Below are 56,557 nucleotides of genomic sequence, written 5' to 3'. Positions count from 1 at the left end.
CGACCGACGCGAAGCTCGACTCGATCATCGGGTCGCGCAGCGAAACGTACGCGTGGCTGCGGGAGCCGTCCGTCGTCGTCGTCGACGAGGCGCACACGTCGGTGAGTCAGCGATACACGGCGATCTTCGACTGGTTGGGGCTCGGCGCGAGGTCCGGGACCACGCGCCCGCTCCTGGGCCTGACCGCGACACCGTTTCGCGGCAACTCCGACGAGGAGACGTCGCGACTCGTGCGCCGGTACGACTCGAACCTCCTCGACCAAGGCGTCCTGGGTGACGACCCCTACCGGACCCTTCGTGAGATGAAGGTGCTGGCCGAGGTCGAGAAGCGGCGCCTCGACGGCGCCGTCGTGCACTTCTCCGACGCCGAACTGGCTGAGATCGACAAGATGCAGAGGTTCCCCAGCAGCCGCGAGACCCAGCTGGGCGAGGACGTCGAGCGCAACGAGCGAATCGTGCGGTCGATCTGCGACCTGCCCGAGGACTGGCCGGTCCTCCTGTTCGCGCCCTCGGTGGAGAACGCCCGCTCGCTGGCCGCCCTGCTCTCCCACCGCGGGGTCACCGCGCAATCGATCTCGGCCGCGACGGAGGGTGCCGCGCGCCGGCACTACATCGACGAGTTCCGGCAGGGGCGCATCCGCGTGCTCACCAACTACAACGTGCTCACGCAGGGGTTCGACGCCCCGGCGGTCAAGGCCGTGTACGTCTGCCGGCCCACCTTCAGCCCGAACGTCTACCAGCAGATGGTCGGCCGTGGTCTCCGCGGTGAGCTCAACGGGGGGTCGGAGAGGGTGCTGATCGTCGACGTCGAGGACAACCTCAACGTGCACGGCGAGAGGCTGGCCTTCCGGGCGTTCGAGAAGTTGTGGACGTCATGAGCACGGATGCTCCAGAGCTCGACCTGAGCCAGCGTGCGGCTGTCGAGATAGAGGCCGGCGAGCGACAGGTCGTCGTCGCCGGACCGGGTTCCGGCAAGACCGAGGTGGTCTCCGCACTCGTGGCGCGGCTCGTCGACGAGATGCTCCAGGCGGGAGGCGAACCGCAGCACTCCTTGCTCGTCGTGAGCTTCTCGCGCGCGGCGGTCCACGCCGTGAATCGTCGTCTTCGCGCCGCGGGCATCGGTTCGTCGGCGGCGGTGCGCACCCTCGACTCGCTCGCACAGCAGATCGTCCTCGACGCGTACGGCGAGCAGATCACCGGGCGGGATCTCTTCGACCGTCGGGTGAGCCGCGCGATCGACGCCCTCCGCGAGAAGGTCTGGGAGGGGATCGACGACCTCGAGCACGTCGTCGTGGACGAGGTGCAGGACGTCGTCGGCGTCCGTGCGGAGCTCCTCCTCGCGCTGCTCGACGCGCTGCCGCCGCACGCGGGGTTCTCCCTCCTCGGGGATCCCGCGCAGGCGATCTACGATTTTCAGCTCACCGCGGACCACCCCACGTCGAGCACAGACCTGCTCCAGGAGGTGTTCGACCGGCACGGGCCCGAGCGAAGGAGCCTCACGGGCACGTACCGCGCCGCGACCCGAGACACGGCCGCGGCGGTTGCGCTCCGTGGTGCCGGCCAGGACGAGTCGCTCGCAGGCGCCGAGCATGCCGTCGGGGACTTCGCCGAAGCTCTCGTCCCGGTCGAGCAGCACGAGGTGGTGGCCCTCGCGCGCGAGTACCTCGGACGCTTTGCGATCCTGACCGCGACCAACGGTCAGGCCTTGATGGAGGCGCACGACCTGTGGGACGCGGGCGTGCCCGCCGTGCTCAGGAGGCAGTCCGCGGCGCAGGTGGTCGACCGGTGGGTCGCCGAGGTCCTCACGCAGCGCACCACGTGGGACCTCGACGCGCTCGAGGTGGCGGTGGGGGACGAGAGGCTCGCCGCCGAGCGGTGGCGCGGTATCCGGGAGTGGACACGGGGCCGGACCGTGGAGACCCGTGAGATCTCTCGGCGACTGCGGTCCGGTCCGGTGCCAGCAGAGCTGCTTGCGGTCGAGCCGGACCTGCCCGTCGTCTCGACGGTCCATCGCGCGAAAGGGCTGGAGTTCGACGCGGTCGTGACGACCGAGTACGAGAGGTTCCGCGAGGAGGACGAATCTCGTTCGGAGTCGACCCGCGCGACGTACGTAGCGCTTACCCGCGCCCGGATCAGGCTCAACAGGATCCGCCGGAAGCGGTACCCACAGGTCCTCAGCAAAGATGCCGCCAGCGGGCGCTGGCGCCGGAGCTTCCGCTCCCGGAAACAGGTCAAGGCGGTCGAGATCCGGGGTGATGACCTCGACCGTACGATCCCGCCGGGGGCCGACGTCGCTCACGCCCAGCAGCACCTGCGGGACCGTGTCGGGCCCGGGGACCCCGTTCGGCTCGTCCACGACTGGACCAGCGGGGACGTCCCTCACTGGCGCGTCATGCACGACGAGGTCGAGATCGGCCGCACGGCCGAGAGGTTCGGAGCGGACCTGCGTCGTCAGCTGTGGGGCGGCCTCGACCGGGATCTCCGCGGGGCACACGTCGAGTGCGTCGAGACCGTGGCGGGTGAGCCTGCAGCAGGATCGGCGGACGATGACGGCTCGGGCCGCCTCGGGCTCTGGCTCGGGGTGCGGCTCACGGGCTTCGTCGTGCGTGACTACAAGGACGAGAGCAAGGGCGAGGACGAGGCATGAGCAGGCTGGACCCCTGGTACGAGGCTCGCGAGGAGATGGTGCGGGCCCTGTCGGCCGATCTCATGGGCACGTCGGAGGACGTGCACCTCGACGAGCCACCGCTCGACCGGTTCCTCGTGGGCGTCCTGCACCCGCCGGGCGAGCAGCCCGAGGTGGACGTCGCGGACGTCGGAGAGGTCGAGACCGGCACGCAGGTCGACGCCGACTACGACCCCGGGGTCAGCTTCTCCCGCATGCGACGCCCGGCGTCGATGGGACTGACCTTTGGCGTCGACAAGAGCACGACGACGCAGGTCGTCGTCGCCGTCACCGCAGACCGCTACGTCCCGCAGATCGGCAGCCCCGTCGCGGACGAGACGCTGCCTCAGCCGACCGACGGGGACGTCGAAGACGACGCGCGGGTCGTCGATCGGTTCGTGTCGACCAAGCCCAAGCTCTGGAACCTCGGGGCGCAGGTGGACTTCTCGCAGGCTTTCGACGTCGTGCCGGGGACGGTGCGTGTCGAGGTGGGGGACCACCTCCAGGTGCGCGTCGTCGTCCGACCCGAGGCGCGGGGCATCACGTCCGTGACGGTCGTGCTGGTGAACACGCATGCAGGCGCGAGGTCGAACAGCGCCGACGAGTTCTGCTGGTTCCGGCCGGAGATCTCCGTCGAGACGGTCGGGGGAGCCTTCGTGGCCCGTCGGGCCTCGTCAGCGGCCCCGCGTGGCAGCGACGAGGCGAGCGCCGACCTCCTCTACCGCGGAGCTCTGAGCCTGGCCGCCGGTCACGGCTGCGCCGTCACATGGCCGTCCGGAACGGGCCCCGTCCAGCGGCTGGTCACGACGTTCTTGCCCCGTCAGGACCTCGAGATGGCGCGGCCCGAGCGGCCAGAGCTCGCCGGCCGCTTCGGCATGCGGACGTTGGGGTCGACGGACGACCGATCTGCCCTTCATGACCTCGTCGACGGGTACGAAGGATGGGTGGACTCACAAGCAGCCCGTCTGGGCGAGCTGCCCGACCAGCTTCGAGTCACGGGCGAGGACCATGTCGCCGCCGCCCGAGAGGCGGTGGAGAGGATGCGGCGCGGCATCAGGTCGCTGGACGCCGACCCCGATGCCGCCCGTGCTTTCCGGGTGATGAACAGCTCCATGCAGTCCCAGCGCGCTCGGCAGGTGATGGTGCGGACAGGGGCCGATGTCCCGTCCGAGGACGAACAGCATTGGCGCCCCTTCCAGGTGGCGTTCATCCTGCTCAACCTCGAGGGACTCGTGGACCCCGCCTCTCCGGAGCGGGACGTCGCGGACCTGCTCTGGTTCCCCACGGGCGGTGGCAAGACGGAGGCCTACCTGGGCCTCATCGCCTTCACCCTGGTCCTGCGCCGGCTCCGCGGGCTGCCAGGTGCGGGCGGCGGTGTCGGGGTGATCATGCGCTACACGCTCCGCCTGCTCACGTTGCAGCAGTTCGAGCGCGCGACCGGGCTCATGTGCGCGCTGGAGGTGTGGCGGCGCCAGGAGCTCCCGGCGTCCACGCCTTTCACCGTCGGGCTGTGGGTCGGTCTGTCGGCGACGCCCAACGACAAGAAGCAGGCCGACGCAGCCCTCCGTGCGCTGGCCGACGGGCGGTCCACGGGGAAGAACGGCAACCCGTGCCAGTTGCTGGCGTGCCCCTGGTGCGGCCACGCGCTCCGACCCGCCGATTACGTGCAGAGCCGGACGCTGCAGCGCCTCGTAGCGGAATGCCCGAACACCGGCTGCGACTTCCGAGACGGTCTTCCTGTCGTCGTCGTCGATGAGGACGTCTACTCGACCCGGCCTTCTCTGCTGATCGGGACCGTCGACAAGTTCGCCATGATGGCGTGGCGGGAGGAGGTCCGGCAGCTCTTCGGGCAGGACGGGCGGTTTGCGACGCCGGACCTCATCGTCCAGGACGAGCTGCACCTCATCAGCGGGCCGCTCGGGACGCTGGTCGGTCTCTACGAGACGGCGGTCGACGCCGCGGCGACGGGCTCCGCCCGACCGAAGCTCGTCGCGTCCACGGCCACGATCCGGCGTGCGCGCGACCAGGTACGGGCAGTCTTCGACCGGGACTCGCGGCAGTTCCCACCGTCCGGGATCGACCCCGAGGACAGCTGGTTCGCCGTGCAGGCGCCTCCGGACGAGCTCCCCGCGCGGCTCTACGTCGGCGTGCTGGCCCCGGGCGCGAGCCACTCGACGTTGCTCATCCGCACGTACGCGGCACTTCTTCAAGCCGGCAAGGACCTGCAGGCCGCTCCCGAGGTCCGCGACGCGTACTGGACGCTCCTGGGCTACTTCAACAGCCTGCGGGTGCTCGGCGCGGCCTACATCCAGTCGATCGACGACGTGCCCGGGCGACTGCCCGTCGTCGCCCGACGGCTCGGGTCGCAGGTCCGCGAGCTGAGGGAGCCGAAGGAGCTCACGTCACGGGTCCCGGCGGAAGAGGTGCCTCAGCGGCTCAAGGAGCTGACGACGTCGGTCGGCGGCGAGGACTGCCAGGACGTCGTCCTGGCGACGAACATGATCTCGGTCGGTGTCGACGTGGACAGGCTCGGCCTGATGGTGGTCATGGGACAGCCCCAGACGACCTCCGAGTACATCCAGGCCACCAGCCGCGTCGGTCGGCGGCACCCCGGGCTCGTCATCACGCTCTACAACGCGGCTCGCACGCGGGACCTCTCCCACTACGAGGCCTTCGTCCCGTACCACCGGGCGCTGTACCGCCAGGTCGAGGCGACAGGCGCCACCCCGTTCGCGCCCCGAGCGGTCGACCGCGGGCTCCACGGGGTCCTGGTGTCGCTCATGCGTCTCCTCGTGAAGGGTGCGGCGGTGGATACGGCGGTGCGCTCGGTCGAGGACTCCGACGCGGTCGAGCGGGTGCGTCGGGTCGTCCGCGAGCGCGTCGCGGCGGTGACGCCGGACGAGCAGGAGCGGGTGCTCGACGCCCTGGACGCCCTGATCGAGAACTGGCGGGCCTACACCCCGCGACTGACGAAGCTGACCTCCTGGCAGGGGCCCATGGGTGCACTCGTGGTCCCGGCGGGCGGCTCACCCTTCGCGCCGCGTGAGCAGCAGAATCAGCTCGAGGCGTTCCCGGTCGCCGAACCGGCCTGGCCGACGCTCACGAGTCTCCGGAACGTCGATGCGACGAGCTCGCTCTACATCAGGAACAGGAAGCTGGGGGACCGTGCCCGCTAAGAAGATCGGCGACGCCCGACAGAGTCAGCTGGTCTCGACGTACGGCGTCGGCAGCCTGTACCCGGCCGAGGACCAGAGCTACATGGTGATGGGGACCGAGTACTGGCCTCCGTTCGCCCCCCGGCTCGACGAGCCACGCCTTGCCCGTGCGCTGGGAGTGAAGCACTTCAAGTCGCCCGCCGCGGGCGGCTCCGCGGACGTCCCGGTGACGCCATTCCCGTTGACCCACTACTGCCCGAGGTGTCACGTGCTGGGTGCCGTGTACACGATCGGGGACGACAAGTCCTGGTGCGCGCGCTGCAACCGGTCGCGCCTCGTCCCCTCGCGCTTCGTCGCGTGCTGCGACGCGGGGCACATCGAGGACTTCCCCTACTTCGGGTGGGTCCACGGGGGCGAGGATCGGAGCGTCGCCGAGAGCGAGCACCAGTTGACCCTGCGGATCAAGGGCGAGTCCTCGTCGCTGTCCGACATCGTCATCGGTTGCAGCTGCGGGGCGGCGCCGAAGTCGCTCAACGGGGCGTTCGGCCCCAACGCCCTGGCCACCGTGCGGAGCTGCAAGGGACGCCGTCCGTGGCTCGAGACGGACGACGAGTCGTGCGACCGCCCCCTGCGAGCGCTCCAGCGCGGTTCGTCGAACGTGTGGTTCGCCTCGATGCGGTCGACGATCTCGATCCCGCCCTGGTCGACGGCCGCCGCAGCATGGGTCGAGCGCCACTGGACCACGCTCGAACACGTCCCGGACGACATCCTCGCCTCGGTGCTCGCGCCGATGGTCGCGACGTCGCCGGGCGTCTCGGTCGAGGCCGTCAGGGCGGTGATCGCAGACCGCAGAGGACTCGCCACGGGCCACCAGCCGTCGGAGGACGAGCTACGTCGAGACGAGTTCTCGGCACTGCGGCTGGGGACGATGGGCGCGTCCGCCCACGACACCTTCATCTGTGAGCCCGAAACCGTCGCCGAGGGCATCGCCGCCGTCGTCGCCCAGGTGTCGACCGTCCACCGCCTGCGGGAGGTGCGGGCGATCGAGGGCTTCTCGCGAGTGACTCCCCACGTCCCTGACGGGAAGGTGAAGAAGGCGCCGCTGAGCCAGGCCGCGCTCGACTGGCTGCCGGCCCTCGAGGTCCACGGCGAGGGGATCTTCGTCCGGCTGGACGAGGCGCTGCTGACCTCGTGGGAAGGCAGGAACAGCGTCCGTGTCCGAGTACGGACGCTCAACGAGGCGAAGGACCGCCGCGACCGCGAGTACGAGCGCCCGGAATCTGCGCCGGTACTCGCGCGGACGGTAGCCCTTCACACCATGAGCCATCTGCTGCTGAACGAGCTGAGCCTGCACGCCGGCTACCCGGCGTCGGCACTCCGCGAGCGTCTCTACGACGCGCCCGACCAGGCGGGGATCCTCGTGTACACGGCGTCGTCTGACTCGGCGGGCAGCCTCGGCGGCCTCGCCGCACTGGCGAAGGAGGACGTCTTCGCCCCGATCTGGACCGCGGCCGTCGAGCGCGGGCGGTGGTGCTCGTCCGACCCGGTGTGCGCGGAGTCCTTCGGTTCGGGCACCGACAACCTGAACCTCGCTGCGTGCCACGCCTGCCTGCTTCTGCCCGAGACGAGCTGCGAGAACCGGAACGCGTTCCTGGACCGTGTGTGTGTCGTGGGGAGCGACGACGTGCCGGACGCCGCGCTCTTCCCGGCGTGACGGCAGCCGGACGCGGCCTGTGTCGCAACCCGGCCGGGCTGCGTCCGACTGCTACGTTCCGCGAGTGACGGGGGACCTCAGGATCGTCGACCTCTTCGCCGGGGCTGGCGGCCTCACCCAGGGCTTCATGTCCACGGGCCGGTTCCGACCGGTGTCGGCCGTCGAGATCGACCAGCACGCGGCGGCGACCTACGCGCTCAACCACGGCCAGCACGTGCACGTCGGAGACATCGCCGACTACGTCGCAGGCTCGTTCCCTCGGGCCGACGTCGTGCTCGGAGGGCCGCCGTGCCAGGGGTTCTCGCTGCTGGGCAAGCGGGACGTCGACGACCCCAGGAACCGCATGTGGCAGCACTACCTGAAGGTCTTGGAGCGGGTCCGTCCGGCGTTCTTCGTGCTGGAGAACGTCCCGCGATTCGTCGAGTCGGCCGATTTTCGCGCCTTCGAAGACCAGACCGCTCCGGGCGGGAGGCTGCACGGCTGGGAGCTGGAGCTGTGGGCGGTCAACGCCGCCGACCACGGCGTCGCACAGAACCGGCGTCGAGTCCTGGTCGTGGGCCGTCGCTCTGGGATGCGCGAGCTCGGCCCACCAGACGTCGCCGGCCCACAGCTGACCGTCGAGGACGCCTGGGCGGATCTTGACCCCCGTCCCGAGCGCGACGAGCTCCCCGCGTCGTCGGTCGAGGTCAACGGCGGGGTAGTGCCTGGTGCCTTCAAGTCCCGTGATCTGCACTTCATGCCGCCCATCACCCCGTTGTCCATGGAGCGTTTCCGCTCGATCGGCTACGGCGGAAGCCGCTTCGACCTGCCGTTGCACCTCCAGGCAAGGTGCTGGCGGGGCAACACGAAGAGTGCGGGCGACGTCATGGGACGGCTCGTGTGGGAGAAGCCGTCGGTGACGTTGCGGACAGAGTTCTTCCGGCCGGAGAAGGGCCGTTTCCTACACCCCGTCGAGCACCGCCCGATCACGCACCTCGAGGCTGCGCGCATCCAGGGGTTCCCCGACGACTACCTGTGGGCCGGCAACCGTGGGAGCATCGCACGACAGATCGGCAACGCCGTTCCCCCGCCTCTCGCGGCGGCCGTCGCGGCCAAAGTGTCGGCGGCTCTCTGAGCTGATCTGTCGTCTGCGGAAGCGGTCGTGCTTTCGCTGGAGCCGCGCGGCGGCCAAGATGTCCTGAACTAGCTGGAGGGGGCGAACGTGCGCTGGCTCAGCGTGCTGCGACGAGGGCGACAGCCCGTGCCCACGGCCGACCGGCCCGCCCCAGCGTCCAGCCCCGCGGCACCTCGCGCATCCGCTCTACCGAGAGCCGGCTCGTCCGCGTCCGGCCGAGCCTCCGTCTCGCCCAAGAGTTCTCCTGAGCCCGCGAGGCGCGTGCCCGCGCCGGCACGACCGCGTTCCGTCGCTGCCGCCGCACCGGCTGAGCCAGCTCCTGCCAGGGCTGCCGAAGTTATGGCCACGAACTCCAAGTCTCGCCTCACGGAGGGGCCCCACGGATCTGCGCCGTCGAAGGTCGCGCGATCCGACGTAGCCGTGAGCGTCCGGTCGGGCATCGATGACGTCAGTGTGGGATCGAAGGATCCGGGCGTGAACCTCGACGCCCTGCTCGCTGAGCATTCTGCGGCCGCTCGCCGGCTCGCGGATGCGCGGCACCGGGAGGAGGGGACCGCGGTAGCACAGCTCGAGAGGGAGATGACGCAGACCCGGCTACGCATCGAGCGCGCTGCTCGCGTCGTCTCGGCCGCGGACTTCGTCACGGGGCCCGCGCGGCCCCCGATGGCGACGCCCGCGGGGGGTCCTGGCCGGGAGAGCACCTCTCGTGCTGCGGCCAAGACGACAGCACCGACGAGCGTCGATCAGCGTCGCCCAGCCCGCACCGCCACCGCCTCGCGTGTCTTGCTCGCACGGACTGGGGCTCTCGATGAGCTCCCGGCTGCGCTGGTGCTCGCGCTCCAAGGTGGCGCGCCACTGACGGCTCGCGAGCTGATCGCCCCTGCAGAGCGTGCCCTGGGCCGCAAGGTCGCCCGTGGCGAGATCAACCGCATGCTGTACAGCCATAGCTCGCTCTTCGTCAGCGACCGCGCCTCGAACCCCCGGTGGCGCATCGCCGAGTGACATCGCCGCCGCGTCCCTGTGGTCGCGGCGGGACGCAGCGGGGGGTCACTGCCCGACCGCCTCCGTGCGCATGGTGCGACGTGGCTGATGACCGGCACTTCGCTGCGCAATGCGACAGGCCTCGCCGATGGAGCGCGGGCGCGGCGGCGCCGTCAGATGAGCTCGACCCGGTGCGCCTGCGGGCCGCGGTCGCTCTGGCGCACCTGGTAGCGGACGCGGTCGCCCTCCTCCAGCGGCTCACCGCCGCGCACCACCGAGACGTGCACGAACAGGTCCGCCCCGCCGGCGTCCGGGGAGATGAAGCCGAAGCCGCGGTCGGCGTCGAAGCGGGCGACGACGCCCTCCCCGCCGCGCACCGGCACACCCGACGACGCGGGCCGGCCGGGCCGGTCGCGGCGCTCGGGCGCGCCGCCGCCCGGGCGCGCGGACCCGCCACGCGTCGCGGACGCCGGACCCGATCCTCGCATCAGCCGCACCTCGCGCGCCTGCGGCCCCCGTTCGACCTCGACGACGTCGAACGCGACCCGGTCGCCCTCGTCGAGCCCCGTCAGCCCGCCGGTCAGCGCCCGCACGTGCACGAAGACGTCACCGCCGGCGTCCGCGGCGATGAACCCGAAGCCCTTGTCCGGGTCGAACCAGGCCACGGTCCCGTCGGCGCCGTCGGCCTGCGTCGCGCGCTCGGCGTCCGGGCCGAGCGGCAGCAGGTGCTCGGCCTGCGGGCCCTTCTCCCCCTCGCCGACGAGGTACGCCACCCGCTGGCCCTCGGTGATGATGCCGCCGGTCACGATGCCGGAGCTGTGCACGAAGATCTCCGGCCCACCGCCGTCCGGCGCCACGAAGCCGTAGCCCTTCGTCGGCTCGTACCAGGACACGGTGCCGAGCACGCCGAAGGTCGCGTCGGCGGCAGAGTCGCCGGTGACGCGCACCTGCCGCGCCTGCGGGCCGCGCGGGCCCTCGCCGACCTCGTACTCCACGGTCTGGCCCTCGCGCAGCGGCACGGGGACGTCGTGGTCGAGGACCTCCGTGACGTGCACGAACAGGTCCTCGCCCTCGTCGTCGGGCGCGAGGAAGCCGAAGCCTCGATCGACGTCGAACCAGCGGACGGTTCCGTTCGGCACTGCAGCTCCTCGGGACGGGGGGACGTCAACGACCCTCCAGTGTCCCTGACGCCGCGCGACCCGTCGTCCCGGGCTCCGACGACGAGTCACGCCGCCCGGTGACCGGCCGCCGGGTGAAAGCGCGCCGTCGTCACCCCGACGGGTGTACGGACCGGCCCACGGAAGGGCGGATCGTCCGTATCGTCCGGCGCACGCTGCGATGCGACCGGTCGACGACGACCGCGCCGAAGCTCGCACGCACCGACCGGGGGGCGGACATGCAGGCAGGCGACGGCGCCGACGAGCAGGCGGCGCGGCACCAGCGGCGGCTCGAGCGGCTGCGCGCCGAGCACGCGCTCGCGGCGACGGAGGAGTCCGCTCGTGCATTGCGCAGCGCCGAGGGCCTCGTCCACGCGTGGACCACGGGTGCGGACGGGGAGCGGCAGGTCGCCGACACCCTGCTGGGGCTGGCGGACCGCGGGTGGACCGCGCTGCACGACGTGCGCTGGCCGGGCCGGCCGCAGGCGAACCTCGACCACGTCGCGCTCGGGCCTGGCGGCGTCGTCGTCGTCGACGCGAAGAACTGGAACGGGACGGTCACCGTCCGCGACGGCGAGCTGCGGCAGAACGGCTACCGGCGCGACGAGGCCGTGGAGGGCGTCGCCGCCGCCACCGCGGCCGTCACCGCGATGCTCGCGCCGCAGCACCGGACGGCCGCGCGCGGCGTGCTCTGCCTGGCCGGGCAGGGGCAGGGCCTGGAGCCGGTCGTGCTCGCCTCCGGGGTGACGGTCGTGGGCCGGGCGCACCTCGTCGCGCACCTGGCGACCCTCGGGCCGCGGCTCGATCCCTACGAGGTCGCCGACATCGGCCGGCACCTGGGCGGCCAGCTCGACCGGCCGGTGCGGGCGGCGCACACCGGGATGTCCCCGGCACCGCGGCCCGCCGGTCGTGCGTCGAGGCGCCGGCCGACGACGGCGCCGTCGTCGCGTGCTCCGCGACGTAGCCCTCGTCCTCGGCCGTCCCGGCGCAGGCGCCTGGTCGCCGGGCTGCTCCAACTCGGGCTGACGATTGCGGCGGTGATGTTCTTGCTCAACGTGCTCCCGACCCTGCTCGGCGCGATGACGTCGCAGCTCACCGAGGGCCTGACACCGACCCCGGCCGCCACCGCCGTGCCCGTCGAGGTCGCAGCCGCGCCGGCGCCCTGACGCGGCGGTCTCAGTCCTCGATGACGTCCCGACCGGACGCGCGCAGGGCCGCGAGCCCGTCGAGCATGCGCTGCAGGACCTCCGGCTCGTGCGCGGGCCAGTCCGCCATCTCGGCCACCACCCGCAGCGGGTCGCGCGTGCGGTAGGACCGCGTCGGGTTGCCCGGGAACCGCTTGTCGGTGACGTTCGGGTCGTCCTCGAAGGGGCCGAGCGGCTCGACGACGTAGACGTGCCCCCGACCGGCCGGCCCCTCGTCGCCCGCGAGCGCCGTCGCCAGCTCCGCGCCCCACACCGCCGTCTCGAGGACGGACGTGAAGTAGACGTGACGCATGAGCAGGCCGGCGCGGAAGTTGGACTCCCGCCCGGCGACGAGCTCGTCGCCCGGCGCCAGCAGCGCGCGCGTGCCATGGAAGAACGGCCCCGCGACGTCCTCGCATGTCGCGAAGGTGACGGGGACGTGCTTCTCGTCGCCCGCCTCCACCGGCGCCTCCGCCCCGGCGGCCTGCTCCTTCGGCGTCACCTCGTCGCCCCCTCACCGCGCCACCGCCGCCGACGGACGGCCCGTGGTCAGCATGCCGTCGGGGCTGCGGCGTGGCACGCGGGTTGAGAGAGTGGCGGAGCTGCTCGCGCCGGAGCCCTGGAGGACCCGTGGACCGACCTGACCTCGACGCCATCACGGCCGACGAGCTCCGCGAGCGCGGCAGCCTCAAGTGGACGACGTTCCCCGGCACGATCGGCGCGTTCGTCGCCGAGATGGACTTCGGCCTCGCGCCCGAGGTGAGCCAGGCGCTGCACGCGTCCCTCGACCGGGCCGTCACCGGCTACCTCCCGCCCGCGCTTGCCGACGGGCTGGCCACCGCCACGGCGGACTGGTACGCCGACTCCTTCGGCCTGCGGGTGCCCGACGCGTGGGTGCACCACGTGCCCGACGTCCTCGCGGCCTTCGAGCTCACGATGGACCACTTCACGGCCCCCGGCTCGGCGGTGATCGTGCCCACCCCGGCCTGCATGCCGTTCCTCGAGGTGCCCGAGCTGCACGGACGCGAGGTGGTCCAGGTGCCGTCGGTGGAGCGGGACGGTCGGCTCCACATCGACCTCGACGCCGTCGAGCGCGCCTTCGCCGACGGCGCCGGGCTGTTCGTGCTGTGCAACCCGCACAACCCGCTGGGGACCGTGTACCGCCGCGAGGAGCTGGAGGCGCTGGCGGAGGTCGTCGGGCGGGCGGGCGGCCGCGTCTTCTCCGACGAGATCCACGCGCCCATCGTCTACGGCGAGGGCCGCCACGTCCCCTACGCGTCCGTGTCCCCCGCGGCCGCCGCCCACACGGTCACGGCCGTCTCCGCCAGCAAGGCCTGGAACCTCGCGGGGCTGAAGTGCGCGCAGGTGATCCTCACCAACGAGGCCGACGAGGCGCACTGGCAGACGTTCGGGTTCATGGCCGGCCACGGGACCGCCAACCTCGGCGTCATCGGCAACACCGCCGCCTACACCGCCGGGCGCCGCTGGCTGGACGGCGTCGTGGACTACCTCGACGGGAACCGCCGCCTCCTGGCGGAGCTGGTCGCCGAGCACCTCCCGGGCGTGCGCGTGACCGTGCCCGAGGGGACGTACATCGCCTGGATGGACTTCCGCGCCACCGCCCTGACGGGCGACCTCGGCGAGTGGTACCGCGAGCACGCCGGCGTCGCGATGACCGACGGGCTGGCGTGCGGCGCCGTCGGGGCGGGGCACACGCGCTTCGTGTTCGCGCTGCCGCGCCCCCTGCTCCGGGAGTGCTCCGCCGTGAACACCTGCCCGCTTCCCGGCCGCACCGCGATGCCCTGCACGTTGCGGTGCCCGGTCTGCACGACGAGGGGCGACGCGTCCGGGTCGCCGAGGAACGGGTTGGTCGGCCACGCCTCGCCCGTCGCGGGGTCGACGCGCAGGAGCTTCCCGGCCGTCGTCGCGCGGTCCTGCGGGTTCGTGCCCACCGCGTTGTCGCCCGTGCCGACCAGCAGCGCCCCCGCCGGGTCGAACCGCAGGCGACACCCGCCGTGACGGCCGCTGTCCGCGTTGACCGGGATGCCCCCGACGAGGGGGTCGGCGACGCGCTCCGCCGACGACCAGTCCGCCGCCACCGTCCACGCGACGACCTCGATGCCCGGCCCGCCGTCAGCGCCGCCGTCCCTCAAGCCCTGGCACGTGTAGAGCCGTCGGTTCTCGTCGAAGGCGGGGTCGAGGACCAGCCCCATGAGACCCGTCTCGCCGCGCGCCCACAGGTCGTCGAGGTCGGCGTCGACCTCGACGACGGTCCCGTCCGGCCGCACGGCCGTGAACCCGCCGGTGCGCTCGTCGACGAGCAGCGTCCCGTCCGGCGCCTGCGCCACGTCCCACGGGTGGTCCAGCCCGTCGAGGACGGTCTCGACCCGCAGCGCCGGCGCGGTCCCGGCGCTCGTCGTCGCGCCGGGCGTCGCGGTGGCCACGGGTTGCCCCGCCTCCGTCGTCGTCCCCGTGTACCCCGCCAGCATCAGGGCACTCCCGACGAGGCAGCCAACGAGGGCGGGTGCGCGACGCATACGCCATCGTCACCCGACCGGCAGGTGGCGCCCAGACCGGACGCGTGCGGCTGCTCTCAGGGCAGCGCCTCGAGCTCGCGCCCGACGACCGCCACCGCCCGCTCGGCCGCCTCGCGGGTGAGGAACGGCATCTCGACGAGCAGCGCGTCGACGGCTCGCTGCTCTCGCTCCGCACCTCCCGTGCTGGCGCTGATGTCTCCGGGGAGGCCGGGGACGACGATGTAGCCGTCGCGCGCCGTGCCCAGCACGACCATGCGGTCGCGGTCGTGGTGCCACAGCCACGCGAGGTACGCGCAGAGGATCGCGTCGACCTCGTCCTCGACGCGGTCGAGCTCGAAGGGACGGCGTGCCTCTGCGACCGCCGTCCGCAACTCCTGCCACCTCCGGTTCTCCGTGAGCGCGAGGAGCGGCCCGGTCACGCGTTCGAGCGCGTCGAGCAGCGCCTGCCAGGCGACGGACCGCGACGCGACGTCCCGCCCGGGCTTCGACTTGTACGGCAGCACGCGCTCCAGCTCGAACAGCACGACCATCGCGGGGTGCGGGTAGACCTCGATGGCCACCGACCGCCCGGCGGCGGGCCGCACCTCCGGGTCGACGTCCCACCCGTGCCGCTGCGCGAGCAGCTCGCCGCGCGGCGGGTCGAAGTTCTTGTTGCTCCGGTTGGCCGGGTACGCCCCCGCGGAGTACCGGCCGAAGTGCTGCGTCACGAGCCGCTCGGCGTCGCGCATGCCGGTCAGGTTGGGCACGACGAGCGGCGCGTCGATCGCGGCGACGACCTCCGCGCCGTGCGTGTGCGCCCCGAGGACCGCATCGATCTCGGCGTCGGTGACCACGCTGCTCGAGTGGACGAGCCGCCCGTCCTCGTCGAGCACCGCCATACCCGTCCGAGCCCGCGGTCCCCAGGCCAGGTCGATCCCGACGTAGCGCGTCACCGACCCTGTCTACCCGACGGCCACACCGAGCGGCAGCGCGGATCCGTGCGCCGGCCCCTGTCCTCCGACCGGCGGGCCGTGCCACGATCGGGGCTCGGAGCCGCCACCGGAGGTCGACCGCGATGCGCTTCTACTTCGACGCCCACGACGAGCTGACGTCGCAGGACGCGGACGCCCTCGTCGAGCAGCTCGGCACGCTCGGGCTCGCGACGACCGAGGTGCACGCCGCGCCGCCGCGGGGCGTCGCCGAGATGCTGCCGCTGGTGCAGGAGCTCGTCGTCACCGCCGCGGCGGCGTCCGTCGCCGTCAACGGCATCCTCGCGGTGATCGGGCGCTTCCGGCGCGGGGTCGTCGTGGACGCCTCGGCCGACGAGCTGAGCATCCGTCCAGACCGCGCGCTGCCGCCGGGGTCGGTCGTCGTCGTCGGGCGTGAGGGCCGACCCGTGACGCTGGACCGCGGCGACGGGCTGGCAGGGGCGTTGACGGAGCTGGTCAAGGGCCGTCGGTGAGCGACGACGAGGCGCACCGCCGGCGCCTCGACGACGCGGCCGCGGTCCTGCGCGCGTGGGTGGCGCAGCAGTACGACGAGGACCGCCTCGCCACCACGCCCGGCACGGCGGAGGACCGCGTCGCCGAGGTCATGCACCGGCTGCGCGCGGACCCGGCCTGGGACGGGCAGCTGCCCACCGAGGAAGTCCTCCTCGAGCGGATCCGGCTCGACATGGCCGGCGAGCAGCCCGGGCGCAGCCCCTACCTGGAGGGTCTCGTGGGCGAGCTGCGGGAAGGAGCCGTCCGCGCGCTCGGCGGGCAGCCCGCCGGCGCGCCGGTGGTCGCGCTGCTCGCGCGGACGCCGTTCTTCTTCGCGCGGACGCAGGAGGACACCGGCGTCGACGACGCGTACCTCGTCCTGCTGCACCACCGTTTCCCGCTGTACCTGGACCTCGTGGCGCGGTCGATCGCGGCGGTGGTGCCGATCGGCTGGTTCGTCGAACGTCCCTCGGCGCACGAGATGACCTGGGTGATCGAGAACCGCATGCACAGCGAGCCCGACCGCACCGTGCGGACGTTCGCCGAGGCGGCCGTCAGCCTCGCCGAGATGCGGACCGACGTCACCGGTGGCTCCTACCCCGTCGCGCCCGAGCGGTACGCGCACTTCACGCTGCTGCTCGACGCCGCGCTGATGTTCGTCCTCGGGCACGAGATGGCGCACTACGAGATGTCGCACGACGGCCCGCCGCGTCCCGCGGTCGAGCGGCTGGGGTTCGCCCGGGCGCCGACGCGGGCGTGGCAGGAGCTCCAGGCCGACGAGCTCGGCGCGAGCATCGCCGCCTGGACGCTGCGGACCGGCCGCGGCATCCCGCTGGGCGTGAGCATGCTCGGCGCCTGGCAGTTCTTCCTCGCGTGGGAGGCCTTCGACCTCAGCGTCCACGTCCTCGCGACCGGGGACGCCGAGGCCGGCTTCGGACGCTTCTTCCTCGAGCAGGAGAATGCAGGCACCGACGGCGCGTACCCGTCGATCAGCATGCGTCGCAGCACGCTCGAAGCGACCGTGGCCCGCGCCGCACCCGGCGACGCAGGCCTCGAGTACTTCTCAAGAACCTTCGACCTCATCAGGCAGCGATTCCTGCGAGACACCGCGTTCCACGCCGAGCACATGGCGGCAGTTGGGCCTGCGGGGCGGCCGCCGACGGGCGGGCACGGCCCGGGCTTCGCCTGAGGCGACGAGCAACGAGCCGCCGCTGGTTACCCTCGACGCCGTGGCCGAGCCCGACGACACCCAGCTCGAGATCGCCGCGCTCGGCGCCGCGCTGAAGATCGAGCGGCGGCGGCAGGGCCTGTCGGTCAAGACGGTCAGCGAGAGGTCCGGCGTCAGCTTCGGCCTCATTAGCGAGCTCGAGCGCGGCAAGGGCAACCCCAGCTTCACGTCCCTGCACCGGCTGGCCCGCGCCCTGCAGGTCACGCTCCCGCAGCTCCTCTCGCGCCTCGGGGGCGACGAGGCCGTCGTCCGCGCGGACGAGCGCTACACGCTGCCGGAGGTCCCCGGCACGCCGGCCCCGCCCGTGCGCGAGCTGCTCAGCCCGCGCATGCAGTCGAACCTCCAGCTCATCCGCTCGACGCTGCCTGTCGGCTTCACCAACGAGGGCCGGCCGTTCCGGCACCTCGGCACGGAGTCGGTCCTCGTCGAGCAGGGTCGCCTGCGCGTGGTGCACGGCGAGCGCGAGGTCGAGCTGGGCCCCGGCGACGCCATGACCTACGGCTGCTCCACGCCGCACTGGTGGGCCAACGCCCACGAGGACGTCACGGTCGTCCTCGGTTCGGTGACCCCGCTCGAGTCCTGACGGCCCTTCGCTATGGCAGGAAGTGTTTTCGGGCGGCACCATTTGATTGAGCAGCCCGGCTGGCGCGGGAGTGGCTATTGCCTCGGATCGACCGTTCGCAGGATTTCTAGGAAGGCCTGCGCCTCTTTCATCGTCGGTTCCTCGACCGGATCTGTTGAGAAGTGCATCAGGTTGTTCCGCATCTTGTGAACGGTGCAGAGAAGTTGGAAGAATCGATCATGATCCAGCGGCCATCCGAGGAGTCGGAAGGTTTCCTCAGAAGCGAGAAGATGCTTGTAGTTTCCCATAGTAAGGCTCGCAGCGCCTTCAATCTTTGCTGCCGCCTTTGCGTTCCCAACCGCAGCCTGCATGGCCGCCAGGGGTACGCGCTCGTCCACTCGCCGTCGCAGTCGTCTCTCGATCTCTTCGATCAACGCGAAGGGACGAGCCATAATCTGGAATTGCCTCGATAGGTCCGCGACGGTCACGATGCCGATCGCCTTGTACGAGTCACTCGCTCGGACAAGCACGAAGTCACGCGTCGCCACCTCTGAGACGACGCCAAGCAACTCCGCATCAAGCGTCACCGTCCGGGCTGGGGCAGTCGCATCGACAAGCGCCGGTGCATCCTTGGACAGCCTTGCCTTCCCGATGGTCTCCCAACTGACGATGCCTACAATGTCCCCGTTCTCATTAAGAACCGGCAGCTGTGAGTAGTCGTGCTGAAGTAGCAAAGTGATAGCCAGTTCCAGCGTGTCATTGACTCCAACTGCCGTCACAGCCGAACGGGCACTTGGCAGCGTGCTGATCGTGACCGAGACTGGAGCAGGTCGCACCTCCTCGAGCCCTCCCAGCGAAGATTGAGCGTCAGCACGCGTGGCGGCTTGCGCGTCAACCTCTGCGACGCGAACTGCATTGTCTAGCCAGCCCTGGGAAAGACCTGGAGTGACGACGAGGCCTTCATCAGCAAGACCTTGCTCGACCAGTGCTACTGATGAATCAGTCCTTCGCTCCACGCCCCATAGACCGAGGATCTGCCGGATCGACATCTCGATGGGACCGGTGGAGCTCGTGACTCGAGCGACCAAGTCATCGATCGTGGCAATCCCGCTGGCCTCGTCTTCTCCAGCCCGCCAGCCAGGATCCTCCCCACCAGCCGCGACGTCGGCGACCCGTTTCGCTGCGTCGTGTCGACGGAGCTCGAAGATGGTGAGCAGAGCACCCATACTGTCGAGGAGGTCCCTCTCGAAGACGGACCGCTCGACACGCTGCAGCCACTTCACTCCGATGCAATGCCGGAACCCGTCCGCCGCCTCAGCGTCGAAGAAGTAGCCGCTAATCACCTCTCCGACGGCCAGTTCTGGCTGCTCCCCAGACCTGCATGGCATGACCACAAGATCGCCTATCGCGATCTCGGCGATGAAGCGCCACAGCTGACCCGTCCAATTAGCCAGCAGAGCGGGAGACGCTTCCGGGTAGACCGTCCTCAGGTAATCACGCAGCGAGGTGCGGTCGTCGAAGGGAGCAAGATCCCCTGTTTCGTCCCACCCGGCGATGGCTCTGTCGCCAGTCAACGCGGCTTCTTCCCGCTCGCCGTTGCGACCGGCACGAATCATCCACGCGCGCACAAGCACACTCCTTCGTGGCACAGAGAAGTCTGACGCGGCGAAGAGGTCCGAAGCGCGACTCTTCACCCCAGATGCGCCCGACGCTACCGCCGGGACCTCTCATCTGGGCCCCTTGACGCTTGCAGATTTCAACGGACTAGACCGCCGGCACCACCGCGCCCGGCAGGCGCAGGAGCCGGTCCAGCTCCTCGATCGGGTCCGGCCCGTCGTCGCACCGCAGGTCGACGGCGAGCTGCGGCGGCCACAGACGCTCGTCCCCGGTCCGCGCGACGGCGACCCCCGCGCTCTGCCGGCCGCGCAGGTCCCCGCCGGCCTCCTCCCCCGCCCGGAGCGCCGCGACGAGCCGCCGCGCGAAGCCCTCGGTGACGTCGACGGGGGCGACGGCCTCCGGCCAGGCCGCGCCGGAGGCGTCCCACGCCTCCACCATCGCGTCCAGCACCTGCGGCCCGGCCAGCAGGTTCCCCACGACGACGAGGTCCGTGCGTGCCCGGCCGCCCGCCCACGCCGTGCAGTCGGTGCCGGTCCGGTGCGCGGCGCGGCCGTCGAGGGCCAGCACAGCGACCTGGCGCAGCTCGGGCTCCGGGTCCCACTCCGGCACGCGCTCGACGGCGCGGGCGGGCTCGTCGCCGGCCGCGAGCGCACCGAGCAGCCGCCCGCGCAGCCGGCGGTTGGTCCAGGCCTGGCTCGCCGCGGCGCCGAGGTGCGGCGCGACCGCCAGCACCGCGTTGGCGGCCGCGAGCGACCGGCTGGCCGTCGCCCCGCCGAGGAGCCCGGCCTGCCGGTCGAGGGCGAGGATCGTGAAGGTCAGCGCAGGCTCCTGGTCTCGTCGCGCCGCGGAGGGCGGGGCCGCGGGACCCCCGATGTTGCAGTCCTGTTTCGACCTGCCCGCGACGCTTGTCCGATTCTGGGGTGGCGGGCCATGCTGATGCAACGATCAGTCTGGTGATGGACGCGCCCGCTCGGCGGCCGACACCACCGCCGTCACGAGCACCGGAGACACCATGCGACGCACCTCCCGCCCCCGAGCGCTGACCGCCGGCCTCGCCGGGATCACCGCCGGACTCCTGCTGCTCACCGCGTGCTCCGGAGGCGGCGAGGCGGTCGACCTCGACGGCGACACGGCGGGTGGTGCCTCGGGCGCCGCCGGCGGCGAGGCCACCGGGCCCGTCCTGCGCGCGGCCATCGCCGGCGAGCCCGACCAGCTCGACCCGCAGTCGACCTCGTCGTACTTCTCCTTCGAGGTGCTGGAGAACGTCTTCGACACCCTCGTCGAGCCCGACGAGAACCTCGAGATGCAGCCGGCGCTCGCCGAGTCCTGGGAGACCAGCGAGGACGGCCTGACCTGGACCTTCCACCTGCGCGACGGCGTGACCTTCCACGACGGCAGCGACTTCACGGCCGAGGACGTCGTCTACTCCTACGACCGCATCGTCGACGACGAGCTGTCGAACGCGTGGAAGTTCGGCTCGGTCACCGACGTCGTCGCCACCGACGACTCCACGGTCACCATCACGGTCTCCGCCCCGACGCCGAACCTCCTGTCGAGCCTGGGCGGCTTCAAGGGCCTGGCCATCGTCGACCAGGCGAACGTCGAGTCCGGCGACATCACGACGAAGCCCATCGGCACCGGCCCGTTCAGCCTCGCCGACTACACGCCCGGCGACTCCATCGACCTCGTCGCCAACCCCGACTACTGGGGCGGCGCGCCGGAGATCGGCGGGGTGCACTACACCTTCGTCTCCGAGGGCAGCACCGCCATCGCCGCCCTGCAGAACGGCGAGATCGACTGGACGGACTCCATCCCGGCGCAGCAGCTCGAGACGCTGCAGGGCGCCGAGGGCGTCGAGGTCGGCGTGACCCCGTCGAACGACTACTGGTACCTCGCGCTCAACGAGGCGAAGGCCCCGTGGAACACCGTCGCGGCCCGTCAGGCCATCGCCTACGCCATCGACCGCGACGCGATCCTCCAGGCCGTCAGCTACGGGACGGCCGCGGAGAACCAGCTCGCCATCCCGCAGGAGTCGGTCTGGTACACGGAGTACGACACCTACTCCCACGACGAGGCCCGCGCGCAGCAGCTGCTCGCCGAGGCCGGCGTCACCGGCGGCGTGTCCATCGACTTCCTCGCGACGAGCGACTACCCCGAGACCGTGACCGCCGCGCAGATCATCGCCAGCGACCTCGAGCCGCTCGGCATCACGGTGAACATCCGCACGGTCGACTTCGCCACCTGGCTCGACGAGCAGAACAGCGGCAACTTCGACCTGCTGATGATGGGCTGGCTCGGGAACATCGACCCCGACGACTTCTACTACTCCCAGCACCACACCGACGGCGGGTCCAACGCCCAGGGCTACTCCAACCCGCAGGTCGACGAGTGGCTCGACGCCGCCCGCACCGAGACGGACACCGAGGCGCGCAAGGAGCTGTACGCCCAGGCCGCGACGACGATCGCCGACGAGGGCAGCTACATCTACCTCTACAACCCGTCCGTCATCCAGGCGTGGTCCACCGACCTCGGCGGCTACACGGCCCGCTCCGACCGGGCCATCCGCTTCCGGGACGTGACCCTGGCGGAGGGGTGACCCTCGGCGGGGTCGCCCGGTTCCTCGGACGGCGGCTGCTGCACTCGCTCGTGGTGCTGCTCGGCGTGCTCGTCGTGGTGTTCGCGCTCGTGCACCTCGTGCCCGGCGACCCCGTGCGCATCGCGCTGGGCACGCGGTACACGCAGGAGTCGTACGAGGCGCTGCGCGCGGCGAGCGGGCTCGACCGGCCGCTCGCGACGCAGTTCCTCTCCTACGTCGGGAACGCGCTGACCGGCGACCTGGGCGTGAGCTTCCGGACCGGGCAGCCGGTCACGCTGACGCTGCTCGACCGCCTGCCGGCGACGGTGTCGCTGGCGGTGGTGGGGCTCGTCGTGGCGCTCCTCGTCGCCCTGCCCGCCGGCATCTGGTCGGGGCTGCACGAGGGGCGCGTGTCCGACGCGATCGTCCGGGTCACCAGCCAGGCGGGGGTGTCGGTGCCGGACTTCTGGCTCGGGCAGCTGCTCATCGTCGGCGTCGCGCTCGGCCTCGGGCTGCTGCCCACGTCCGGCTACGCCGCGCTGTCCGACGACCCCGTCCAGTGGGGGCGGCACGTGGCGCTGCCGGGGCTGACCGTCGGGCTCGTTGCCGCCGCGATCATGACGCGGTACATCCGCACGGCGGTGCTCGACGTGGCGCACGCCGGCCACGTGCGCACCGCCCGCTCGAAGGGGCTGCCGGCGTCCGTGGTCATGCGGCGGCACGTCGTGCGCAACGCGCTCATCCCGATCCTCACCATCACCGGCATCCAGCTCGCGACGATCCTCGGCGGCGTGGTCGTCGTCGAGGTGGTGTTCGCGTGGCCAGGGCTCGGGCGGCTGACCTACGACGCGGTGGCCTCGCGCGACTACGCGCTCGTGCAGGGTGCGGTGCTGCTCGTCGCGGTGCTGTTCCTGCTGGTCAACCTCGTCGTCGACGTCCTGTACTCGCTCGTCGACCCGCGGATCCGGCTCTCGTGACCGCGCTCGTGCCCGACGAGCGGGCCGCCACCGCGACGGGCCGTCCCGCCGCCGGCTGGCGCCTGCTCCTCGACAGCCCGGTCAACGTCGTCAGCGCGGTGGTGCTGCTCGTCGTGCTCGTCGTCGCCCTGCTCGGCCCGACGCTCGCGCCCTACCCGGTCAACGCCGTCGACGTGCCGGCCGCGCTGCAGCCGCCGTCCGGCGCCCACTGGTTCGGCACGGACGACCTGGGCCGCGACGTCCTGTCCCGCACCCTCGTCGCCACGCGGGTGTCGCTGCAGGTCGCGCTCGTCGCCGTGGCGTTCGCGCTCGTCGTCGGGGTGGGCGTCGGCATCGTGTCCGGGTACGCGGGCGGGTGGCTCGACACCGTGCTCATGCGCGTCGTCGACGTCATGTTCGCGTTCCCCGTCATGCTGCTGGCGCTGGCGATCGTCGCCGTGCTCGGCCCGGGGCTGACGACGACGCAGCTCGCGATCGGCATCGTCTACACGCCGATCTTCGCGCGCGTGGCGCGGGCCTCCGCGCTGGCGGTGCGCGTCGAGCCGTACGTCCAGGTGTCGCGGACGATGGGCACCGGGCACGCGCTCATCCTGCGGCGGCACGTGCTGCCCGGGATCGCGGGGCCGGTGATCGTGCAGACGTCGCTGTCGATCGCCTTCGGCATCCTGTCCGAGGCGGCGCTGTCCTTCCTGGGCCTCGGGGTGCAGCCGCCGCGGCCGTCGTGGGGGCGCATGCTGTTCGACGCGCAGGGCTTCCTCGCGCAGGCGTGGTGGATGGCGCTGTTCCCCGGGCTGGCCATCTTCGTCAGCGTCCTGGCGTTCAACCTGCTCGGCGACGGGCTGCGCGACGTCCTCGACCCGCGACAGCGCAGCCTCCTGCGCACGCGCCGCCTGCTGCGGGAGGCCCGACGATGAGCGCGCCCGTCCTGGCCGTGCAGGACCTGCGGGTCTCGATCGGCACCGCCGAGATCGTGCGCGGTGTGTCCTTCGCGGTGGAGCCCGGCCAGACGCTGGGCATCGTCGGCGAGTCCGGCTCCGGCAAGTCCATGACCGTGCTGGCAGCGACGGGGCTGCTCGACGCGCCGGGCGCGGTGGTGACGGGGTCCAGCGTGCTGGCGCCGGCGCCCGGTGCCGCGGGGAGCCCGGCTGTGGCCGGCGCCGGCGCCGGCACCACCGGCACGCAGCTCGTCGGCGCGTCCGCGCGGACCCTGCGCCGGGTGCACGGCGACCGCGTCGGGTTCGTCTTCCAGGACCCCTCGACCTCGCTCAACCCGGTCCTCCCGCTCGGCCGCCAGATCGGCGAGAGCCTCGAGGCGCACCGCGGGATGACCCCGCGCCAGGCCCGGACGCGCGCGCTCGAGCTGCTCGAGGCCGTCGGCATCCCCGAGCCCGCCGCCCGGCTGGACGCCTACCCGCACCAGCTCTCCGGCGGGCAGCGCCAGCGCGTGATGATCGCCGTGGCGCTCGCGTGCGACCCGGCCCTCCTCATCGCCGACGAGCCGACCACCGCGCTCGACGTCACCACGCAGGCGCAAATCGTCGCGCTGGTGCAGGCGCTGCAGCACGACCGCGGCACGGCCGTGGTGTGGATCAGCCACGACCTCGGGCTCATCGGGCAGGTCGCCGACGACGTCACCGTGCTGCGCGCCGGCGAGCAGGTCGAGAGCCGGCCGGTCCTCGACCTCGTCGACCGGCCGCAGCACGCCTACACGCGCGAGCTGCTCGCGGCCCGGCCCCTGCTCGGGCAGTCGCACCCGGCGCCGGCATACCCGGCCGCCGCCCCGCTGCTGACCGTCGAGGGGCTCGACGTGCGGTTCCCGGTGGTGACGCCGACGGGCCGCACCCACGTGCACGCCGTCGACGACGTCTCCTTCACCGTGCGGCGCGGGCACACGCTCGGCGTCGTCGGGGAGTCCGGCTCGGGCAAGTCGACGATCGCGCATGTGCTCACCGGCCTCGTCGCCCCGCGCGCCGGGCGGGTGGACCTCGACGGCGTCGACGTCCTCGGGCAGCGCGGCGCGGCGCTCAAGGCCCTGCGCCGCCGGATCGCGATGGTGTTCCAGGACCCGTTCTCGTCGCTCAACGGGCGTTCGACGGTCGGCACGTCCATCGCGGAGCCGCTGCAGGTGCACGGGCTGGCGCGGGGCCGAGACGGCGTGCGGCGGCGCGTCGGGGAGCTCCTGGAGCTCGTCGACCTGCCCGCGGGCTGGGCCGACCGCTACCCGCACGAGCTGTCGGGCGGGCAGCGCCAGCGGGTGTCCATCGCCCGGGCGCTCGCGCTGGAGCCGGAGCTCGTCGTCCTCGACGAGTCGACGGCCTCCCTCGACGTGTCCATCCAGGCGCGCGTGCTCGAGCTGCTCGCCCGGCTCCAGGCCGAGCTCGGGCTGACGTACCTGTTCATCGCGCACGACCTCGCGGTCGTCGAACGGGTCAGCCACGACGTGCTCGTCCTGCAGCGGGGGCGCGTCGTCGAGCAGGGGCCCGCGCGGCAGCTCTTCGCCGACCCGCGGGAGCCCTACACGCGCGCGCTGCTGGCCGCGATCCCGCCGGTGCGGCCGCGCGGCGCCCCGGAGCCGGCCTGACGCGTCCCCGGCGCCGTCCGGTGACGCGTCGGGCGGCCCCGCTCAGCGCAGCTGCGCGATCTGCACGAGGTTGCCGCAGGTGTCGTCGAGCACGGCGGTGATCACCGGCCCCAGGTCGACCGGCGGCTGCGTGAAGCGGACGCCGAGCGCCTCGAGGCGGGCGTGCTCCGCGACGACGTCGTCGACCGCGAAGCTCGTGATGGGGATGCCGTCGGCCACGAGCGCGGCGGTGTAGGCCTTCGCGGCGGGGTGCTCGTCGGGCTCGAGGACCAGCTCGACGCCGTCCGGGGCGTCCGGCGACACGACGGTGAGCCAGCGGTGCTCACCCATCGGGATGTCGTTCTTCGGCAGGAAGCCCAGCAAGTCGGTGTAGAAGGCGAGCGCCTTGGCCTGGTCGTCGACGTGGATGCTGAGCAGGTGGATCTTCACGGCTGGCCTCCGGGGGCGTCGTCGGGCAGAGGGTCGGGCAGCAGGAGGTCGGCCCACGGCGCGAGCGCCTGCCGCAGCGGGGTGAGGTCGACCTCGTGCACGAGGGTGCGGCCGACCTTGTGCCGGCGGACGAGGCCCGCCTCCGCCAGCACGTCGAGGTGCTGGGAGACGGCCTGCCGCGTCGGTGTCAGGCCGTGGTGCTGGGCGAGCCGCGTGCACAGCTCGAACAGCGTCTGACCGTCGCGGGCACGTAGCTCGGTGAGGAGCGCGCGCCGCGTCGGGTCCGCGAACGCCCGGAGAGGATCGGGCACGTATTCACCATAGGCAAGCACCTACTTGCCTGTCGAGGACCCGCAGAAACCCAGCCTGTCAGCGGGCATGCAGGGGTTCCAGGTCCAGCCACCTGGCGAGGTCCTCGACCTGCTCCTGCACCGCGGCGGTGAGGTCCGCGTCGAATGCCTCGTCCTCGTGGACCGCGTCGACGCGCAGGACACCGGCCTTGCGGTCGGCGGTGGCGTCCACCTTCCCGACGAGGCGGTCGCCGTGCAGGACCGGCAGCGCCCAGTAGCCCCACCGCCGCTGCGCCGCCGGCTTGTACATCTCGAGGGCGTAGTCGAAGGCGAACAGCGCGGCCATGCGCACGCGGTCGAACACGAGCCGGTCCAGCGGCGACAGGAGCACGGTCCGCCCGACGAAGGGCTCCGCGTCGAAGGTGCCCAGCACGAACGGGTCGACGCGCCACTCGCCCGGCACCCCCTTCACGGCCACCGGCTCCCCCACCGCGCCGACGTCGTCGGGCTCCTGCGGCGTGCGCGGCGCCTTCGGCCGAGCCAGGCCGAGCGCGCGGAGCCGACGGCGGTCCCGCTCGCGGCGCGCCTCGTCGAGCGGCACGACCAGCGCGTCCGGGTAGACGCGCTCGGCGAGGTCCCACAAGGGGTCGCGGCCGCGGCGGCCGGCCATGGCGACCTCGCCCGCGGCGACCATCGCGTCGATCATCCGGCGCACGTTGCGGGCGTCGTTCCAGCCCGACGAGCGCCACGGCCGCACGCACGTGTCCGGCAGGGCGCGGGCGGGCAGCGGCCCGTCGGCCGCGAGCCGCGCGAGGATGTCCGCCCGGCACGCGTGGTTGTCGAGGAGCCACGTCCGGGCGGCCTCCTGGTAGGGCAGCAGCCCCTGCCCGTCGCGCCACGCAGCCATCTCGGCGCGGTACAGGGCCACGTCCTCGGCGGGCCGGATCCTCCCGTCCAGCACGACGAGGACGTGCTGCGCCAGGAGCGCCGCCGTCTCCTCCGGCGCGTAGCCCGACCCCAGCCGGCTCCACAGCACGTGGTCGGCGCTCGGCGCGACGGCCGCCGTGCGGTCGTCCTGCAGCAGGGTCAGGTGCTCGACGACCTCGAGCACGTCGTCGGGCCGCGGCTCGTCGAGCAGCTGCGCCCGCACGGCGACCCGTCGCGCCTGCTCCTGCGTCAGCCGGTGGGGCTCCACGCCGGCCATCCTCGTGCCGCGGCCCTCGTCGTCGCCAGGCGTCACACGCCCGTCGCGGCGCGGACCGGCAGCCCGCCCGTCACGCGCAGGAGCTCGAGGGCCTGCGCGGCGGAGCTGCTGGCCGGCGCCGAGTGGACGACGACCTTGAGGTCAGATCCCGGGACGGTGAGGACGTCGCAGTCCAGCGCGATGGGACCGACCACCGGGTGGTGGACGGTCTTGGACGCGGACTGGTGCTCGCCTGTCGCGCCGCTGTCCCAGAGGCGCGCGAACCGCGGGCTGCCGGCGTGCAGCTCGGCGACGAGGGCCCGCAGCGCGCGGTCGTCGGGGTAGCGGCCCGCCGCCACGCGCAGGTCCGCCACGAGCGCGGCCTCGAACGCGGCGATGTGCTCGACGTCGGGGTCGGAGCCGGGCTCGCCGACGGACGACCGGACGGCCAGCGGGCCGGTGCCGAGGAACCAGGTGCGGACCAGGTTGCGCTCGCCCTCGGGCAGGGCGCCCGGGTCGCCGAGCAGCGCCGCCCACAGCGGCGTCCAGGTGACGAGGTCCCACGACGCGCTGAACACCGCGAGCGGCAGCTCGGTCAGCCGGTGGACGAGCCGCACGATCCCCGGCGGCAGGTGCGTGGAGACCGTCGTCGGGCGCGGAGGCAGCAGGCCGGCCAGGACGTGCAGGTGGTCGCGCTCGTCGTCGGACAGCTGCAGCGCCCGGGCCAGCGCTCCCATGACCTGGGCCGACGGGTGCGACGCGCGCCCCTGCTCCAGCCGCACGACGTAGTCCACCGACAGGCCGGCGAGCTGCGCCAGCTCCTCGCGCCGCAGCCCGCGCGCGCGACGCCGCCCCGCCGGCAGCCCGACGTCCGCCGGGTCCAGCCGGTCCCGCCACCGCCGCAGCGCCGTGCCGAGCGTCTCGGTCACCGTGTCCGTCACGCGCCCATCCCCGCCCCGGGCACCACCACGGCGGCAGCCCCGACGGTGGTATCACCGGTCCTACCGACGCCGGGGGCACTGGCCGCCACCGCGGCGTGCCCGGAGGGTGGACGCCATGACCACCACCCTGATCACCGGCGCCAACAAGGGTCTCGGCCACGAGGCCGCCCGCCGTCTGCTCGCCCTCGGCCACACCGTCCTCGTCGGCGCGCGCGACCCCCAGCGCGGACGGGCGGCCGCGGACGCCCTCGGCGCCCGCTTCGTCCCGCTCGACGTCACCGACGACGCGTCCGTCGCCGCCGCCGTCGCCGACGTCGAGGCCCACGAGGGCGTGCTCGACGTCCTCGTCAACGACGCGGGGATCGCCGGCTCGGCGGCGCCCGTCACCGAGCTCACCGCCGCCGACGCCGAGACCGTCTTCGCCACCAACGTCCTCGGTGTCGTCCGCACGACGCAGGCGTTCCTGCCGCTGCTGCGCCGCTCGTCGGCCCCGGTCGTCGTCAACGTGACCAGCGGGCTGGGCTCCTTCGCCACGGTGCACGACGAGAGCCGCATCGAGTCGAGGGTCGTCGCGCCGTTCTACACCGCGTCCAAGTCGGCCGTCACGATGCTCACGGTGCAGTACGCGCGGGCCCTCCCCGATCTGCGCATCAACGCCGTCGACCCGGGCTACACGGCCACCGACCTCAACGGCAACAGCGGCCCGCAGACGCTCGAGGAGGGCACGGACGCCATCGTCGCCATGGCGACCGTCGGCCCCGACGGCCCGACGGGGACCCTGCAGGACCGCCACGGCGTCCTGGCCTGGTGAGGACCGCCGGGGCGACGAGGGGTCGTCGCCCCGGGGCGCCCGTCGCCCGAGCAGCGACGGGCGGGTGCGTGGGAGGCTGGGGTGCCGGCGTCCCGCCGTGCCGCACCGTCAGACAGGGGTCCCATGACCGCCGTGCTCATCCATCCTTCGCAGGGCAAGGGCGACGGCCTCGTCAACGCCGACGTCTCCCTGAAGAACCCGGTCGTGTGGGCCGATCGCCCCGACCTCCTCCCGACCCTCGTCGCCGACCAGCGCATGGCGCTGCAGCGCCGTTACGAGACCGAGGCGCGCATCTGGGGCACGTACCGCGCCAACCTGCCCAAGTACAAGAAGGTCACCGAGGGCGACCTCGTGGTGTTCACCGGCGGTGGCGGGATCTGGGCGCTGGGGCGCATCGGCTACCAGTTCAGCAACGACCGCTTCGCCGCGGCGCTCTGGACGCCCGACGAGGAGAAGGGCCTCTACGAGTTCCAGTACGCGGTGGAGGACTACCGCCCGGTCGAGCTGCCGTACGCGCTGCTCAGCGAGGCGTTGGGGCACAAGGCGAAGAGCACCTTCCAGGCGATGGTGGTCTACGAGGGCGAGCGCGCGGACACGGTGGTGCAGGCGCTGACCGCGGCGACGGGCTCCGCGACCGACGACTGAGCCCTGAGGAGCGGCGGCGCCCCTGGGCCGAACGGGTGGTCTCGGCGCCGTCCTCACGCTGGCGGTCCACGGGCGTGACGCGAGGCGTGCCACGGCGGACGAGTACGTTCCGCCCCGCCGCCAAGCACGCGGGAGTACTCGACCTGGCCCCGCCGGAGGAGTGGGCGCGCTGGGCACCCCTGGCCTAGCAGACCTCAGACGTACGGGTGCTAGGACCCTTCCCGGCCGCACCGGCAGCGAGGACCGTCGGCACCGGCGCTCGGCACGGCGGCCGGGCCGCACGGCGACGGCGAGGTGGGGACATGAGCACACCAGCAGGTCCTCGACCGACGAGCGCTGCGCTCGGGATGCGCGCGGTCCCGCCGACGCCTCCGGCCGAGCCCGGCACGTTCCCGTACGAACGGCGGCGGGGCCCCGACGGCCGGATGTACCAGTGGCGGCCCCACGACCAGAACGCCACGCCGCCCGTGTTCGGCGTCTGGGCCCTCGACCAGGTCCTGACCGACCCGCCGACGCTGCGCTGAGCGGGGCCGCGCCGTGCTCCGGTCCCGCCGGGACGTGCTGCCCGCCTCGCTGGAGGCACCCGCGGCGGCCCTGCTGTCGGCTCTCGCCGACCGCTTCACGGCGCGACCCGCCACCCCCGCGGCACCGCCCGACGAGCAGCTCACGTCGCTGACCCGGTTCCCGACCGAGGCGCAGACCGCGGCGAAGTGGCTCGTGGCGGCGCTGGCCGCGGTCGGGGCGACGGTCTTCGGCACCGCGGTGGTCGCCCGACCCGCGCTCGACTGGGGGGACGAGCGCGGCCGGCTGGTCCTCGCCTGGGTGCTCGGGGCGGTCGGGCTGTTCGCGGTGGGGTTGCTGCTGGTGACCGCCACGCGGGTCTTCGCGCCGCAGGTCGTCGACCTCTGGCAGCTCGGCACCCTCGAGGCGGAGATCGACGGGGCGTCCGAGGCGGACAGGGCGCGCTACCTGCCCGGCGGCCTGACCTCCGTCGGCGCCTTCCGCACCCGGTTGGGACAGGAGAGGGACGCCGCCGCGGCGATGGAGGCGCAGGTGCTGCGCGCGCGGCGGCTGCTCGAGCGGGCCGAGGCGCGCGATGACGCCGCAGCGACGGCACGCGCCCGTGACGACCTCGTCGACGCCGAGGACGCCCTCGCCGCAGGCCGGCGGACCCTGGAGACGCTCGAGCGGTCGCGATCCGTGCTGGTCGCCGCCGCGCAGGCGCGGCGCACCGACGAGGAGACGGCCCGCCTCCTGCGGACGACGGCCGTCGCCGGACTGGTCGCGGCCGTCGGCGGCATCGGCTTCCAGCTCGTGCTGGCCGTGGGCGACGACGACGCGGGCCACGGCGAGGGGGCCGGCGCGGGGGCCGGCACCGTCGTCACGACCACCATGACGCGAGCGCCGGGGCAGGCCGGGGACGCGCTGTGGCAGGCGCTCGACCTCGCGTCGTGCGAGGTCGACGGCCGCGACGGCGTGGTGCCGGTCGCGGTGAGCGCCGGTGACGGGACCGCCGCCAGCCCGTGGCGCGTGCAGACCGTCCCGCTGACGCCCGCCTGCCTGCCGCGGACGTTCGAGGTGGTCGCGGCGGCGGCCACGGTGGTCGTCGTCGAGCCCCAGGAGGTCACCGTCGAGTACGGACCGGTGACACCCGCGGCCACGACCGGCTGAACGCGCCGGGCCGCGCCCCGGTCACCGGGCGACCTCGACCGGCGCGCCGGGCACGCCCCTCTCGTCGAACGGCGTGACGGTCGCCGCCGGGGAGTCCGTCGGCCACCACGCGGCGAACCAGCCGTCCTGGACCGTGGCCCGGACCGGGCCGCCGGCCTCCCGGTCGACGACGACCTGCGCGACGTCGCTACCGGCGAGCCCGTACACGGCGGTCCACGGCCCGTCCTCCGGGGACCACGTGCCCACCCAGCTCACGACGGCCACGCCGTCCGCCGTCGGGGCGGCCGGCATCGTCCGGGTGTACGCCGCGATCGAGCCCTCGCTCGTCTCGTGGTCGCTCCACACGCAGGCGCTCGCCCAGGCGCCGTCCGCGAGCACGCTCAGCACCACGGCGCCACGCTGCTCGACGAGCACCGGGGCGGGCTGCACGTCGGCCGGGACCGAGGAGGCGCACGACGCCGTCGCGCGGGCCGCCGTCGCGGGGTCCGGGGCGGCCGGGATGGCGGTCCAGGTCGCGAAGGCCGGCTCGTCGGGCGGGGCGGTCAGCAGCACCGCCGCGACGACGGCGGCCGCCGCGCCGCCCGCCGCCAGCGCCCAGCGCCGGGCCGGCCGCCCAGCACGCCGGGCGCGCGCGGCCGCGAGGGTCGGCACCGCCCCGGCGTGCGTGTCCTGCTCCGCGCGCACCCGCGCTCGGGCGCGCTCGAGCCCGTCGGGGTCGACGACCCCGGTCGGGGCGAGCGCGCGCACCCTCCGGTCGACGTCCACCACCCTCACCGTCCCCTCGGCGTCCGCTGCACCGCGTCCTCGGCGCCCACCGGGGCGCCCGCGCCGACGCCGTCGCCGTCGGCCTCGTCGAGCAGCCGCTGCAGCCGGGCCCGGGCACGGTGCAGCCGGACCTTGAACGCGGTCGTCGAGCACCCGGCGACGAGGGCCGCGGCCGCCGGCCCCAGCCCGTCCCACGCCGTCAGCAGCAGGGCCGGCCGGTCGGCCTCCGACAGCAGCGCGAGCGCGCCGAGCAGCTGCGCGCGCTCGGCGACGTGGTGCTCGACGCCGTCGTCCGCACCGCCCGCCGGCCCGGCGACGGCCGCGAGCGCCGCGACGCGCTCGTCGTGCCGCAGCTCCGTCCGCCGCCGGTTGGCCACCGTGTTCCGCGCGACGACGAGCAGCCACGGCAGGACGAGCGCGGGCACCTCGTCCCGGCGGCGCCAGGCCACCGTGAAGGTCTCCGCCAGGACGTCCTCGGCGTCGTGCACGCCCACGTGGCGCACGGCGTACGCCTGGATGCGCGGCGCGTGCTCGCGCCACAGGGCGTCGAACCACGCCTCCGGGTCCGTGCTGAGCCACCTCACACCCTGCAGTGTCCCGGGAGCGCCCAGGATTACAGGCGCCTGGTCACCGGATCCGCAGACGGTCCTCGTATCAGCCGGCCGCGCTGCAGCGGGCGAGCTCGTCGTCGGACAGGACGAGCTCCGCGGCAGCGGCCGAGTCCGTGATGGACGTCGCTCGTCGGGCGCCGGGGATGGGGATGACGTGCGGCGAGAGCGCCAGCTCCCACGCGAGCACGACGCGCTGCGGGCTCACGCCGTGCTCCGCGCCGATCTCGGCGAAGACGCCGAAGCGCTCCCCGACCCCGGCCGCGCCGCCGCCGGTGCCGCCCAGCGGGCTCCACGGCAGGAACGCGATGCCCTCCGCGTCGCAGAGCCGCAGCTCGTCCTCCGACTGGCGGTGCGACGGCGAGAACTCGTTCTGCACGCTCACCAGCCCGCCGGGGCCCAGGACGTCCTGCGCGATGCGGATCTCCTCGGGGTTCGCGTTGGAGATGCCGACCGCGCGGACCTTGCCCTCGTCGCGCAGCGCCTTGAACGTCCCGACGACCTCGGCGTAGTCGCGCTCCCGATCGGGGCGGTGCCACTGGTAGAGGTCGATGACGTCGACGCCGAGCCGGCCCAGCGACGCCTCGACCGCCGAGCGCAGGTACTCCGGGGACCCGTCGCGGCCCCACGTCTCCCCCTCGCCGCGGGTGATACCGCCCTTCGTGGCGACGACGAGGCCGTCGGGCAGGCTGCCGCACGCGCGCAGGGCCGTGGCGACGAGGCGCTCGTTGTGGCCGAAGGTGTCCCACGAGGGGGCGTAGCAGTCGGCGGTGTCGAGCAGGGTCACGCCGGCGTCGAGCGCCGCGTGGATCGTCGCGACGGCCTCGCGCTCGTCGGGGTACTGCTTGTCGTTGTTCATCGACAGGGGCATGCAGCCCAGGCCGACGGGGTGGACCTGGAAGGGGCCGAGGGCGCGCGTCGTCGTCACGGTCGTCGACGCTAGCCCTCGGTCAGGCGGCCGGCGCGCCCGGCACGTGCGGGTGGCGCCGCTCGAGCGCCGCACCCTCCACGTCCACGTCGGGCAGCACCCGCTGCAGCCAGCGCGGCAGCCACCACGCGGCGTCGCCCAGCAGGTGCAGCAGCGCGGGCACGACGAGCATCCGCACGACGAACGCGTCGACGAGCACGCCGAACGCCAGCGCGAAGCCGATGGGCCGGATGAGCGCGGACTCGGCGAACATGAAGCCGCCGAACACCGAGACCATGATGATCGCCGCCGCGATCACCACGGCCCGTCCGGCGCGCAGCCCCTGCGCCACCGCCAGCCGCGCCGGCGCCCCGTGCGCGTACGCCTCGCGCATGCCGGAGCCGAGGAAGAGCTGGTAGTCCATCGCCAGGCCGAAGAGGATCCCGACGAGGATCGTCGGCAGGAAGTTGAGGATCGGCCCGGGCCGCTCGACCCCGAAGACGTCCGACAGCCAGCCCCACTGGTAGATCGCCACGACCCCGCCGATCGCGGCGAAGTACGACAGCACGAACCCGAGCGTCGCCAGCAGCGGCACGAGCAGCGACCGGAACACCACCACGAGGATGACCAGCGACAGCCCGATGACGACGCCGAGGTAGACGGGCAGCGCGCCGGCCAGCTTGTCGGAGATGTCGATGTTGCCGCTGGCGGCGCCCGCCACGCCCAGCGTCGTGCCGTCGTCGAGCGGTGACAGCTCGCGCAGGTCCGTGACCAGCCGCTCCGTGCTCTCGCTCGTCGGGCCCTGCGCGGGGACGACCTGCAGGACGACGGTCGTGCCGTCCGCCGACGTGCCGGCGGGCGCGACCGCGGACACGTCGTCGACGGCCGCGACCGTCTGCGCCACCGCGAGCTGCGCGGCCACCTCCTCGCCCTCGGCGGGCGCCTCCGGCAGCTCCGCGACGACGACGAGCGGCCCGTTCGTCCCGGGGCCGAACCTCTCGGCTACGCGCGTGTAGGCCTGGTACGAGGTCGAGCTCTCGGGCTCCGAGGAGCCGTCGGGCAGGTTGGTGCGCAGGCTCAGGGCCGGGGCCGCCACGGCCGCCAGCACGGCGACGCCGACGACGACGCGGCCGACCGCACCCGCCGTGGACATGGGGCGCACGGCGGTCGCGGCCGGGGAGGCCGTCGTCCCGACGACCGGGATCGCGCCCGTCGGCGGGGCCACGTGCCGGCCGTGCGAGGTGCGCGCCGCGTCCGCCTCCTGGGCCGCCAGGACGGCCGCGTCCGCCGCCGCCCGTTCCCGCCGGTTGAGGATGCGGCGGCCGATGAGGTGCAGCAGGGCGGGGGTCAGCGTGACGGCGACGAGCACCGCCACGGCCACCGCCGCGGCCCCGACCGTCCCCATGAGGCCGAGGAACGGGATGCCGGTGACGTTGAGCGCCAGCAGCGCGATGACGACGGTCGACCCGGCGAAGACCACCGCGTTGCCGGAGGTCCCGTTCGCGAGCCCGATCGACTCCTCGACGTCGTAGCCCGCCTTCAGCTGCCGCCGGTGCCGGTTGACGATGAACAGCGCGTAGTCGATGCCGACCGCCAGGCCGAGCATGAGGCCCAGCACCGGCGTCACCGACGACATGTCGACGACCCCGGAGAACGCCAGCGACCCCAGCGCCGCGATGGCCACGCCGACGAGCGCGGTGACCAGCGGCAGCCCCGCGCCGACCAGCGTGCCGAGCATGACGACGAGCACGATCCCGGCCACCACGAGCCCGACGACCTCGCCCGGCCCGACGACCGACGGCGTCTCCTGCGCGATGTCGGAGCCGAAGTCGACCTCGAGCCCCCCGACGTCGGCGACGCCGTCGGTGAAGGTCGCGATGACCGCCTCCTTGGCCTCCTGCGGCACGTCGAGCTGGGCGCCGGCGAAGACCACCGTGACGACGGCGGTCGTCCCGTCCTCCGACACCACGCGGATGCCCGAGGCCAGGTCCGCGAGCGCCTGCCCCTGCTCGAGCTGCGCCGCCTGCGCCTCGAGCTCCGCCGACCCGGCCTCGAGCCGGGTCCGCTGCTCGTCGAGCTGGGCCCGCCCGGCCGCGAGCTGCGCCTCCTGCGCGTCGAGCGCGGCCGTCGCCTCGGGCCCCGCGCCGGCGGCGGTGGCCTGCGCGCGGGCGGCGTCCAGCGTGTCCTGGGCGGCGTCGAGCTCGGCCTGCGCCGCGTCGAGCTGCGCGCGGCCGGCGGTGAGCTGCGCGCGGCCCTCCTCGACCTGGGTCGCGCCGGCCACGAGCTGCGCGGCGCCCTCGGTGCGCTGCGCCTCGGCGGCGAACGGGTCCACGACGGTCTGGACGCCCTCGACCCCCATGGCGTCCGCGACGACCGCGGCGAGGCCCTGCTGCTGCTCGGTGGTGAAGGGTGCGTCGTCGGCCGTGTGCACGACGACGGTGCCCGTGGCGCCGGCCGCCTCGGGGAGCTGGGCCGCCAGGCGGTCCGTCACCTCCGCCGTCGGGGTGCCCGGGATGGAGAAGCTGCTGGCCAGCGTGCCGGCGCCCACGCCGTAGCCGACCCCCGCGAGCGCGACGACGACCACCCACACGGCGATGACCGCGCGGGCGTGGCGGGCCGCGGCGCGGCCCAGGCGGAAGAGGAGCTCGGCCATCGTGTCCTTCGATCGGTGGGGGTGGTGGTGCCGGGGGCGTGTCGGGGGACGTGTCAGGGAGTCTGGCGCGGAGCGGGCGCGGCGGGCGGTGCGGGCGTGACGAGCAGCGTCGACGCCAGGTGCTCGACGAGCCGTGCCCACGCCGCGCGGCCCGCCGCGTCGTCGGACGCGGCGGCACCGGCCAGCCAGTGGCGGTGCAGCACGACGAGCCCGCTGGTCAGGGCACCGACGGCGAGCTCGACGTCGAGGGGGTCGGCCCGGGGGTGGCGCCGGACGAGCGCGGCGGCCAGCCCGTCGCCGACCTCGACGAGCGCCCGGAGCAGCAGCACGGCCTGCTGCGGCGGCACGCCGGCCGCGGACCCGGCGGTCGCAGCCGTGATGCCCAGCCCCCGCGTGAGGGCGGCCATCGGCCCGACGAGGTCCGCCCGTCGCAGCGCGGCCGCGAGGTCGGCGGCCACCGCCCGCCGGGGGTCGTCGTGCCCCGCCGGCGGAGAGGGCGCGTCGTCCCCGACCAGGCCGTCGAGGACCTCCCGGAACGCCTGCGCGCCGACGGCGGTGACGACGTCGGCGCGCGAGTCGAAGTGGTTGAACACCGTCCGCCGCGCGACGCCGGCCTCGGCGGCCAGCCGGTCGACGGAGAAGCGCGTGCCGCCCGTCTCGACCATCAGGGCGCCGGCGGCGTCGAGGATCGCCTGGTGCGTCCGCGCCCGGTGCGCCACCCGTCGGTCGGGCACGCGCCGCTCGCGAGGCCCGTCGTCCATGCGCACCAGGCTACGTGGGTTGCACTCAGTGCAGCGACGCGGTCACCCGGACGAGCTCGGCCCGCGCCGGTGACATATCCGCATACCGCGCGTAGGGTCACCACCATGAGGACGACCTTCCACCTCCCCGACGACCTCTACCGCGACGTCAAGCGCGTGGCGGTGGAGGACGGCCGGACGATGACGTCCTTCGTCGAGCAGGCGCTCCGCGACGCCCTGGCTCGCCACCGCGCGCCGTCCTCCGAGCGCGAGCGGTACGTCGTCACGCCGCTGGGTGGTCAGGGCTTGCACGCGGGCGTCGACCTCGCCGACTCCGCCGCGCTGCTCGAGCGCATGGACGGACGCGCGTGATCCTCCCGGACGTGACCGTGCTGGTGGGTGCGCTGCGCGCGGACGCGCCCCGGCACGACCTCCTGCGCGGGTGGCTCGAGGACGCCGTCGCCGACCCGGAGGTGCTCGGCCTGACCGACGCGGTCCTGGGCGGCACCGTGCGGGTGCTGACCCACCCGCGGGTGTTCGACCCGCCGTCACCCCTGCCGGACGTGCTCGACGCCGTCGCTGCGCTGCGGGCGGCCCACGGGGTCGAGCGCGTGACCGCCGGACCGAGGCACTGGGAGATCGTCGACCGCCTGTGCCGGCTCGTGGACGCCCGGGGGGACGTCGTGCCGCACGTCCAGCACGCCGCGGTCGCCCTCGAGCACGGCGCGCTGTGGGTGAGCCTCGACCGGGCCTTCGCGCGGTTCCCCGGGCTGCGGTGGGCGACGCCGGAGGGTCCGGGCCGAGGGGGCAACCCGTGAGCACGACCGTGACGCCCGGCCTGGCCGCGCTCGCCGACCGGGCCGAGGCCCTCGTCGCCGGCGCGGCGGGGCCCGGCCGGCCCCTGCTCGGCATCACCGGCACCCCCGGTGCCGGCAAGACCACCCTCGCCACGGCCCTCGTCGCGCTGCTCGACGAGCGGCACGGCGCCGGGTGGGCCGCCTACCTGCCCATGGACGGCTTCCACCTGGCCAACACCACCCTGGACCGGCTCGGCCTGCGGGACCGGAAGGGCGCGCTGGAGACCTTCGACAGCTGGGGCTTCCTGGCCCTCCTGCGCCGCGCCGCCACCGAGACGGGCAACCCCGTGTACGTCCCCGGCTTCGACCGGCGCGTCGACGAGGGCGTCACCGGCGCGACCGTCGTCGCGCCCGGCACCCGCCTGGTCGTCGCCGAGGGCAACTACCTGCTCGTCGACCAGGAGCCCTGGGCCGGCGTCCGCGACGTGCTCGCCGCCTGCTGGTACTGCGACACCTCGCCCGACGAGCGCCTGGCACGGCTCGTCGACCGGCACACCCGCCACGGCCGCAGCCCCGAGGCGGCCGAGGCCTGGGCGCGGACCGTGGACGGCTCCAACGCGCTCGTCATCGAGGCATCCCGGGACCGCGCCGACCTCGTCGTCTCCGGGGTCGACCACCGGCCCCTGGCGTAGGGCAGCATCGGCGGCGTGGCGGACTGGAACCAGCAGATCATCGAGGAGTTCCGCGCGTCGGGCGGCACGGTGACGACGATGGGCTTCGGGCGCACGCTCGTCCTCGTCCACCACGTCGGGGCGCGCACGGGCACCGAGCGGGTCGCGCCGCTCCGGGCCATCCGGGTCGACGACGACACGTGGCTCGTCGCCGCGTCGAAGGCCGGGGCCCCCGAGAACCCGGCCTGGTTCCACAACCTCGTCGCGCACCCGGAGACGGTGGTGGAGACCCCCGACGACGGCACGGTCCCGGTCCGGGCCGAGGTCCTCGTCGGCGACGAGCGCGACGCCGCCTGGGCGCGCTTCACCTCGGCGAGCCGGGGCTTCGCCGAGTACCAGGAGAAGACCGCGCGCGTGATCCCCGTGGTGGCGCTGCGGCGTCGCAGCGGTGCCTGACGCCTTCGACGCGCCCACCGGCGAGGAGCTGCGGGCGCGCGGCAGCATGAAGTGGACGACGTTCCCGGGAACGACGGGGGCGTTCGTCGCGGAGATGGACGTGCTGCCGGCACCGCCCGTCCGCGCCGCGCTCGACGACGCCCTCGACCGCGGGCTGACGGGGTACCTGCCGCCGTGGCTGACCGAAGAGCTGTCCGCGGCGACCGCCGCCTGGTACGCGCAGGCCTACGGGTGGACCGTGCCCGACGCCTGGGTGCACCACGTGCCGGACGTGATGGCCGCGCTCGAGGCGACGATCGACCACCTGACGCCGCCCGGGTCTGCGGTGGTGCTGCCGACCCCGGCGTACATGCCGTTCCTCACCGTCCCGGCGCTGCGGGGGCGACGGGTCGTCCAGGTGCCGTCGGTGCGGGACGGGGACCGGTGGGTGGTCGACCTCGACGGGATCGCGGGGGCGCTCGCCGCGGGGGGCGGGCTCGTCGTGCTGTGCAACCCGCACAACCCGCTCGGGACGGTCGCGACGCGGGCGGAGCTCGCCGCGCTGGCGGAGGTCGTGGACCACGCCGGCGCGCGGGTGTTCGCCGACGAGGTGCACGCACCGCTCGTCCGCGCCGGAGCCGTGCACGTCCCCTACGCCTCGGTCTCCCCCGCCGCCGCCGCGCACGCCGTCACGGCGACGTCGGCGAGCAAGGCGTGGAACGTCCCCGGCCTGAAGTGCGCGCAGGTGCTGCTGTCCGACGAGGCGACCGCCGCGCGGTGGGCCGCGGTCGGGCCGGCGGTCGGGCGCGGCACGTCGACCCTCGGCGTCGTCGCGAACGTCGCGGCCTACCAGCACGGGCGGCCGTGGCTGGAGGAGGTCGTCGGCTGGCTCGACGCGAACCGGCGGCTGTTCGCGGCGCTGGCGGCCGAGCACCTGCCGGGCGTGCCGGTGAGCGACCCCGAGGGCACGTACCTGGCGTGGCTCGACCTGCGCGGGACGGGAGCCGCCGACGACCCCGCGACCTGGTGCCGCGAGCACGCCGGGCTCGCCGTCACCGACGGGCGGCTGTGCGGTGACGCGGGGGCCGGTCACGTGCGGCTGGTGCTGGCGACCCCGGCGCCCGTGCTCGGCGCGGCGGTGGAGCGGCTCGGCGCCGCGCTGCACGGCGCCCCGGGTGTCGGGGGGCGGTCCTAGCCTGGCCGCATGGCTCTGGCGCCCGCGCTCGTGGAGTGGCTGCTCGACACCGACCCGGCCCTGCGGTGGCAGGTCGAACGCGACCTGCTCGGCGTGCCCGAGGAGGTCTGGCGGGCGACGCGCGCCCGCGTCGCGGCGGAGGGCTACGGCGCGCGGCTGCTCGCCCTGCAGGACGACGACGGGCAGTGGGCGGGCGGCGCCTTCTTCCCCGCCGGCTTCACGGGCGAGGGCGAGGAGGGCCAGCCCTGGACGGCGACGACGTGGTCGCTGAACGCGCTGCGCGGCTGGGGCCTGGACGCCGCCGCGCTGGCGGGCACGGCCGAGCGCCTGGCGGCCGGGAGCCGGTGGGAGTACGACGACCTGCCGTACTGGGACGGCGAGGTCGACTGCTGCATCAACGGGTACACGCTCGCGAACGGGGCCTGGCTCGGCGTCGACGTGTCCGGGCTCGAGCGCTGGTTCGTCGAGCACCGGCTGGCCGACGGCGGGTGGAACTGCCAGTGGGTCGAGGGGTCGACGCGCTCGTCGTTCCACTCGACGCTCAACGTCGTCAGGGCGCTGCTGGAGCACGAGCGGCTGACCGGCGGGTCCGACGAGCTGCGCGCCGTGCGGCACGCCGGCGAGGAGTACCTGCTCGAGCGCCGGCTGCTGCACCGGCTGTCGACCGGGGAGCGCGTCGGGCCGTGGGTGGACGCGATCGCCTGGCCGTTCCGGTGGCGGTACAACGCCCTGAACGCGCTCGACCACCTGCGGGCGGCGTCCCTGCTCGACGGCACCCCGCCGGACCCGCGGGCCGCCGAGGCCGTCGCGCTCGTGCGGGCGCTCCGGGGCGCCGACGGCACGTGGCGGCAGGGTGAGCGCGAGCCCGGACGGGTGTGGTTCGAGGTCGACGTGCCCGCCGGCGAGCGGTCGCCGTGGCTGACCCTCGTCGGGACGCGGGTGCTGGACTGGTGGGACGGCACGGGCCCGACGCCCACCCGCTGAGGGGACACGGGACTGCCGGGCGTCAGGAGCCGCGGCGCCGGGAGGCGGTGGGAGGGGCGCCTGAGGTGGCAGCCCGCGTCACCGCCCGGCCGCGCAGGTCAGGACCGGTGGCCGAGCACGCGGCGCTTGGCGGCCGCGAACTCCTCGTCGTCGAGGTGCCCCTGCGCCCGGAGCGCGGCGAGGCGCTCGAGCTGGTCGATGAGGCTGCCGCCGCCCGTCGGCGTCGGTGCGGGCACGGCGACGACCGGCTGCTGCGCGGCGGACGTCCGGGCGGTCGCGGCGGCCCGCGCCGCCATCGCGCCGTTGGCGAGTGCCACGCCCGTGTCGGCGAGCGTGGACACGATCCCGGTGCTGCGCGCCCGCAGCGCGGCCTTCTGCGTGGCGTCGACGGGCAGCCGCTCGATGCCGATCTCGAGACCGCGGGCGATGCCCTTCGTCAGGCCGTAGTGCAGGACCCGGTCGTTGAGCGACCGCGGCGCCCGCCGACCGCTGCCTGCCGCGGGACCCTCGTCGTCGCGCCCGTCGGGTGCCAGGGCACCACCGCTCACCGCGTCGTCCACGTCACCGCACCGTCCATGGCGTCAGCATCACCCGGCCGGGCCCGCCGCGCACGACCAGACGCACGACCAGGCGCCGTCAGGGGCGGCGCAGGACCTCCCACGCCCCCTGCACGGTGCGGCCGGCACGGGCCCGCTCCCGGGGCCACGTCTCGAAGGCCGCGAGCCGGTCGGCGACCTCGGCCAGGAGCGCCACGTCGTTGAGGAGGATGCCCTCCAGCACGTCCTCGGGCTCGGCGCCGCTGACGGACGCCCAGCGCGCCGGGTCCGCCCCGGCGGGCGCCGGCAGCACGGCCGCGGGGCCGTCGACGGCCACCCGCGCACGCTCGATCTCGATGAGCAGCGACCGGCGGGCCGCCCGGACGGAGCGCGGCACCCGGTGCTCGAGGATCCGGTCCCCGGCACGCCACCCGCGCTCGGCGAGCCACGCGGCGCGCGTGGCCCGGCGCGACAGGCGCAGCCCCACGGTCGTGCGCCAGCCCAGCTCGACGACGACGACACCCATGAGCGCCAGCAGCACCGCGCCCAGCAGCGCGACGACGACGGCCGCACCGCCGACGGCCAGCCCGGGCACGAAGGCGGCGGCGAACAGCGCGGTGGCCGTCCCGGCCGCCGCGAGGTGCGTGCCGCGTCCCGGCGGGCACGCCCGGGCCACGACCAGCGCGCGCTCGAGGTGACGGGAGGCGGGCACGGGGCCGGGGCGCGCGATCCGGTGGATCTGCCGGTCCAGGTGGTACCGCAGCTGGCGCGACCGCGCCTCGACGGTCCGGACCTCCGTGCTCATGCCACTCCCCTCGCGCCGCACCCGCGGCCTGCCCCACGCAACCCGCGCACCGTGCTGGGGCGGGGTCGTCGTCGGTGGCTGCGCGCGGTCGCGCGCAGGCGACGTCGGCGCGTCCAGTCTCGGAGAACGGTGTCGGACCGTCAACGCGAGCGCCCGGAGGTGAGACGGCCCGCGGGGCCCTGCGGCGGCCCCCGACAGCGGGCGCACGACGAGGAGCAGGCGCGACGCGACCGCCCGCCCCCGACGGAGTCGCGCATCACACACCCGCACGGGTGATCCGCCGGGCGGACGGCCGTGTCCGGTTCCGGCCACGGGTCTGGCGCCCCGGCCCCGCACGACCCAGAGTGCGGCGCGGTGCGGACCGCGCACCGACGACGAGTCGCAGGGGGCTCGAGCGTCGGTGCCGCGGGCCCGCCGCCATGCGCGTCAGATGCGGCCGGCGCCCACGACGGACTCGATCCAGGCGACGACGGGCCCGTTCGCGCGTCAGGTGCGCGTCAGAGCGGGGACACCCGCACGACGGCCAGGTCCTGCGCCTCCTGCATCCGCCGCAGGATGCCGAGGACGACGTCCGTGTCCTCCACGGGCAGCGCCGCGACGGCGACGTCCTGCGGGTCGTCGGCGCCCCCGCACCCGGCAGGGCCCGGGCCGGTGGCGGCCGGCCGGGCGGGGCTGCGCCGTGCACGAGCCGGGCGTGCGGCGGGATGCGGCATGGGCAGCACCCTCGCGCGCCACAGGGCCGCCGACAACGCGGGCGTCCGGTAGCGGACACCGGCGGTGCCACGCGGCCGGGAGCGTGCGCACCATCGCCCTGACCGGTCCCGTCGGCACCGGCACCCGCGACGCACCGCACCCGACCGGAGGGCACCATGCGCACCTCGACGTCCGCCTCGACCGCCACCACCACCACCGTGACCGCCGCGGTGCCGACCGCCCCGACCTCCCGGCACCGTGGCCGGCTCGCTGCGCGCGCGCTGCTCGTCGGGCTGCTGGCCGTCCCCGCCCTCGGGGCGGGGGCGACGGCCGCGAGCGCCGACGCCGGCACCACGACGGCCGGCGCCACGACGAGCTGCATCCTCTGCGTCGGCGGTGGCTAGGGCCACTGAGGGTCACCCGGGCGTCACCGAGGGGTTCGCGACGGGCGAGGTCAGAGCCAGCCGCTGCGCACGGCCTTGACCCCCGCCTCGAACCGGGACCGGGCGCCGAGCATCGTCATGACGGCCGCCATCCGCCGCCGGATGGTCCGCGTCGAGAGCCCGAGCTGCTTGGCGGCCACCTCGTCCGTGACGCCCGCCGCCATGATGTCGAGGATCTCCCGCACGGTGGACTCGGCGAGCAGGTCCTCGGGCCCGGTGCCGACGCGCTGGGCCGACCGCCACATCGTGACGAACTGCTGGAAGAAGCTGTGCACCACGGCCGGCTCGGTCGAGACGAGGTAGGGCGGCTCGAGGGTGTCCGGGGCGACCGCGACGGCGACGGTGCGCCGGTCGAACAGGATGATGCGGTGCGGCACGCGCACCGCGACGCGGACCTGGGCGCCGGCGGCGGCGAACTCGGTGAGGTAGCGCAGCACCTCGGGCCGCCGCACCGAGTCCGCCTGGTAGATGACGGGCCCCCCGCGGCCTGCACGGATGAGGGCGACGTCCTCGTCCCACGAGGAGCGCAGCGTGCCCACGTCGTAGTGGCCGCCGGGCAGCGCGCTCCAGATGCGGCGCGCGCCGGCCGCCTCCTGCTCGAGCCGCGCCCCCAGGGCGGCTCCGTCGTCGTACCGCAGGATGGACCCGCGCTCGGCCGCCGCGCGGATGGCGCTGGACTCGACGTCGTCGGGCGGTGGCGTGCCCCCGCCCTGTCCCATGCCCGGCCCCTCGTCGCCCCGTCGCGCGCCCGTCCGCGACGCCCCCCGCAGTCTCGCCGCGTCGCACCCGCCGCGGCAAACCGCGCCCGTGGAGAGCAGGCCCGAGCAGGACGGCTCCGTAGCCGGTCAGCGGGGCGGTGCCGCCGGCAGGTCCGGGAAGGTCACGCCCGTCAGCCGCTCGCTGGCGGCCCAGAGCCGGGCAGCCGTGTCGTCGTCCTGGGCGCGGGCCGAGCGGCCGACCCGGGTGGGCGCGCCGCGCTGCTCGCCGAACCCGTCTGGGCCGAGGTACTCACCGCCGCGCACGTCGGGCATCGTCGCCGCGTAGAGCGAGGGCAGCGCGCCGTCCGCGTCGGACTGCTCCAGGCGCGACTGGCCCCACCGGTACGCCGCCGCGAGCGGAGCAGGCAGCCCGGCGACGAACGACGACGACAGGTTCGAGGACGCGAACCCCGGGTGCGCCGCGACGGCGAGGACGGGGTCGCCGTGGGCCCGCAGCCGGCGGTCGAGCTCGCGGACGAAGAGCAGGTTCGCCAGCTTGCTCTGCCCGTACGCCGGCCACGGGCGGTAGCGCCGGCGCTGCCACTGCAGGTCGTCGAGGTCGACGCGGCCGAAGCGGTGCGCCTGGGAGGACACGACGACCACGCGCGCGAACGGCGCCTGGCGCAGCGCGGGCAGCAGCCGCCCGACGAGCGCGAAGTGGCCCAGGTGGTTCGTGCCGAGCTGCCGCTCGAAGCCGTCCGTCGTCGTGCCGTACGGCACCGCCATGAGCCCGGCGTTGGCCACCAGCAGGTGCAGGGGCTCCTCCGCCCCCCAGCGCTCCGCGAGCTCCCGCACGGACCGCAGGTCCGCGAGGTCGAGGAGCTCGAGCCGCGGGGTCCGGCCCGTCGCGGCGGCGACCGCGTCCTGCGCGTCCCGGCCGCGCCGCAGGTCCCGGCACGCGAGCGTGACGTCCGCGCCGTGCGCCGCGAGCGCGAGGGCCGTCTGCAGGCCGAGCCCGCTGTTGGCCCCCGTGACGAGGGCCCGCTGGCCGTCGAGGGAGGGGATGTCGTCGGCGGTCCAGCCCCGCGCGCGTTGCTCCGGCATGGGCGTCACCGTAGGCACCCGGACGGGGTGGCGCCGCCCGACGACGGGCGGGGCGGCCGGGTGCGGGCCCGGCACCGCTGCGGTAGGCAGGGGGGCATGACCACGGACCCGCACACCCAGGACGGCACCATCCCCTCGGCCACCGCCGGCGGGACGGGCAACCCGCACCCCGACAGCCCCCGCGAGACGCACACGGACCCCGAGGCCGACCCGCGCCTGCCGGACCCCTCCGACGAGCCGGCCAACGCGATGGAGGAGCTGGAGAGTCCCTTCAGCACGGCGAAGCCGGGGGACATCGGCCGGTCCTGACGCCGCTCAGCGCCCGGCGCCACCGGCCGCGCGGGGCGTCCCGCGGGCCCCGGTCGGCTCCGACGGTTCCCGCCGGCGTCGCAGGTCCACGAGCCCCACGACGAGGGCCAGGGCCGTCAGCGCCAGCGTCGCGCGCAAGCCGTGCGCGGCGCCGGTGGCCTGGTCCCCGCCCGCGGACCCCGAGAAGTACAGCGCGCCGACCAGCGCGATGCCCGCGGCCGTCCCCAGGCGCTGACCCGTCTGCAGCACCCCGCCCGCGGCCCCGGCCTGCGCCACCGGCACCTGCGCGAGCGTGATCGTCTGGTTGGGCGAGATGACCAGCCCGGAGCCCAGCCCCGCGACGAGCAGCGGCGCGACGAGGTACCACCCCGTCGCGCGGGACGTCCCGGCCACGGCGACGACGACGTCGGTGACCGCCAGCCCCGCCACGACGAGCACGAGCCCGGCGACGACGACGCGCCGCCCGTGCCGTGCGACGAGCCGCCCGCCGACCGTCGACATCACCGCCGACCCCACGGCGAACGGCGTGATCGCCACGCCGGCCTGCAGCGGCGAGTACCCCAGCCCGTTCTGGAAGTAGAGCGTCAGCACGAAGAAGATGCCGGTGAACCCCGAGAAGTACGTCAGCGCCAGGACCGCACCCGGCGTGTAGCCCGGCGTGCGGAACAGGTCGAGCCGCACCATCGGCGTCCGGCCGCGGGCGGTGACGCGCCGCTCCCACAGGACGAACGCGACGAGCAGCACGACGCCGCCGGCCAGCAGCGCGAGGTCGACGGCCTCCCACTCCTCCGAGACGAGCGGCCACAGCAGCCCGACGACCCCGCCGCCCAGCAGCAGGGCGCCGACGGGGTCCAGGTCGGAGACGGGGCCGGGGTCGGTCCGCCGGCCCAGGTAACGCAGCGACAGCGCGATCGCGAGGGCGCCGACCGGCAGGTTCACCAGGAAGATCCACCGCCACCCCTGCTCCGGGCCGAGCAGGGCGATGAGCGCCCCGCCGAGCACGGGCCCGATGGCGGTCGAGATGCCGATGACCGTGCCGAGCCGACCGAAGGCGCGCCCCCGCTCGGCACCGCGGAACAGCTGCTGGATGAGCCCGGACACCTGCGGGTTGATGATGCCGCCGCCGACGCCCTGGACCAGCCGCGCGACGACGAGCCAGGCCGCACTCTGCGCCAGCCCCGCGCCGAGGCTGGCGACCGTGAACACCGCCACGCCGAGGACGAACACCGACCTGCGGCCGCGCGCGTCGCCGAGCCGCCCGGCCGCGACGAGCACGAGCCCGAACGTCAGCGCGTAGCCCGACACGACCCACTGCAGCGCGGCGTCGGAGGCGTCCAGGGCGTCGCGGATGGACGGGAGCGCGACGTTGACGATGCTGACGTCCAGCAGGGTCATGAAGCCGGCGGTGAGGCAGACGCTCAACGCCTTCCACCGGCGCGGGTCCTGCCCGTCGTCGGCGCCGCCCTCCGGGCCGGCGCCCGTCTCCGGGCCCGCGTCCGCCGGACGTCCCGTGCCCGCCGCGTCCCCCGTCGTCGCCCGTTCACCGCTCACCGCGCGGACACTACGTCCGGGCACCGACGGCCGCGCGGCGCGCCCCCCGCGCCGGCAGGGGGCGATCCGTGACAGGTCAGCGCAGCGGCTCCCAGCGGCTCCCCCAGCGGCGGGTGACCCGGCTGGTCTCGACGTCGACGAGGGTGCCGACGTGCTCGACGACCGCGCGGCCGACGAACGCCGCCGTCGGGTCGTCGGGCGCCTCGTACCGGACCGTGAGCACGGGACGACCGCGCACGACGTCGACCGTCCCCGCCTCGACGGCGGTGTGGCGGCGGCCCTCGTCGAGCGCCGCGGGCAGGACCGCGGCCGGGTCGACGCCCGCCCGCAGGAGCCCGGGGACGAGACGGACGCGGTACGACGGCACGCCGCCAGCCTGCCAGGTCGTCCCAGGACCTTGGCCCCGGGAGCCACGACCGACCGCCGCCGACACTGGTCTTGGAACGATTCACACGACGAGCTCGACCCCACCGAGACGAGGACGACCATGACCACCACCGCCGCCGCACGCACCGCAGCGCACGCCGCCGGCCCCGCCGACCACCCGCCCTTCCCGACGCTCGACGAGCTGCTCGCGAGCATGGGCGCGGCCGGCGCGCGCATCTGCGAGATCGACGCCTCCGAGGCCGGGGCGGGGAACATCTCCGTCTACGCGGGCTGGGACCTCGAGGTCCGACGCCGGTTCCCGTTGGCGGCCGAGATGGAGCTGCCGCTTCCCGCGCCGGCGCTGGCCGGGCGGACCGTCCTGGTCACCGGCTCGGGCCGCCGGCTGCGGCAGATCCACGAGGACCCCGAGGCGAACGTCGCGGCGGTGCGGATCCACGAGGGGGGGCTGACCGCTACGGTGCACACCTCGCCGCGGCGGCTGTTCGAGCGGCTGACGAGCGAGTTCAACTCCCACCTCGGCGTGCACCAGGACCAGGTCGCGCGCCGCCGGCTGACGTACCAGGCCGTCGTGCACGCCCAGCCGGTCCACCTGACCTACCTGTCCCACGTGCCGGCGTACCGCGACACCGCCGCCATGAACGCGCGGATCCTGCGGTGGGAGCCCGAGACCGTCGTCAGCCTGTCCGACGGCGTGGGCGTGCTGCCGTTCATGGTCCCCGGATCGGCCGAGCTCATGGCGGCCAACGTCGCCGGCCTGCGCGACCACGAGGTCGTCCTGTGGAGCAAGCACGGCGTCATGGCACGGTCGGACCTGTCCGTGACGCGCGCGGTGGACCGCATCGAGTACGCCGAGACCGGGGCGCGCTACGAGTACATGGACCTCGTCGCCGGCGGCCGCGCCGAGGGCCTGACGCGCGAGGAGATCGGCCGCGTCGCGGACGAGTTCGGCATCGTCTCGCCCTGGGTCTGAACGGCCCCCTGCCGGCCCGTCGTCCCGCTCGCGCCCGCGCGCGAGCGGGGGTAGGCAGGAGGCATGTCGACCACACCTGAGCACGCACCCGAGCACGCCGCCGCGGACGCCACCTCCGACGGGCCGGTCCCCGGCGCCGCCGACTCCGACTACGTCGAGTCCCTCGTCGGCGACGACGACGGCGCCGACGTCGGCGACGCCTCCGACACCGCCGGCGCGGCCACCGCCGACTCCGTCCTGGGGCCGGACGACGAGGAGGACACCCCCGTGGCCGGCACCGGGGACGGCGTCGTCCCCGTCGCCGGCCAGGCGCCGCCCGCGGGGCCGGCGAACCCGGGTGCCTTCGGCCCCCGCTGACGTCCTCGCCGACCAGCCGCCGACGACGCCGTCCCGCACCGGCGGGACCTCCCGTCGGGCTGCGGCCGCTCAGTAGAGTGCGGCCGCAGCCGCTGCGCGCTGCGACGACGCGGTCACGAGGGGACGGACGACGATGGCCATCCACGGCAGCCTGTTCAGCGACTTCCGGGAGACGGGGTCGCAGGACCCGTTCGCGCTGCAGGGCAAGAAGATGCTCAAGGTCCAGATGGGCTACGGGCCCGTCTGGGCGCGCACGGGGTCGATGGTCGCCTACCAGGGCGACATCCGGTTCGAGAACCGCGGCTCCGGCGGCCTCGGGCGCATGTTCAAGCAGGCGATGACGGGTGAGGGCATCGACCTCATGCAGTGCACGGGGCACGGGGAGCTGTTCGTCGCCGACGAGGCCGCCGACGTGCAGGTGCTCTACCTCGAGAACGACGCCATCTCCGTCAACGGCGCGAACGTGCTGGCGTTCTCGTCGTCGGTGGAGTGGGACATCCACCGGGTGGCGGCCCGGGGCGCCGCGACGGCCGGCAACCTCTACAACGTCGCGCTGCGCGGCACGGGGTACGTGGCCGTCACGACGAAGGGCGAGCCGGTCGCCCTGGACGTCGCGAGCGCCCCGACGTTCGCCGACGCCCAGGCCGTCGTGCTGTGGACCGCGGGCGTGACGATGGACGTGCGCATCGACACCGGCGGGTTGAAGTCCATGCTCCGCGGCGGCACCGGGGAGACGTTCCAGATGGCGTTCGGCGGGCAGGGGTACGTCCTCGTGCAGCCCAGCGAGTCGGTCACCGACGGCGCGGGCCAGGCCACGGGCGGCGGCGGCGGGCTCGGCGGCTTCCTCAACGGCTGACGCGAGGCCACCGGCGGTCGACCAGGGGCGCGGGCCCGGCCCGCGCCCCTGAGGCGTCCCTGAGGACGGGCACCGACGGGCGGGCACCCGGTGCATCCGGGGACGGGTCCGGCGCGGAAGAGGGGGTGTCAGCACCGCGACGGCACCCGCCGTCCGATCCCGGAGGAACACCATGCGACACCCGCTGCGCACCCCCGTCCTCACCGGCGCCGCCCTGGGCCTGCTCGGCCCCGTGGCCCTGGCCGCACCCGCGCTCGCCGCGGACGCGGACAGCGCCGACCTGTACGTGCTGCACGGCGTCCCCGACACCACCGTGGACGTCTACGTCAACGGTGAGCGCACGCTCGACGACTTCACGCCGGGCACGCTCACCGGGCCGCTCGACCTGCCGACGGGCACGTACACGGTGGCCATCACCGCGGCTGACGCCGCCGACGCCTCGGCCCCCGTCATCGGTCCGGTCGACCTCAGCCTCACCGCCGGCAACAGCTACACCGCGGTGGCGCACCTGAAGGAGGACGGGTCGCCGACGGCCACCCTGTTCACCAACGACATCTCCAGCACGGACGCCGGCCAGGGCCGCCTCACGGTCCGGCACACGGCGGCCGCCCCGGCCGTCGACATCCTGGCCGGGGGCTCGCCGGTGCTCGAGGACGTGACGAACCCGAACGAGGGCTCGCTCGACCTGCCGGCCGGCACGGTGAGCGCCGCGGTGGCGCTCGCGGGCACCACCGCGCCCGTGATCGGCCCGGCGGACGTCCCCGTGCAGGACGGCACGCTCACCGTCGTCTACGCCTGGGGCAGCGCGTCCGCCGGCAACCTGCAGCTCGCCGTGCAGAACATCGGCGGCCTGCACTCCGCTCCGAGCGGCGTCGACAGCGGGCAGGCGGGCCTCGTCGCGGACGACGCCACGTCGACGGGTGGCGTCGCCGCCGGTGCCGCCGCGCTCGTCGCCCTCGCCGGGGTGGCGGCCCTGGGCCTGCGTCGCCGCACCGCGCGCGTGACCGCGGGCCGATGAGCCGGCGCCGTCCGGGGCGCCCCCGCACCGCCCGGCGACCCTCCCAGCCCTCCCGGCGGCGCCGCGCCGCCCTGGCGCTCCTCGTCGCCCCCGCCCTGGCCGTCCTGGTCGGGTGCGGTCCGGCGGCGACGGGTGCCGACGGCGCGACGCCGGGCACGACGGGAGCGGCGGGGGACGCGGGTGCGGCGGGTGCCCCGGGCGGCCCGTCACCGTCCGCCGCACCCGACGGGGCCGCGGCGGACGCCGCCGGTGCCGGCGACGGATCCGGGACCGGGACCGGCACCGGCGCGGCGGCAGGGCTGCCGATGCTGCCGACCCGTCCCGAGGACGTCGTCGTGGCGGCACCCGTCCCGCCGGTGCGGCTCCTCGTCGGGGCCGCCGGCATCGACATGCCGGTGGAGGCCGTCGGCGTGGACGCCGACGGCACCATGGAGATCCCCGCGAGCGCGGGCACGGCCGGGTGGTACCGGTTCGGGCCCGCGCCCGCCGGGGGTGCCGGCTCGGTGGTCGTCGCCGCCCACGTCGACACGGTCGCGGACGGCATCGGGCCGTTCGCGCGGCTGCGCGACCTCGGGCCCGGCGACGTCGTCGAGCTCGCCGACGAGGCCGGCACCACCCACCGCTACGCGGTGACCGCGGTCGAGCAGGTGGCCAAGACGGCCCTGCCCGCCGACGCGCTGTTCGCCCGCGACGGGGCCCCGCGCCTCGTCCTCATCACCTGCGGCGGACCGTTCGACAGGACGACGGGCTCGTACCGTGACAACGTCCTCGTCGAGGCCGACCGCCTGCCGTGAGAGCGCCCGGTGCCGTCGTGACGGCACCCCGCCCGCACGGCGCGGCCGCGGCCTCCCGGACCGCGACGCCGCACCGAGAGGACCACCGCCCCGTGAGCACCCACCGGGCCCCCGACGACCCCGCCGGCGGCGACGATCCCGACGACCGGCCCGACGACCGGCCCGACGACCACGCGCTGGGCCGCGCCTTCGCCGCCGGCGACGAGACGGCGCTGGCGGAGGCCTACCGGCGCTGGTCCGCCCTCGTCCACACCCTCGCGCTGCGCTCGCTCGGCGACGCCACCGACGCGGAGGACGTCACGCAGCGCACCTTCGTCTCGGCGTGGACCGGACGCGGCTCGTTCGACCCCGGCGCCGGGGCCCTGCCCGGCTGGCTCGTCGGGATCGCCCGGCACCGCATCGCCGACGTCCACGCCGCCCGGGCCCGCGTGCGCGCCCTCGAGGAGCAGCTCGCGGCCGGCACCCCGGCCGGGTCGGAGGTCGTCGAGACGGACCTCACCGACCGGCTCGTCGTCGCCGACGAGATCGCCCGGCTGGCGCCGGACGCCCGCCGCGTGATCCACCTCGCCTTCTACGACGGCCTCACGCACGTGCAGATCGCCGACCGGACGGGCCTGCCGCTCGGTACGGTCAAGTCCCTCATCCACCGGAGCCTCGCCCGGCTGCGCACGCGACTGGAGGTGACCGGTGCCCTCCGCTGACCGCCCCACCGGCGCCGACCGTCCGGCCGACCGGCACCTCGACCCCGAGACCCTCGCCCTGCTCGCGCTCGGGGAGGCCCCGCCCGACGACGACGCCGCCGCGCACCTCGTCGCGTGCCCGGGCTGCCGCGACGAGGTGGCCGACCTCGGCGCGACCGTGTCCGTCGGGCGCGCGACCGTGCACGAGGGGGAGCTCGTCGCCCCGCCCGCCCGCGTCTGGGACCGCATCTCCGCCGAGCTCGGCCTGCAGGACGTGCCGGCCGCGCCCACGGACGTCGTCACGGCTCCGCGTCCCCTGCCGGCCGAGGCCACCCGCGCGCCCGTCGTCGACCCGGTCCACGACAGCGCCCACAACCCTGCCCATGACAGCGCTCACGACACCGCCCACGACCCCGCCCGCACGGCCCGGACCGCGTCCACCCGGCCCCCCGGCCGGCGTCCCGCGGGCGGCGCGCGCCCGCGACGGGGCCGGCGCACCTGGCTGGCCGCGGTGGCCGGGGTGGCGGCGGTCGCGCTCGGCGGCGTGGTGGCGACCCGTGCCCTCACCCCCGACGCACCGCCCCCGCTGGCCAGCGCGGAGCTGGCGGCGTTCCCGGACTGGCCGGGGGCTGCGGGCCACGCGACCCTCGTCGACGAGGACGGCCGGCGCGTGCTGTCCGTCACCCTCGACGTGGACGTGCCCGCGAGCGACTACCGCGAGGTGTGGCTCCTCGCCGCGGACGGCAGCGGGCTGGTCAGCCTCGGGGTGCTCGACGACGCCGAGGGCACGTTCGCGGTGCCCGACGACCTCGACCTGGCCGTGTACGCGCTCGTCGACGTCAGCGACGAGCCCACCGACGGGGACCCCGGCCACTCGGGCGACTCCATCGTGCGGGGGGAGCTGCTGCCGGCCTGACGGCCGGGTGCCGCCGGCGGTACGGGCCCCGGCCGGGCGGGCCTCAGACCCGGGTGGCCTTGCGCTCGTAGAGCCGGCGGTCGGCCACCCGGACCAGGCCGTCCGGCTCGAGCGAGAGGCCCGTCCACGCCGCGCCGAGACTGAGGGTCACCGCCGTGCGGGTCCCGTCGGGGAGGACCTGCCCGACGACGGCGGCCTCGAGCCGGTCGGCGACGGCGGCGGCCGTCGGCTCGTCGACGTCCTCGCACAGCACGAGGAACTCGTCGCCGCCCCAGCGCGCCACCACGTCCCCGGCCCGGACGGCGCCGATCAGGTCGGCCGACACCGCCCGGAGCACGGCGTCGCCGGCCGCGTGGCCGTGGGTGTCGTTGACCTCCTTGAACCCGTCGAGGTCGCCCAGGAGCACGAGGACACCGGCGTCGGAGCGCGGCAGCCGGCGCATGGCCCGCTCGAGGTGCTCGACCGCGAGCCGACGGTTGGGCAGGCCGGTGAGGTCGTCGTGCCCGGCGAGGTGCTCCAGCCGCTGCAGCAGCCGCCGCTCGCTGCTGACGTCCCGGTACTGCGCGACGACGAGGTCCTCCCCCACCGAGGTCAGGTACGCGGTGAGGGTCCGGCCGCGCAGGGCGGGGTCGAGGGGGTCGCCGTCGAAGACCACCTCGTGCACCGCCTGCCCGCCGGTGCCGACGAGCTCCAGCATCGCGGGCAGGAGCACGGCGTCGTCGCCGTAGGTCTCCTTCACGAGGAGCCCCGTCACGGGGCGGCCGGCGATGCGCTCGAGCGCCCGGTTGACCCACGCGAAGCGCAGGTCCACCGGCCGCCCGGCCGGGTCCCGCACCGCCTCGTGCACGACGAGGCCGTCCTCCGGGTGGTCCGCCATGGCGGCGCCGACAGCCGCCAGGACGTGCGCAGGTGGTGCCCCCCGACCGGTCACCGGCCGATCGTCCCACCCCGGCACGCGGGGTCGCGGCCGCTGTGGGGCGCATCACACGGTGCGGCGGCGGGCGCGGCTCAGGTGCCGAACCGCCCCGGCCGTGGCTCCTGGCCCGTCGTCGACCGGATGAGCTCGGCCGCCACGTCCGTGAGGCGGCGGTTGCGGGACTGGCTGGCGGTCCGCAGCACCGCGAACGCCTCCTCCGCGGTGCACCGGCGCCGCGCCATGACGATGCCGAGCGCCTGGTCGATGAGGCTGCGCGACTGCATGGCGTCGTGGAGCTGGTCGACGAGGTCCCCCTGCCGGGCCTGCCGCACCGCGAGGGAGACCACCGCCTGCGCCCGGCCCGCGAAGTCGCTCAGCCGGCCGGCGAGGTCTCCCCCGAACAGCCCGGGCTCCCGGCCGTAGGCGTTGAGCGCCCCCACCGTGCTCGACCCCTCGACCAGGGGGAAGGAGATGCTGCTGCGCACGCCGTGGGCGACGGCATGCACCGGGTAGCCGTCCCACCGCGTCTCGGTGGCCATGCCCTCCACGACGAGGACGACGCCGTTCTCCAGGCACTCGAGACACGGGCCCGTCCCCAGCCCGTACTGGATCTCGTCGACGGCCGACGCCAACGGGTCGCTCGTCGCCGCGGTGAGCGGGTGGCCCTGCCGCCGCACCGTGATCCCGCAGGCCGCGATGCCGGGATCGACCCGCGCGGCCAGCCGGACGAGCTCCTTGAGGGCCGCGGGCAAGGAGGTGCTGTCGAGCAGGATCTCGAGCAGCTCCGCCGGGCGCTCACCCGCTCCCCCCGTCCCGTCGTGCGTCCCGTCGTGCGTCTCGTCGTGCGTCTCGTCGTGCGTCTCGTCGTGCGTCTCGTCGTGCGTCTCGTCGTGCGCCGGTCCGGCGCTGCTCGTCATGTGTCCCGCCTCCCCGCGACGGCTCGGGCCGCGGCTGCTCCTCGTGCACAGGAACGGACGGGGGACCGTCGCGTGGCGCCCGCGGCGAGCACCACGGTACGCGCGGGGCCTAGTCTCGGTCGCGGTTGGGGAACAGCCACCGGTCCTGACCCGCTCCGCGGGGGACCTGTACCTCCGTGGACCCCGGCCGTGCCGGCGGTGCCGGGGGTCGTCACCCCCCCACGCGAAGGACCGGCCGTGGTCATCCTCCTCCCCCCCACCGCGCTCGCCGAGGCCTGTCTCCGGGTGGTGGCGCTCCCCCGGTGCACGACCAGCACGCACGCGGTCCTCGCCGGGGCGGCGCGCGTCGTACTGGCGACCGTGCCCGGCGCGGCCGCCGTCAGCGTGCAGCTCGGTCGTGCGGCCGAGCCCGCCGAGATCGCCGCCACCTCGCCCACGGCCGCCCAGGTCGACGGCTGGCAGATCCAGACGGGCGAGGGCCCGTGCGTACAGGCCTCCGACACCGCGACGACGGTGCTCACCGCCGACCTGCGCGACGACGCCCGCTGGCCCCGGCTCGCGCGCCGCGCCGGGAGCGCAGCGGCCCCGGCGGTCCTCTCGGCTCCCGTGCTCGACGAGGGGGTCGTCGTCGGCGGCGTCAACGTGTACGGGGGTGCGGTCGGCGCCTTCGGGGACGAGCACGCGGCCGTGGTCGTCACCCTGGCCGCGGCGGTCGCCTCCGCCGTGGCGCACGCGCAGGCGCTCGCGGACGGGCACGCGCTGGCCGACCAGCTGCGCCAGGCGCTGGTCTCCCGTGCCGTCATCGACCAGGCCAAGGGCATCGTCGTCGCGCACCGCGGCGGGACGCCGTACGAGGCCTTCGCCTTCCTGTCCGCGCTCAGCCAGCACCGCAACGTCAAGCTGCGGGACCTCGCCCGGGACCTCGTCGAGCAGGGCGCGCTGACGGTCGGTGCCCGCGCGACGGGACTGCTCCGGGACGCGGCGGGGCCGCGGCCGGGCGACGAGGGCGGCGGCCGCGGGGCCCAGCGCGGGCGGGAGTCCCGCTCGTCGCGTTGACTGACGAGCATGGAGCACCGCTACCTCGGCAGGTCCGGGCTGAAGATCTCGGAGATCACGTACGGCAACTGGCTCACGCACGGCTCGCAGGTGGAGAACGACACGGCGACGGCGTGCGTCCGGGCCGCGCTCGACGCCGGCATCTCGACCTTCGACACCGCCGACGTCTACGCCAACACCGTGGCCGAGACCGTGCTCGGCGAGGCGCTGAAGGGACGACAAGGGGGGCGCGAAGATGATCAGCCGTTTCATGTCCGACGAGACCCTCGCGGCCGTGCAGGAGCTGACGCCGGTCGCCGACGACCTGGGCCTGTCCATG

At 74.6% G+C, this 56,557-nt stretch carries 57 protein-coding genes and 3 pseudogenes (2 of these 60 cut by a window edge); 36 read left to right on the top strand and 24 right to left on the bottom strand.

All coding sequences use genetic code 11. From position 1 onward, the window contains the following. From BM048_RS08850 to BM048_RS08825, 6 genes are all read left to right on the top strand, one after another. A protein-coding gene (locus BM048_RS08850; protein WP_139224381.1) for a sacsin N-terminal ATP-binding-like domain-containing protein crosses the window boundary here: on the top strand, nt 1-878 show its 3' portion. Its footprint begins 3,733 nt before the window's first position; the window shows 878 of its 4,611 coding nt (coding positions 3,734-4,611); its start codon lies off the left edge, out of view; it ends in the stop codon at nt 876-878. Continuing rightward, nucleotides 875-2,647, top strand: coding sequence for a UvrD-helicase domain-containing protein (locus BM048_RS08845; RefSeq protein ID WP_139224380.1), 1,773 nt, complete (start codon nt 875-877; stop codon nt 2,645-2,647). Before BM048_RS08850 ends, BM048_RS08845 begins: the two co-directional genes overlap by 4 nt. Beyond that, the gene (locus tag BM048_RS08840) at nt 2,644-5,841 is read left to right on the top strand and encodes a helicase-related protein (protein WP_090032433.1); all 3,198 of its coding nucleotides are present in this window, start codon (nt 2,644-2,646) and stop codon (nt 5,839-5,841) included. Before BM048_RS08845 ends, BM048_RS08840 begins: the two co-directional genes overlap by 4 nt. Next, nucleotides 5,831-7,534 (top strand): DUF1998 domain-containing protein, encoded by a 1,704-nt coding sequence (drmB, locus tag BM048_RS08835; RefSeq protein WP_175499405.1) that lies wholly within the window; start codon nt 5,831-5,833, stop codon nt 7,532-7,534. Before BM048_RS08840 ends, drmB begins: the two co-directional genes overlap by 11 nt. A gap of 64 nt (nt 7,535-7,598) precedes the next feature. Then, complete coding sequence (locus tag BM048_RS08830) at nt 7,599-8,648, top strand: DNA cytosine methyltransferase (RefSeq protein ID WP_090032430.1); 1,050 nt, start codon at nt 7,599-7,601, stop codon at nt 8,646-8,648. Nucleotides 8,649-9,122: 474 nt separating this feature from the next. Next, nucleotides 9,123-9,650, top strand: coding sequence for a hypothetical protein (locus tag BM048_RS08825; protein WP_139224379.1), 528 nt, complete (start codon nt 9,123-9,125; stop codon nt 9,648-9,650). A gap of 152 nt (nt 9,651-9,802) precedes the next feature. Here the strand turns inward: BM048_RS08825 and BM048_RS18945 are convergent, their stop codons facing one another. After that, entirely contained in the window at nt 9,803-10,768 is a 966-nt protein-coding gene (locus tag BM048_RS18945) for a cold-shock protein (protein ID WP_090032426.1), read from the bottom strand. A gap of 257 nt (nt 10,769-11,025) precedes the next feature. On the opposite strand from BM048_RS18945, the gene BM048_RS08815 reads away from it, so the two are divergent. Then, the gene (locus BM048_RS08815) at nt 11,026-11,952 is read left to right on the top strand and encodes a nuclease-related domain-containing protein (RefSeq protein ID WP_090032424.1); all 927 of its coding nucleotides are present in this window, start codon (nt 11,026-11,028) and stop codon (nt 11,950-11,952) included. Between the two features lie 10 nt (nt 11,953-11,962). On the opposite strand, the gene arr is transcribed toward BM048_RS08815, so the two are convergent. After that, on the bottom strand, nt 11,963-12,433 hold the full coding sequence (arr, locus tag BM048_RS08810; protein ID WP_090032502.1) for an NAD(+)--rifampin ADP-ribosyltransferase: 471 nt from the start codon (nt 12,431-12,433) through the stop codon (nt 11,963-11,965). 272 nt (nt 12,434-12,705) lie between these two features. On the opposite strand from arr, the pseudogene BM048_RS08805 reads away from it, so the two are divergent. Continuing rightward, a pseudogene (locus BM048_RS08805) lies at nt 12,706-13,692 on the top strand (MalY/PatB family protein); the annotation flags it as partial. 83 nt (nt 13,693-13,775) lie between these two features. Here BM048_RS08805 and BM048_RS19155 read toward each other — a convergent pair. Both BM048_RS19155 and BM048_RS08800 read right to left on the bottom strand, forming a co-directional pair. Beyond that, nucleotides 13,776-14,459, bottom strand: a pseudogene (locus tag BM048_RS19155) (PQQ-dependent sugar dehydrogenase); the annotation flags it as partial. Nucleotides 14,460-14,563: 104 nt separating this feature from the next. Further along, nucleotides 14,564-15,439, bottom strand: coding sequence for a DUF429 domain-containing protein (locus tag BM048_RS08800; protein WP_139224377.1), 876 nt, complete (start codon nt 15,437-15,439; stop codon nt 14,564-14,566). Between the two features lie 122 nt (nt 15,440-15,561). Between BM048_RS08800 and BM048_RS08795 the strand changes: the two genes are divergently transcribed. From BM048_RS08795 to BM048_RS08790, 3 genes are read left to right on the top strand one after another with little or no spacing between them, the layout of a single operon-like run. After that, nucleotides 15,562-15,948, top strand: a complete 387-nt coding sequence (locus BM048_RS08795) for a hypothetical protein (protein WP_090032419.1) — start codon at nt 15,562-15,564, stop codon at nt 15,946-15,948. After that, complete coding sequence (locus BM048_RS18735) at nt 15,945-17,156, top strand: M48 family metalloprotease (RefSeq protein WP_239078927.1); 1,212 nt, start codon at nt 15,945-15,947, stop codon at nt 17,154-17,156. The genes BM048_RS08795 and BM048_RS18735 overlap by 4 nt, the downstream gene beginning before the upstream one ends. Nucleotides 17,157-17,196: 40 nt before the next feature. After that, nucleotides 17,197-17,778 carry a helix-turn-helix domain-containing protein gene (locus BM048_RS08790; protein WP_239078926.1) on the top strand — a complete coding sequence of 194 codons (582 nt, stop codon included), beginning with the start codon at nt 17,197-17,199 and terminating at the stop codon, nt 17,776-17,778. Nucleotides 17,779-17,852: 74 nt separating this feature from the next. Here the strand turns inward: BM048_RS08790 and BM048_RS08785 are convergent, their stop codons facing one another. Together BM048_RS08785 and BM048_RS08780 are read right to left on the bottom strand one after the other, a co-directional pair. Then, nucleotides 17,853-19,385, bottom strand: coding sequence for a CBS domain-containing protein (locus BM048_RS08785; protein WP_090032416.1), 1,533 nt, complete (start codon nt 19,383-19,385; stop codon nt 17,853-17,855). A 136-nt stretch (nt 19,386-19,521) separates the two neighbouring features. Further along, complete coding sequence (locus BM048_RS08780) at nt 19,522-20,316, bottom strand: DUF1028 domain-containing protein (protein ID WP_239078925.1); 795 nt, start codon at nt 20,314-20,316, stop codon at nt 19,522-19,524. A 70-nt stretch (nt 20,317-20,386) separates the two neighbouring features. Between BM048_RS08780 and BM048_RS08775 the strand changes: the two genes are divergently transcribed. The 4 genes from BM048_RS08775 to BM048_RS08760 are packed head-to-tail and all read left to right on the top strand — an operon-like array spanning nt 20,387 to nt 25,507. Further along, the gene (locus BM048_RS08775; RefSeq protein WP_090032414.1) at nt 20,387-21,970 is read left to right on the top strand and encodes an ABC transporter substrate-binding protein; all 1,584 of its coding nucleotides are present in this window, start codon (nt 20,387-20,389) and stop codon (nt 21,968-21,970) included. Beyond that, nucleotides 21,967-22,926, top strand: coding sequence for an ABC transporter permease (locus BM048_RS08770; RefSeq protein ID WP_090032412.1), 960 nt, complete (start codon nt 21,967-21,969; stop codon nt 22,924-22,926). Before BM048_RS08775 ends, BM048_RS08770 begins: the two co-directional genes overlap by 4 nt. Continuing rightward, a complete protein-coding gene (locus tag BM048_RS08765) occupies nt 22,923-23,840 on the top strand; it encodes an ABC transporter permease (protein WP_203708933.1) in 918 nt (305 codons plus the stop codon). Before BM048_RS08770 ends, BM048_RS08765 begins: the two co-directional genes overlap by 4 nt. Continuing rightward, on the top strand, nt 23,837-25,507 hold the full coding sequence (locus BM048_RS08760) for a dipeptide ABC transporter ATP-binding protein (RefSeq protein WP_090032411.1): 1,671 nt from the start codon (nt 23,837-23,839) through the stop codon (nt 25,505-25,507). Before BM048_RS08765 ends, BM048_RS08760 begins: the two co-directional genes overlap by 4 nt. A 42-nt stretch (nt 25,508-25,549) precedes the next feature. Here BM048_RS08760 and BM048_RS08755 read toward each other — a convergent pair whose 3' ends face one another. From BM048_RS08755 to BM048_RS08740, 4 genes are read right to left on the bottom strand one after another with little or no spacing between them, the layout of a single operon-like run. Then, complete coding sequence (locus BM048_RS08755) at nt 25,550-25,936, bottom strand: VOC family protein (protein WP_090032410.1); 387 nt, start codon at nt 25,934-25,936, stop codon at nt 25,550-25,552. Next, nucleotides 25,933-26,247: a helix-turn-helix domain-containing protein gene (locus tag BM048_RS08750; RefSeq protein WP_090032408.1), complete on the bottom strand. Its 315-nt coding sequence runs from the start codon at nt 26,245-26,247 to the stop codon at nt 25,933-25,935. Before BM048_RS08750 ends, BM048_RS08755 begins: the two co-directional genes overlap by 4 nt. A gap of 58 nt (nt 26,248-26,305) precedes the next feature. Next, the gene (locus tag BM048_RS08745) at nt 26,306-27,421 is read right to left on the bottom strand and encodes a DNA glycosylase AlkZ-like family protein (RefSeq protein WP_239078924.1); all 1,116 of its coding nucleotides are present in this window, start codon (nt 27,419-27,421) and stop codon (nt 26,306-26,308) included. Nucleotides 27,422-27,462: 41 nt separating this feature from the next. Then, entirely contained in the window at nt 27,463-28,350 is an 888-nt protein-coding gene (locus BM048_RS08740) for a helix-turn-helix transcriptional regulator (RefSeq protein WP_239078923.1), read from the bottom strand. Between the two features lie 115 nt (nt 28,351-28,465). Here BM048_RS08740 and BM048_RS08735 point away from each other — a divergent pair, with 115 nt between their 5' ends. From BM048_RS08735 to BM048_RS08725, 4 genes are all read left to right on the top strand, one after another. After that, nucleotides 28,466-29,161: an SDR family NAD(P)-dependent oxidoreductase gene (locus tag BM048_RS08735; protein ID WP_090032405.1), complete on the top strand. Its 696-nt coding sequence runs from the start codon at nt 28,466-28,468 to the stop codon at nt 29,159-29,161. Nucleotides 29,162-29,284: 123 nt separating this feature from the next. Then, nucleotides 29,285-29,806 carry a hypothetical protein gene (locus tag BM048_RS08730; protein ID WP_090032403.1) on the top strand — a complete coding sequence of 174 codons (522 nt, stop codon included), beginning with the start codon at nt 29,285-29,287 and terminating at the stop codon, nt 29,804-29,806. 302 nt (nt 29,807-30,108) lie between these two features. Beyond that, on the top strand, nt 30,109-30,330 hold the full coding sequence (locus tag BM048_RS17820; RefSeq protein ID WP_139224376.1) for a hypothetical protein: 222 nt from the start codon (nt 30,109-30,111) through the stop codon (nt 30,328-30,330). Nucleotides 30,331-30,343: 13 nt separating this feature from the next. Next, nucleotides 30,344-31,477 (top strand): hypothetical protein, encoded by a 1,134-nt coding sequence (locus BM048_RS08725; protein WP_090032401.1) that lies wholly within the window; start codon nt 30,344-30,346, stop codon nt 31,475-31,477. Nucleotides 31,478-31,498: 21 nt separating this feature from the next. On the opposite strand, the gene BM048_RS08720 is transcribed toward BM048_RS08725, so the two are convergent. The 5 genes from BM048_RS08720 to BM048_RS08700 form a co-directional block, all read right to left on the bottom strand. Further along, nucleotides 31,499-32,242, bottom strand: a complete 744-nt coding sequence (locus tag BM048_RS08720) for a hypothetical protein (RefSeq protein WP_139224375.1) — start codon at nt 32,240-32,242, stop codon at nt 31,499-31,501. Nucleotides 32,243-32,247: 5 nt separating this feature from the next. After that, nucleotides 32,248-32,826, bottom strand: a complete 579-nt coding sequence (locus BM048_RS08715) for an RNA polymerase sigma factor (RefSeq protein ID WP_090032397.1) — start codon at nt 32,824-32,826, stop codon at nt 32,248-32,250. A gap of 70 nt (nt 32,827-32,896) precedes the next feature. Then, nucleotides 32,897-33,778 carry an aldo/keto reductase gene (locus BM048_RS08710; RefSeq protein WP_275407350.1) on the bottom strand — a complete coding sequence of 294 codons (882 nt, stop codon included), beginning with the start codon at nt 33,776-33,778 and terminating at the stop codon, nt 32,897-32,899. 22 nt (nt 33,779-33,800) lie between these two features. Next, entirely contained in the window at nt 33,801-36,410 is a 2,610-nt protein-coding gene (locus BM048_RS08705; RefSeq protein ID WP_090032395.1) for an MMPL family transporter, read from the bottom strand. Nucleotides 36,411-36,463: 53 nt separating this feature from the next. Further along, nucleotides 36,464-37,171, bottom strand: a complete 708-nt coding sequence (locus BM048_RS08700; protein WP_090032393.1) for a TetR/AcrR family transcriptional regulator — start codon at nt 37,169-37,171, stop codon at nt 36,464-36,466. A gap of 105 nt (nt 37,172-37,276) precedes the next feature. Between BM048_RS08700 and BM048_RS08695 the strand changes: the two genes are divergently transcribed. From BM048_RS08695 to BM048_RS08670, 6 genes are read left to right on the top strand one after another with little or no spacing between them, the layout of a single operon-like run. Next, entirely contained in the window at nt 37,277-37,522 is a 246-nt protein-coding gene (locus tag BM048_RS08695) for a hypothetical protein (protein WP_090032392.1), read from the top strand. An 11-nt stretch (nt 37,523-37,533) separates the two neighbouring features. Next, entirely contained in the window at nt 37,534-37,968 is a 435-nt protein-coding gene (locus BM048_RS08690) for a TA system VapC family ribonuclease toxin (protein WP_239078922.1), read from the top strand. Further along, entirely contained in the window at nt 37,965-38,639 is a 675-nt protein-coding gene (locus tag BM048_RS08685) for a nucleoside/nucleotide kinase family protein (protein ID WP_090032389.1), read from the top strand. The genes BM048_RS08690 and BM048_RS08685 overlap by 4 nt, the downstream gene beginning before the upstream one ends. A 15-nt stretch (nt 38,640-38,654) precedes the next feature. Further along, nucleotides 38,655-39,074 (top strand): nitroreductase/quinone reductase family protein, encoded by a 420-nt coding sequence (locus BM048_RS08680; protein ID WP_090032387.1) that lies wholly within the window; start codon nt 38,655-38,657, stop codon nt 39,072-39,074. Continuing rightward, complete coding sequence (locus BM048_RS08675) at nt 39,067-40,248, top strand: MalY/PatB family protein (RefSeq protein ID WP_239078921.1); 1,182 nt, start codon at nt 39,067-39,069, stop codon at nt 40,246-40,248. Before BM048_RS08680 ends, BM048_RS08675 begins: the two co-directional genes overlap by 8 nt. A gap of 9 nt (nt 40,249-40,257) precedes the next feature. Further along, complete coding sequence (locus tag BM048_RS08670; RefSeq protein ID WP_090032384.1) at nt 40,258-41,232, top strand: squalene cyclase; 975 nt, start codon at nt 40,258-40,260, stop codon at nt 41,230-41,232. Nucleotides 41,233-41,330: 98 nt separating this feature from the next. Here the strand turns inward: BM048_RS08670 and BM048_RS18485 are convergent, their stop codons facing one another. The 3 genes from BM048_RS18485 to BM048_RS08655 form a co-directional block, all read right to left on the bottom strand. Then, nucleotides 41,331-41,792, bottom strand: coding sequence for an SHOCT domain-containing protein (locus BM048_RS18485; protein WP_203708932.1), 462 nt, complete (start codon nt 41,790-41,792; stop codon nt 41,331-41,333). 76 nt (nt 41,793-41,868) lie between these two features. Then, nucleotides 41,869-42,573: a hypothetical protein gene (locus BM048_RS08660; RefSeq protein ID WP_090032381.1), complete on the bottom strand. Its 705-nt coding sequence runs from the start codon at nt 42,571-42,573 to the stop codon at nt 41,869-41,871. A 497-nt stretch (nt 42,574-43,070) separates the two neighbouring features. Next, a complete protein-coding gene (locus tag BM048_RS08655) occupies nt 43,071-43,286 on the bottom strand; it encodes a hypothetical protein (RefSeq protein ID WP_139224374.1) in 216 nt (71 codons plus the stop codon). 156 nt (nt 43,287-43,442) lie between these two features. Between BM048_RS08655 and BM048_RS08650 the strand changes: the two genes are divergently transcribed. Continuing rightward, a complete protein-coding gene (locus BM048_RS08650; protein WP_175499401.1) occupies nt 43,443-43,670 on the top strand; it encodes a hypothetical protein in 228 nt (75 codons plus the stop codon). A gap of 50 nt (nt 43,671-43,720) precedes the next feature. Here BM048_RS08650 and BM048_RS18480 read toward each other — a convergent pair whose 3' ends face one another. Continuing rightward, entirely contained in the window at nt 43,721-44,428 is a 708-nt protein-coding gene (locus tag BM048_RS18480; RefSeq protein WP_090032376.1) for a helix-turn-helix transcriptional regulator, read from the bottom strand. 126 nt (nt 44,429-44,554) lie between these two features. After that, nucleotides 44,555-45,511, bottom strand: coding sequence for an oxidoreductase (locus BM048_RS08640; protein WP_090032492.1), 957 nt, complete (start codon nt 45,509-45,511; stop codon nt 44,555-44,557). 96 nt (nt 45,512-45,607) lie between these two features. Here BM048_RS08640 and BM048_RS08635 point away from each other — a divergent pair, with 96 nt between their 5' ends. After that, nucleotides 45,608-45,820 (top strand): hypothetical protein, encoded by a 213-nt coding sequence (locus BM048_RS08635; protein ID WP_090032374.1) that lies wholly within the window; start codon nt 45,608-45,610, stop codon nt 45,818-45,820. A gap of 6 nt (nt 45,821-45,826) precedes the next feature. On the opposite strand, the gene BM048_RS08630 is transcribed toward BM048_RS08635, so the two are convergent. Together BM048_RS08630 and BM048_RS08625 are read right to left on the bottom strand one after the other, a co-directional pair. Beyond that, a complete protein-coding gene (locus tag BM048_RS08630; RefSeq protein ID WP_239078920.1) occupies nt 45,827-47,371 on the bottom strand; it encodes an MFS transporter in 1,545 nt (514 codons plus the stop codon). Between the two features lie 76 nt (nt 47,372-47,447). Further along, entirely contained in the window at nt 47,448-47,738 is a 291-nt protein-coding gene (locus tag BM048_RS08625) for a hypothetical protein (protein ID WP_090032372.1), read from the bottom strand. A gap of 120 nt (nt 47,739-47,858) precedes the next feature. Here BM048_RS08625 and BM048_RS08620 point away from each other — a divergent pair, with 120 nt between their 5' ends. The 7 genes from BM048_RS08620 (at nt 47,859) to BM048_RS08590 (ending at nt 53,349) form a co-directional block, all read left to right on the top strand. Then, nucleotides 47,859-48,728 carry a class II aldolase/adducin family protein gene (locus tag BM048_RS08620; protein ID WP_090032371.1) on the top strand — a complete coding sequence of 290 codons (870 nt, stop codon included), beginning with the start codon at nt 47,859-47,861 and terminating at the stop codon, nt 48,726-48,728. 63 nt (nt 48,729-48,791) lie between these two features. After that, nucleotides 48,792-49,085, top strand: a complete 294-nt coding sequence (locus BM048_RS08615) for a hypothetical protein (RefSeq protein WP_090032369.1) — start codon at nt 48,792-48,794, stop codon at nt 49,083-49,085. Between the two features lie 133 nt (nt 49,086-49,218). Further along, the gene (locus BM048_RS08610; RefSeq protein WP_090032368.1) at nt 49,219-49,941 is read left to right on the top strand and encodes an AIM24 family protein; all 723 of its coding nucleotides are present in this window, start codon (nt 49,219-49,221) and stop codon (nt 49,939-49,941) included. Between the two features lie 172 nt (nt 49,942-50,113). Next, complete coding sequence (locus BM048_RS08605) at nt 50,114-50,959, top strand: DUF4397 domain-containing protein (RefSeq protein ID WP_090032366.1); 846 nt, start codon at nt 50,114-50,116, stop codon at nt 50,957-50,959. Beyond that, nucleotides 50,956-51,753, top strand: a complete 798-nt coding sequence (locus tag BM048_RS08600) for a class F sortase (RefSeq protein WP_090032365.1) — start codon at nt 50,956-50,958, stop codon at nt 51,751-51,753. Before BM048_RS08605 ends, BM048_RS08600 begins: the two co-directional genes overlap by 4 nt. Nucleotides 51,754-51,845: 92 nt before the next feature. After that, nucleotides 51,846-52,454 (top strand): RNA polymerase sigma factor, encoded by a 609-nt coding sequence (locus tag BM048_RS08595; protein ID WP_308439529.1) that lies wholly within the window; start codon nt 51,846-51,848, stop codon nt 52,452-52,454. Further along, nucleotides 52,441-53,349 (top strand): anti-sigma factor, encoded by a 909-nt coding sequence (locus BM048_RS08590; RefSeq protein ID WP_239078919.1) that lies wholly within the window; start codon nt 52,441-52,443, stop codon nt 53,347-53,349. The genes BM048_RS08595 and BM048_RS08590 overlap by 14 nt, the downstream gene beginning before the upstream one ends. Before the next feature lie 43 nt (nt 53,350-53,392). Here BM048_RS08590 and BM048_RS08585 read toward each other — a convergent pair whose 3' ends face one another. After that, nucleotides 53,393-54,280, bottom strand: coding sequence for a GGDEF domain-containing protein (locus BM048_RS08585; RefSeq protein ID WP_139224373.1), 888 nt, complete (start codon nt 54,278-54,280; stop codon nt 53,393-53,395). A 77-nt stretch (nt 54,281-54,357) separates the two neighbouring features. Next, on the bottom strand, nt 54,358-55,182 hold the full coding sequence (locus BM048_RS08580) for a GAF and ANTAR domain-containing protein (RefSeq protein ID WP_090032362.1): 825 nt from the start codon (nt 55,180-55,182) through the stop codon (nt 54,358-54,360). A gap of 237 nt (nt 55,183-55,419) precedes the next feature. On the opposite strand from BM048_RS08580, the gene BM048_RS08575 reads away from it, so the two are divergent. Together BM048_RS08575 and BM048_RS08570 are read left to right on the top strand one after the other, a co-directional pair. Then, complete coding sequence (locus BM048_RS08575) at nt 55,420-56,238, top strand: ANTAR domain-containing protein (protein WP_175499399.1); 819 nt, start codon at nt 55,420-55,422, stop codon at nt 56,236-56,238. A gap of 9 nt (nt 56,239-56,247) precedes the next feature. After that, nucleotides 56,248-56,557: pseudogene (locus BM048_RS08570) on the top strand (aldo/keto reductase) (it continues 216 nt past the right edge of the window).

It is taken from the genome of Cellulomonas marina, from assembly GCF_900111925.1.
In the GTDB taxonomy this organism is placed as follows: Bacteria; Actinomycetota; Actinomycetes; order Actinomycetales; family Cellulomonadaceae; genus Cellulomonas; species Cellulomonas marina.
The sequence above is the reverse complement of the archived record's forward strand: the minus strand, read 5'-3'. Positions and strand labels throughout refer to the sequence as shown.

Excerpts from the sequence above, each read along its gene's own strand:
- BM048_RS08650 (WP_175499401.1), top strand. The coding sequence starts at position 43,443 with ATGCGCACCTCGACGTCCGCCTCGACCGCCACCACCACCACCGTGACC.
- BM048_RS08845 (WP_139224380.1), top strand. The coding sequence starts at position 875 with ATGAGCACGGATGCTCCAGAGCTCGACCTGAGCCAGCGTGCGGCTGTC.
- BM048_RS08580 (WP_090032362.1), bottom strand. The coding sequence starts at position 55,182 with ATGACGAGCAGCGCCGGACCGGCGCACGACGAGACGCACGACGAGACG.
- BM048_RS08670 (WP_090032384.1), top strand. The coding sequence starts at position 40,258 with ATGGCTCTGGCGCCCGCGCTCGTGGAGTGGCTGCTCGACACCGACCCG.
- BM048_RS08620 (WP_090032371.1), top strand. The coding sequence starts at position 47,859 with ATGACCACCACCGCCGCCGCACGCACCGCAGCGCACGCCGCCGGCCCC.
- BM048_RS08840 (WP_090032433.1), top strand. The coding sequence starts at position 2,644 with ATGAGCAGGCTGGACCCCTGGTACGAGGCTCGCGAGGAGATGGTGCGG.
- BM048_RS08795 (WP_090032419.1), top strand. The coding sequence starts at position 15,562 with ATGCGCTTCTACTTCGACGCCCACGACGAGCTGACGTCGCAGGACGCG.
- BM048_RS08640 (WP_090032492.1), bottom strand. The coding sequence starts at position 45,511 with ATGCCGGAGCAACGCGCGCGGGGCTGGACCGCCGACGACATCCCCTCC.
- BM048_RS08615 (WP_090032369.1), top strand. The coding sequence starts at position 48,792 with ATGTCGACCACACCTGAGCACGCACCCGAGCACGCCGCCGCGGACGCC.
- BM048_RS08695 (WP_090032392.1), top strand. The coding sequence starts at position 37,277 with ATGAGGACGACCTTCCACCTCCCCGACGACCTCTACCGCGACGTCAAG.
- BM048_RS18480 (WP_090032376.1), bottom strand. The coding sequence starts at position 44,428 with ATGGGACAGGGCGGGGGCACGCCACCGCCCGACGACGTCGAGTCCAGC.
- BM048_RS08605 (WP_090032366.1), top strand. The coding sequence starts at position 50,114 with ATGCGACACCCGCTGCGCACCCCCGTCCTCACCGGCGCCGCCCTGGGC.
- BM048_RS17820 (WP_139224376.1), top strand. The coding sequence starts at position 30,109 with ATGAGCACACCAGCAGGTCCTCGACCGACGAGCGCTGCGCTCGGGATG.
- BM048_RS08610 (WP_090032368.1), top strand. The coding sequence starts at position 49,219 with ATGGCCATCCACGGCAGCCTGTTCAGCGACTTCCGGGAGACGGGGTCG.
- BM048_RS08600 (WP_090032365.1), top strand. The coding sequence starts at position 50,956 with ATGAGCCGGCGCCGTCCGGGGCGCCCCCGCACCGCCCGGCGACCCTCC.
- BM048_RS08700 (WP_090032393.1), bottom strand. The coding sequence starts at position 37,171 with ATGGACGACGGGCCTCGCGAGCGGCGCGTGCCCGACCGACGGGTGGCG.
- BM048_RS08815 (WP_090032424.1), top strand. The coding sequence starts at position 11,026 with ATGCAGGCAGGCGACGGCGCCGACGAGCAGGCGGCGCGGCACCAGCGG.
- BM048_RS08730 (WP_090032403.1), top strand. The coding sequence starts at position 29,285 with ATGACCGCCGTGCTCATCCATCCTTCGCAGGGCAAGGGCGACGGCCTC.
- BM048_RS08705 (WP_090032395.1), bottom strand. The coding sequence starts at position 36,410 with ATGGCCGAGCTCCTCTTCCGCCTGGGCCGCGCCGCGGCCCGCCACGCC.
- BM048_RS08775 (WP_090032414.1), top strand. The coding sequence starts at position 20,387 with ATGCGACGCACCTCCCGCCCCCGAGCGCTGACCGCCGGCCTCGCCGGG.
- BM048_RS08735 (WP_090032405.1), top strand. The coding sequence starts at position 28,466 with ATGACCACCACCCTGATCACCGGCGCCAACAAGGGTCTCGGCCACGAG.
- BM048_RS08635 (WP_090032374.1), top strand. The coding sequence starts at position 45,608 with ATGACCACGGACCCGCACACCCAGGACGGCACCATCCCCTCGGCCACC.
- BM048_RS08760 (WP_090032411.1), top strand. The coding sequence starts at position 23,837 with ATGAGCGCGCCCGTCCTGGCCGTGCAGGACCTGCGGGTCTCGATCGGC.
- BM048_RS08660 (WP_090032381.1), bottom strand. The coding sequence starts at position 42,573 with ATGAGCACGGAGGTCCGGACCGTCGAGGCGCGGTCGCGCCAGCTGCGG.
- BM048_RS08655 (WP_139224374.1), bottom strand. The coding sequence starts at position 43,286 with ATGCCGCATCCCGCCGCACGCCCGGCTCGTGCACGGCGCAGCCCCGCC.